The organism is Streptomyces sp. NPDC001002 (assembly GCF_053599215.1).
Genome location: NZ_JBSFLV010000026.1, coordinates 1 through 55,913, shown reverse-complemented (window position 1 = coordinate 55,913; position 55,913 = coordinate 1). Strand labels below are relative to the sequence as shown.

Annotated in this window: 58 protein-coding genes (1 of these 58 running past the window's edge); 34 read left to right on the top strand and 24 right to left on the bottom strand. The window is 70.8% G+C overall.

Annotated elements, in window-relative coordinates:
* The 4 genes from ACWDR3_RS14755 to ACWDR3_RS14740 form a co-directional block, all read right to left on the bottom strand.
* Positions 1–919, bottom strand: the 5' portion of a protein-coding gene (locus ACWDR3_RS14755; RefSeq protein ID WP_450352857.1) for an acyl-CoA dehydrogenase family protein. 185 nt of this gene lie to the left of the window's left edge; 919 of the gene's 1,104 nt are visible here — the first part of the coding sequence; its start codon is at positions 917–919; its stop codon lies beyond the left edge, outside the window.
* The gene (locus ACWDR3_RS14750; protein WP_450352856.1) at positions 916–1,377 is read right to left on the bottom strand and encodes a nuclear transport factor 2 family protein; all 462 of its coding nucleotides are present in this window, start codon (positions 1,375–1,377) and stop codon (positions 916–918) included. The genes ACWDR3_RS14755 and ACWDR3_RS14750 overlap by 4 nt, the downstream gene beginning before the upstream one ends.
* Positions 1,367–1,939 (bottom strand): carboxymuconolactone decarboxylase family protein, encoded by a 573-nt coding sequence (locus ACWDR3_RS14745; RefSeq protein WP_450352855.1) that lies wholly within the window; start codon positions 1,937–1,939, stop codon positions 1,367–1,369. Before ACWDR3_RS14745 ends, ACWDR3_RS14750 begins: the two co-directional genes overlap by 11 nt.
* Before the next feature lie 116 nt (positions 1,940–2,055).
* Positions 2,056–2,520: a pyridoxamine 5'-phosphate oxidase family protein gene (locus ACWDR3_RS14740; protein ID WP_450352854.1), complete on the bottom strand. Its 465-nt coding sequence runs from the start codon at positions 2,518–2,520 to the stop codon at positions 2,056–2,058.
* Positions 2,521–2,656: 136 nt separating this feature from the next.
* On the opposite strand from ACWDR3_RS14740, the gene ACWDR3_RS14735 reads away from it, so the two are divergent.
* The 14 genes from ACWDR3_RS14735 to ACWDR3_RS14670 all read left to right on the top strand — a co-directional run bounded on the left by ACWDR3_RS14735 (position 2,657) and on the right by ACWDR3_RS14670 (position 17,551).
* A complete protein-coding gene (locus ACWDR3_RS14735; protein ID WP_450352853.1) occupies positions 2,657–4,111 on the top strand; it encodes an aldehyde dehydrogenase family protein in 1,455 nt (484 codons plus the stop codon).
* A 100-nt stretch (positions 4,112–4,211) separates the two neighbouring features.
* The gene (locus ACWDR3_RS14730; protein WP_450352852.1) at positions 4,212–5,600 is read left to right on the top strand and encodes an ABC transporter substrate-binding protein; all 1,389 of its coding nucleotides are present in this window, start codon (positions 4,212–4,214) and stop codon (positions 5,598–5,600) included.
* Positions 5,601–5,609: 9 nt separating this feature from the next.
* Entirely contained in the window at positions 5,610–7,721 is a 2,112-nt protein-coding gene (locus tag ACWDR3_RS14725; RefSeq protein ID WP_450352851.1) for a branched-chain amino acid ABC transporter permease, read from the top strand.
* A gap of 4 nt (positions 7,722–7,725) precedes the next feature.
* Entirely contained in the window at positions 7,726–8,412 is a 687-nt protein-coding gene (locus ACWDR3_RS14720) for an ABC transporter ATP-binding protein (RefSeq protein WP_450352850.1), read from the top strand.
* Positions 8,409–9,116: an ABC transporter ATP-binding protein gene (locus tag ACWDR3_RS14715; RefSeq protein ID WP_450352849.1), complete on the top strand. Its 708-nt coding sequence runs from the start codon at positions 8,409–8,411 to the stop codon at positions 9,114–9,116. Before ACWDR3_RS14720 ends, ACWDR3_RS14715 begins: the two co-directional genes overlap by 4 nt.
* Positions 9,113–9,559 carry a hypothetical protein gene (locus tag ACWDR3_RS14710; protein WP_450352848.1) on the top strand — a complete coding sequence of 149 codons (447 nt, stop codon included), beginning with the start codon at positions 9,113–9,115 and terminating at the stop codon, positions 9,557–9,559. The genes ACWDR3_RS14715 and ACWDR3_RS14710 overlap by 4 nt, the downstream gene beginning before the upstream one ends.
* A complete protein-coding gene (locus ACWDR3_RS14705; RefSeq protein ID WP_450352847.1) occupies positions 9,525–9,842 on the top strand; it encodes a hypothetical protein in 318 nt (105 codons plus the stop codon). The genes ACWDR3_RS14710 and ACWDR3_RS14705 overlap by 35 nt, the downstream gene beginning before the upstream one ends.
* Before the next feature lie 46 nt (positions 9,843–9,888).
* Positions 9,889–11,184: an amidohydrolase family protein gene (locus ACWDR3_RS14700; RefSeq protein WP_450352846.1), complete on the top strand. Its 1,296-nt coding sequence runs from the start codon at positions 9,889–9,891 to the stop codon at positions 11,182–11,184.
* A complete protein-coding gene (locus ACWDR3_RS14695) occupies positions 11,184–11,951 on the top strand; it encodes an SDR family NAD(P)-dependent oxidoreductase (protein WP_450352845.1) in 768 nt (255 codons plus the stop codon). Before ACWDR3_RS14700 ends, ACWDR3_RS14695 begins: the two co-directional genes overlap by 1 nt.
* Positions 11,951–13,129 (top strand): CaiB/BaiF CoA transferase family protein, encoded by a 1,179-nt coding sequence (locus ACWDR3_RS14690; RefSeq protein WP_450352844.1) that lies wholly within the window; start codon positions 11,951–11,953, stop codon positions 13,127–13,129. The genes ACWDR3_RS14695 and ACWDR3_RS14690 overlap by 1 nt, the downstream gene beginning before the upstream one ends.
* Entirely contained in the window at positions 13,126–13,950 is an 825-nt protein-coding gene (locus tag ACWDR3_RS14685; protein WP_450352843.1) for an enoyl-CoA hydratase/isomerase family protein, read from the top strand. Before ACWDR3_RS14690 ends, ACWDR3_RS14685 begins: the two co-directional genes overlap by 4 nt.
* Positions 13,935–15,068: a thiolase family protein gene (locus ACWDR3_RS14680; protein WP_450352841.1), complete on the top strand. Its 1,134-nt coding sequence runs from the start codon at positions 13,935–13,937 to the stop codon at positions 15,066–15,068. Before ACWDR3_RS14685 ends, ACWDR3_RS14680 begins: the two co-directional genes overlap by 16 nt.
* 11 nt (positions 15,069–15,079) lie before the next feature.
* Positions 15,080–16,228 (top strand): acyl-CoA dehydrogenase family protein, encoded by a 1,149-nt coding sequence (locus ACWDR3_RS14675; RefSeq protein WP_450352840.1) that lies wholly within the window; start codon positions 15,080–15,082, stop codon positions 16,226–16,228.
* Positions 16,229–16,342: 114 nt separating this feature from the next.
* Positions 16,343–17,551, top strand: a complete 1,209-nt coding sequence (locus tag ACWDR3_RS14670) for a cysteine desulfurase-like protein (protein WP_450352839.1) — start codon at positions 16,343–16,345, stop codon at positions 17,549–17,551.
* Here ACWDR3_RS14670 and ACWDR3_RS14665 read toward each other — a convergent pair.
* Together ACWDR3_RS14665 and ACWDR3_RS14660 are read right to left on the bottom strand one after the other, a co-directional pair.
* On the bottom strand, positions 17,539–18,567 hold the full coding sequence (locus tag ACWDR3_RS14665) for a phosphotransferase family protein (protein ID WP_450352838.1): 1,029 nt from the start codon (positions 18,565–18,567) through the stop codon (positions 17,539–17,541). The genes ACWDR3_RS14670 and ACWDR3_RS14665 overlap by 13 nt on opposite strands.
* Complete coding sequence (locus ACWDR3_RS14660) at positions 18,564–19,895, bottom strand: acyl-CoA dehydrogenase family protein (protein ID WP_450352837.1); 1,332 nt, start codon at positions 19,893–19,895, stop codon at positions 18,564–18,566. Before ACWDR3_RS14660 ends, ACWDR3_RS14665 begins: the two co-directional genes overlap by 4 nt.
* A gap of 103 nt (positions 19,896–19,998) precedes the next feature.
* Between ACWDR3_RS14660 and ACWDR3_RS14655 the strand changes: the two genes are divergently transcribed.
* From ACWDR3_RS14655 to ACWDR3_RS14645, 3 genes are read left to right on the top strand one after another with little or no spacing between them, the layout of a single operon-like run.
* The gene (locus tag ACWDR3_RS14655; protein WP_450352836.1) at positions 19,999–20,619 is read left to right on the top strand and encodes a TetR/AcrR family transcriptional regulator; all 621 of its coding nucleotides are present in this window, start codon (positions 19,999–20,001) and stop codon (positions 20,617–20,619) included.
* Entirely contained in the window at positions 20,616–21,110 is a 495-nt protein-coding gene (locus tag ACWDR3_RS14650; protein ID WP_450352835.1) for a VOC family protein, read from the top strand. The genes ACWDR3_RS14655 and ACWDR3_RS14650 overlap by 4 nt, the downstream gene beginning before the upstream one ends.
* The gene (locus ACWDR3_RS14645) at positions 21,107–21,937 is read left to right on the top strand and encodes an SDR family oxidoreductase (protein ID WP_450352834.1); all 831 of its coding nucleotides are present in this window, start codon (positions 21,107–21,109) and stop codon (positions 21,935–21,937) included. Before ACWDR3_RS14650 ends, ACWDR3_RS14645 begins: the two co-directional genes overlap by 4 nt.
* Positions 21,938–22,034: 97 nt before the next feature.
* Here ACWDR3_RS14645 and ACWDR3_RS14640 read toward each other — a convergent pair whose 3' ends face one another.
* Genes ACWDR3_RS14640 through ACWDR3_RS14630 form a run of 3 tightly spaced genes read right to left on the bottom strand, consistent with a single transcriptional unit; the run spans position 22,035 to position 23,886 of the window.
* On the bottom strand, positions 22,035–22,343 hold the full coding sequence (locus tag ACWDR3_RS14640; protein WP_450352833.1) for a DUF1330 domain-containing protein: 309 nt from the start codon (positions 22,341–22,343) through the stop codon (positions 22,035–22,037).
* A gap of 14 nt (positions 22,344–22,357) precedes the next feature.
* Positions 22,358–22,546 (bottom strand): ferredoxin, encoded by a 189-nt coding sequence (locus ACWDR3_RS14635; RefSeq protein ID WP_401711117.1) that lies wholly within the window; start codon positions 22,544–22,546, stop codon positions 22,358–22,360.
* The gene (locus ACWDR3_RS14630; protein WP_450352832.1) at positions 22,543–23,886 is read right to left on the bottom strand and encodes a cytochrome P450; all 1,344 of its coding nucleotides are present in this window, start codon (positions 23,884–23,886) and stop codon (positions 22,543–22,545) included. The genes ACWDR3_RS14635 and ACWDR3_RS14630 overlap by 4 nt, the downstream gene beginning before the upstream one ends.
* A 68-nt stretch (positions 23,887–23,954) precedes the next feature.
* Here ACWDR3_RS14630 and ACWDR3_RS14625 point away from each other — a divergent pair, with 68 nt between their 5' ends.
* The 5 genes from ACWDR3_RS14625 to ACWDR3_RS14605 all read left to right on the top strand — a co-directional run bounded on the left by ACWDR3_RS14625 (position 23,955) and on the right by ACWDR3_RS14605 (position 28,320).
* Complete coding sequence (locus tag ACWDR3_RS14625; protein ID WP_450352831.1) at positions 23,955–24,350, top strand: carboxymuconolactone decarboxylase family protein; 396 nt, start codon at positions 23,955–23,957, stop codon at positions 24,348–24,350.
* A gap of 14 nt (positions 24,351–24,364) precedes the next feature.
* Positions 24,365–25,297, top strand: coding sequence for an NAD(P)-dependent oxidoreductase (locus ACWDR3_RS14620; RefSeq protein ID WP_450352830.1), 933 nt, complete (start codon positions 24,365–24,367; stop codon positions 25,295–25,297).
* Positions 25,298–25,389: 92 nt separating this feature from the next.
* Complete coding sequence (locus ACWDR3_RS14615; RefSeq protein ID WP_450352829.1) at positions 25,390–26,676, top strand: aromatic ring-hydroxylating oxygenase subunit alpha; 1,287 nt, start codon at positions 25,390–25,392, stop codon at positions 26,674–26,676.
* 17 nt (positions 26,677–26,693) lie between these two features.
* Positions 26,694–27,023, top strand: a complete 330-nt coding sequence (locus tag ACWDR3_RS14610; protein ID WP_450352828.1) for a hypothetical protein — start codon at positions 26,694–26,696, stop codon at positions 27,021–27,023.
* Between the two features lie 37 nt (positions 27,024–27,060).
* The gene (locus ACWDR3_RS14605) at positions 27,061–28,320 is read left to right on the top strand and encodes an amidohydrolase family protein (RefSeq protein WP_450352827.1); all 1,260 of its coding nucleotides are present in this window, start codon (positions 27,061–27,063) and stop codon (positions 28,318–28,320) included.
* Positions 28,321–28,417: 97 nt separating this feature from the next.
* On the opposite strand, the gene ACWDR3_RS14600 is transcribed toward ACWDR3_RS14605, so the two are convergent.
* Both ACWDR3_RS14600 and ACWDR3_RS14595 read right to left on the bottom strand, forming a co-directional pair.
* Positions 28,418–29,182, bottom strand: a complete 765-nt coding sequence (locus ACWDR3_RS14600; RefSeq protein ID WP_450352826.1) for an SDR family NAD(P)-dependent oxidoreductase — start codon at positions 29,180–29,182, stop codon at positions 28,418–28,420.
* 5 nt (positions 29,183–29,187) lie between these two features.
* Positions 29,188–30,672, bottom strand: coding sequence for a class I adenylate-forming enzyme family protein (locus ACWDR3_RS14595; RefSeq protein ID WP_450352825.1), 1,485 nt, complete (start codon positions 30,670–30,672; stop codon positions 29,188–29,190).
* 103 nt (positions 30,673–30,775) lie between these two features.
* Here ACWDR3_RS14595 and ACWDR3_RS14590 point away from each other — a divergent pair, with 103 nt between their 5' ends.
* The gene (locus tag ACWDR3_RS14590) at positions 30,776–31,942 is read left to right on the top strand and encodes an acyl-CoA dehydrogenase family protein (RefSeq protein WP_450352824.1); all 1,167 of its coding nucleotides are present in this window, start codon (positions 30,776–30,778) and stop codon (positions 31,940–31,942) included.
* A 64-nt stretch (positions 31,943–32,006) separates the two neighbouring features.
* Here ACWDR3_RS14590 and ACWDR3_RS14585 read toward each other — a convergent pair whose 3' ends face one another.
* From ACWDR3_RS14585 to ACWDR3_RS14555, 7 genes are all read right to left on the bottom strand, one after another.
* Entirely contained in the window at positions 32,007–32,753 is a 747-nt protein-coding gene (locus tag ACWDR3_RS14585; RefSeq protein WP_450352823.1) for a GntR family transcriptional regulator, read from the bottom strand.
* Entirely contained in the window at positions 32,746–33,912 is a 1,167-nt protein-coding gene (locus tag ACWDR3_RS14580) for an acyl-CoA dehydrogenase family protein (RefSeq protein WP_450352822.1), read from the bottom strand. The genes ACWDR3_RS14585 and ACWDR3_RS14580 overlap by 8 nt, the downstream gene beginning before the upstream one ends.
* Before the next feature lie 26 nt (positions 33,913–33,938).
* Entirely contained in the window at positions 33,939–35,123 is a 1,185-nt protein-coding gene (locus ACWDR3_RS14575; RefSeq protein ID WP_450352821.1) for a CaiB/BaiF CoA transferase family protein, read from the bottom strand.
* 189 nt (positions 35,124–35,312) lie between these two features.
* Positions 35,313–35,582, bottom strand: a complete 270-nt coding sequence (locus ACWDR3_RS14570) for a hypothetical protein (RefSeq protein WP_450352820.1) — start codon at positions 35,580–35,582, stop codon at positions 35,313–35,315.
* Between the two features lie 56 nt (positions 35,583–35,638).
* A complete protein-coding gene (locus ACWDR3_RS14565) occupies positions 35,639–37,090 on the bottom strand; it encodes a FadD3 family acyl-CoA ligase (RefSeq protein WP_450352819.1) in 1,452 nt (483 codons plus the stop codon).
* 14 nt (positions 37,091–37,104) lie between these two features.
* Positions 37,105–38,283 (bottom strand): amidohydrolase family protein, encoded by a 1,179-nt coding sequence (locus ACWDR3_RS14560; protein ID WP_450352818.1) that lies wholly within the window; start codon positions 38,281–38,283, stop codon positions 37,105–37,107.
* A gap of 38 nt (positions 38,284–38,321) precedes the next feature.
* Positions 38,322–39,857, bottom strand: a complete 1,536-nt coding sequence (locus ACWDR3_RS14555; protein ID WP_450352817.1) for an AMP-binding protein — start codon at positions 39,855–39,857, stop codon at positions 38,322–38,324.
* 104 nt (positions 39,858–39,961) lie between these two features.
* On the opposite strand from ACWDR3_RS14555, the gene ACWDR3_RS14550 reads away from it, so the two are divergent.
* The 3 genes from ACWDR3_RS14550 to ACWDR3_RS14540 are packed head-to-tail and all read left to right on the top strand — an operon-like array spanning position 39,962 to position 41,893.
* The gene (locus ACWDR3_RS14550; RefSeq protein WP_450352816.1) at positions 39,962–40,681 is read left to right on the top strand and encodes an enoyl-CoA hydratase/isomerase family protein; all 720 of its coding nucleotides are present in this window, start codon (positions 39,962–39,964) and stop codon (positions 40,679–40,681) included.
* Complete coding sequence (locus ACWDR3_RS14545; RefSeq protein WP_450352815.1) at positions 40,678–41,052, top strand: hypothetical protein; 375 nt, start codon at positions 40,678–40,680, stop codon at positions 41,050–41,052. Before ACWDR3_RS14550 ends, ACWDR3_RS14545 begins: the two co-directional genes overlap by 4 nt.
* On the top strand, positions 41,006–41,893 hold the full coding sequence (locus tag ACWDR3_RS14540) for an LLM class F420-dependent oxidoreductase (RefSeq protein WP_450352814.1): 888 nt from the start codon (positions 41,006–41,008) through the stop codon (positions 41,891–41,893). Before ACWDR3_RS14545 ends, ACWDR3_RS14540 begins: the two co-directional genes overlap by 47 nt.
* 59 nt (positions 41,894–41,952) lie before the next feature.
* Here ACWDR3_RS14540 and ACWDR3_RS14535 read toward each other — a convergent pair whose 3' ends face one another.
* The 3 genes from ACWDR3_RS14535 to ACWDR3_RS14525 form a co-directional block, all read right to left on the bottom strand.
* The gene (locus ACWDR3_RS14535; RefSeq protein WP_450352813.1) at positions 41,953–42,711 is read right to left on the bottom strand and encodes an SDR family NAD(P)-dependent oxidoreductase; all 759 of its coding nucleotides are present in this window, start codon (positions 42,709–42,711) and stop codon (positions 41,953–41,955) included.
* A complete protein-coding gene (locus tag ACWDR3_RS14530) occupies positions 42,708–43,544 on the bottom strand; it encodes a TauD/TfdA dioxygenase family protein (RefSeq protein WP_450352812.1) in 837 nt (278 codons plus the stop codon). The genes ACWDR3_RS14535 and ACWDR3_RS14530 overlap by 4 nt, the downstream gene beginning before the upstream one ends.
* Before the next feature lie 119 nt (positions 43,545–43,663).
* On the bottom strand, positions 43,664–44,908 hold the full coding sequence (locus ACWDR3_RS14525) for an MFS transporter (protein WP_450352811.1): 1,245 nt from the start codon (positions 44,906–44,908) through the stop codon (positions 43,664–43,666).
* Positions 44,909–45,074: 166 nt separating this feature from the next.
* On the opposite strand from ACWDR3_RS14525, the gene ACWDR3_RS14520 reads away from it, so the two are divergent.
* A complete protein-coding gene (locus ACWDR3_RS14520; protein ID WP_450352810.1) occupies positions 45,075–45,995 on the top strand; it encodes a LysR family transcriptional regulator in 921 nt (306 codons plus the stop codon).
* A 44-nt stretch (positions 45,996–46,039) separates the two neighbouring features.
* Here the strand turns inward: ACWDR3_RS14520 and ACWDR3_RS14515 are convergent, their stop codons facing one another.
* Positions 46,040–47,326: a M48 family metallopeptidase gene (locus ACWDR3_RS14515; protein WP_450352809.1), complete on the bottom strand. Its 1,287-nt coding sequence runs from the start codon at positions 47,324–47,326 to the stop codon at positions 46,040–46,042.
* Between the two features lie 116 nt (positions 47,327–47,442).
* Positions 47,443–48,657, bottom strand: a complete 1,215-nt coding sequence (locus ACWDR3_RS14510) for a CaiB/BaiF CoA transferase family protein (RefSeq protein ID WP_450352808.1) — start codon at positions 48,655–48,657, stop codon at positions 47,443–47,445.
* A 275-nt stretch (positions 48,658–48,932) separates the two neighbouring features.
* Here ACWDR3_RS14510 and ACWDR3_RS14505 point away from each other — a divergent pair, with 275 nt between their 5' ends.
* The 7 genes from ACWDR3_RS14505 to ACWDR3_RS14475 all read left to right on the top strand — a co-directional run bounded on the left by ACWDR3_RS14505 (position 48,933) and on the right by ACWDR3_RS14475 (position 55,530).
* Positions 48,933–49,793, top strand: coding sequence for a mycofactocin-coupled SDR family oxidoreductase (locus ACWDR3_RS14505; RefSeq protein ID WP_450352807.1), 861 nt, complete (start codon positions 48,933–48,935; stop codon positions 49,791–49,793).
* Positions 49,794–49,846: 53 nt separating this feature from the next.
* Entirely contained in the window at positions 49,847–50,038 is a 192-nt protein-coding gene (locus ACWDR3_RS14500; protein ID WP_450352806.1) for a ferredoxin, read from the top strand.
* A 16-nt stretch (positions 50,039–50,054) separates the two neighbouring features.
* Entirely contained in the window at positions 50,055–51,488 is a 1,434-nt protein-coding gene (locus ACWDR3_RS14495) for a cytochrome P450 (protein ID WP_450352805.1), read from the top strand.
* A gap of 85 nt (positions 51,489–51,573) precedes the next feature.
* Positions 51,574–53,220 carry a thiolase C-terminal domain-containing protein gene (locus ACWDR3_RS14490; protein WP_450352804.1) on the top strand — a complete coding sequence of 549 codons (1,647 nt, stop codon included), beginning with the start codon at positions 51,574–51,576 and terminating at the stop codon, positions 53,218–53,220.
* Positions 53,217–54,146 carry an alpha/beta hydrolase gene (locus tag ACWDR3_RS14485; protein WP_450352803.1) on the top strand — a complete coding sequence of 310 codons (930 nt, stop codon included), beginning with the start codon at positions 53,217–53,219 and terminating at the stop codon, positions 54,144–54,146. Before ACWDR3_RS14490 ends, ACWDR3_RS14485 begins: the two co-directional genes overlap by 4 nt.
* Positions 54,143–54,700 (top strand): DoxX family protein, encoded by a 558-nt coding sequence (locus tag ACWDR3_RS14480; RefSeq protein ID WP_450352802.1) that lies wholly within the window; start codon positions 54,143–54,145, stop codon positions 54,698–54,700. Before ACWDR3_RS14485 ends, ACWDR3_RS14480 begins: the two co-directional genes overlap by 4 nt.
* On the top strand, positions 54,700–55,530 hold the full coding sequence (locus ACWDR3_RS14475; RefSeq protein WP_450352801.1) for an NAD(P)-dependent oxidoreductase: 831 nt from the start codon (positions 54,700–54,702) through the stop codon (positions 55,528–55,530). Before ACWDR3_RS14480 ends, ACWDR3_RS14475 begins: the two co-directional genes overlap by 1 nt.
* On the opposite strand, the gene ACWDR3_RS14470 is transcribed toward ACWDR3_RS14475, so the two are convergent.
* The coding region (locus ACWDR3_RS14470) for an aldo/keto reductase (RefSeq protein ID WP_450352800.1) at positions 55,523–55,913 on the bottom strand (391 nt) is incomplete at its 5' end. The genes ACWDR3_RS14475 and ACWDR3_RS14470 overlap by 8 nt on opposite strands.

Genomic DNA, 55,913 nt, shown 5'->3' with positions numbered 1-55,913 from the left:
GCAACACCTTGTCCACGGAGGTCTCCGGACCGAGCCGGGCGCCCTGCGCCAACCGGCGCTGGGTCGCGTGCGAGCGGCAGCGGACGGTGTGGAGGGCGAGATACGCGGCACCGAGGGCCGCGTCGTCCGAGGTGGCCGTCTCGGCGAGCAGGCGGTCCAGGCGTGTGTAGAGGTGGGCGACGCGGTGCCAGAAGCAGGTGGAGCGTTCGTGCGGGAGCAGGTCCATGGCCAGACGCCAGCCGTCGCCGGGGCGGCCGAGCATCCGGTCGGCGGGGACCACCACGTCGTCGAGGAAGACCTCTGCGAACTCGTCGACGCCGTGCATCGTGCGCAGCGGGCGGACCGTGATGCCCGGGGTGTCCATGTCGACGAAGAAGGCGGTGATGCCGTCGTGGCCGGGTGCGGTGCGCGTGAGCAGTACGCAGCGGGCCGCGTACTGCGCGAGGCTCGTCCAGACCTTCTGGCCGGTGACCATCCAGGTGCCGTCGTCGCGGGGCACGGCACGCGTGGTGAGGGACGCGAGGTCACTCCCGGAGCCCGGTTCGGAGAATCCCTGGCACCACTGCTCCCGTCCGCCGAGCAGCAACGGCACCATTTCGGCGGCGAGTTCGGGACGGGCGTACGAGATCAGGGTCGGGGTGAGGACCTCGACCATGGAGTAGATGCCGGGCTCGGCGAGGCCGCGCGTGGCCACCTCCTCGCCCAGCACCGCCCGGAACACTGCCGGCCCGCCGAGCCCACCGACCTCGTCGGGCCAGCCGTACCGCATCCAGCCCGCGTCGAACAGCGCTCGTCGCACCCGCTCCAACTGGGCGACCTGCGCGTCGAGGGAGTGGTCGGGGCCGGGGGAGAGGTCGTGGTCGTCGAGCCAAGTCCGCAGTGCGGTGCGGAAGTTCGCGGTGGTCGTGAGGACGCTCATACGGCGGGACGTTGGAAGGCGTGCGGGCGCCCCGAGTCGTGGGCACCGCTGCGCCGGATGAACGTCATGGCCCGCGTCCGCAACCGCCAGCCCTCCGGCGTACGTACATAGGTGTCGTTGTAGTAGCCGATCCGCATGTCGTGCGTGGACTGGTCGACGAAGCACAGGGGTTGGGTGCCGGTCGCCGTGTCCCCGGTCAATTCGACGGCGGGCGTGCCCGTGAGGAACAGGCCCTTGGGTGCGGCGGCGACCAGGTCCGGAAAGTCGGCCAGGGGGTAGGTGTCGCCGAAGGCGCTGTAGGTGCCGTCGGGAGTGAAGACCGCGAGGAGCCCGTCCATGTCGCCGCGGGTGATGGTCACCGCGTAGCGGGCGAGGAGCTGCTCGATCTGCACGAGGTCGGCGGTGGTGTCCCGCCCATCGTCCCGCACAGCGTCGTCGGTGGCGTGGTCAGTGGTCACGGGCCCTCCTTCTTTCCGCACGTTCGCGTGTGTCGTCCTCGGGGCGGATGCCGAAGGCGTTGAAGGCCATGGACATCAGCGCGTACGCCCCCACGGTGAACACCAGGTCCATCAGCTGCTGTTCGTCGAGGTGCTCGGCGAGCCCGGCCCAGGTGTCGTCCGACAGGTCGGAGCCGTCTTCCAACTCGTCGACGGCGGCGAGGGTCAGGGCGTCCAGCGGTTCGGCCGCCTTGCCCTGCCCGGCCGCCTCGATCTCGGCCTCGGTCAGCCCGGCCTCCTGGGCGAGATGCTGGTGATGGGCCCACTCGTACGCGCAGTCACGGCGCTTGGCGACGCGCAGGACCACCAGCTCGCGCAGGCGCGGCGGCAGCGTCGAGCGCATCAGGACGTAGGTGCTGAACGGCAGGAAGCGCGAGGTCAGTTCGGGGTGGCGGGCCAGGACGGAGAGGGCGTTTCCCGCCCCCTCCGCGTTGCGCATGTGGCGGGGGAGCAGGGCGGCCAGCGCCTCGCGCGCCCGCTCGTCCCACTCGTCGTCGGGCAGCGGGGGCAGGCGAGGCGGCATGCGGACTCCCTCGACGTCGGCGTCCTGGTGAGGATCGCGAGAAGCACAACCGGTGAGAATCAGATTCTCGCATTGTGAGTGTCAGATTTTCATCGAGCGGGCCGTGGCGTCAACCATCAGGCGCGCAGCTTGCCGAAGTCCCAACTGACGATCTTCTCCGGGCGCAGCCGCAGCCAGCCGTGCCGGCCGTCGTACCGGAAGTCGCCCCCGCCCGAGTACTTGTCCGCGAAGAGCCGCTCGGGGGAGTCGAGTTCGGGTGTCGGCACACCCTTGCGGGGAACCTCGCCGACGACCTCCGCGCTGCCCAGCAGTTCGACACCGCGCAGCCGCAGGAAGTCGAAGCCGCCGTCGTCGACCAGGACGCTGAGCCGCGGGTCGTGGCCCAGGTCCGTCCACCGCTGGCTGCGCGTCAGCGAGTTGAGCCACAGCGAGGTGCCGTCCCAGACGAACCACAGGGCACCCGCGTGCGGATGTCCGCCGGGGCCCGCGGTGGCGACGCGGCAGACGGGCTGGGAGCGCAGGAAGGCGTCCCGCTCCTCCTCGGACATGGCGATCGCGGTTCCCCTGCGTTGACCGGGCATGATTCCTCCCCCTCTTGTGTGAATGCCTAATTCTCCTGCGCGACAGGTTGCTTCTCCTCAAGTGAGAAGCTACTTTCCACCGCAGGCAGGGCCATGGCAAGGCAGGACCAGTGACACCCAGAAGAGATGGGGAGCCGTGAGTCTTTTCCATGAGGACCGGCTGTTGATAGACGGCGAACTCGTGCACGCGGGGCGCACCTTCGAGACCGTCGATCCGTCCACCGGGAAGGTGCTGGGAACGGCATCCGACGCGGGGACCGGCCATGTCGAGACGGCCGTCGCGGCCGCTCGCCGCGCGTTCGACACGACCGACTGGATGCGTGACCGCGATCTGCGGCTGCGCTGCCTGCGCCAGCTCTACGACGCGCTGCACGAACACCGCAAGGAACTAAGGGAGTTGACCATCGCGGAGGTCGGCGCACCCCGCCAGCTGACCCGCGGGGCACAGCTCGACGAGCCGATCGAGATGGTCAAGTACTACGCCGACCTGCTCGAAGGTTACGCGTTCCGCGAGGACTTGGGCATCGCCGAGATCCGCGGCGGGCGCCACCGCCGCTGGGTGGAGAAAGAGGCGGCGGGAGTGGTCGCCGCGATCCTGCCGTACAACTTCCCCAACCAGCTCGCCCTCGCCAAGCTCGCCCCCGCACTGGCCGCCGGCTGCACCGTCGTGCTCAAAGGCGCACCGGACACCCCGTGGACGACCCTCGCGCTTGGCCGGATCATCGCCGAGCGGACCGACATCCCCGCCGGAGTCGTCAACATCCTCACCTCCGCCGGACCCGAGACCGGCCAACTGCTCACCACGCACCCCGGCATCGACATGATCACCTTCACCGGGTCGACCCCGGTCGGCAAGGCGATCATGGCCGCCGCCGCGAGCACGCTGAAGCGGGTCTTCCTGGAGCTCGGCGGCAAGTCGGCCATGATCGTGCTGGACGACGCCGACCTCGCGAACGCCGCGATCTTCGCCGCGTTCACCATCTGCTCCCACTCCGGACAGGGTTGCGCGCTCACCTCCCGGCTCCTCGTCCCGCGCGAGAAGCACGACGAGATGGTCGGCCTGGTCGCCGCCATGCTCGGCAAGGTCAAGTACGGCGACCCCGGCGACCCGGCCACCCACATGGGCCCCCTGATCAGCGAGAAGCAGCGCACCAAGGTGCACGCCATGGTCGAACGCGCCGTCGCCGACGGGGCCCGCCTGGTCACCGGCGGCCGCCCCGCCGACCGCGAGGGCTTCTTCTACGAGCCGACACTGCTCGCCGCCGTCGACCCCCGCGCCGAGATCGCCCAGGAGGAGGTCTTCGGACCGGTGCTCGCCGTCATCCCCTACGAGGACGAGGACGACGCCGTCCGGATCGCCAACGACTCGGTGTACGGGCTGTCCGGCGCGGTGCTCGGCGCGGACGACGAGCGGGCGACCGCCGTGGCTCGACGGATCCGCAGCGGCACCTTCAGCATCAACGGGGGCAACTACTTCGCCGCCGACGCCCCGTTCGGGGGCTTCAAGCAGTCCGGTATCGGCCGGGAGATGGGTGTGGCGGGGCTTGAGGAGTTCCTGGAGCTCAAGACCTTTGCCGTGGTGGAGCGGTAACGCCTCTCGTCCGCAAGGCAGTTCGGGGACCGGCGGTTCAGGGAGATCAGCGGTTCGGGGAGATCGGCAGTTCGGGGACACCATCGAGGAGGCACCACCTGTGAGAGTCAAGGCAATCCCCGTCGCGCTCGCGGTGAGCGGGTTGCTCGCCGTGGCCGGTTGTGGCGGTCACGACAGCGCCAGCGACGAGAGCGACGGCGACGCGTCCCCGACCAAGGCCGCGCAGCAGGCGACGGACGGCGACTTCGGCGACCTGAAGAACGTGTGCGGCTCGGGTGACGCGAAGAGCGTGACCGCCCAGGGCGTCACGGCCGACTCCATCGACGTCGGTGTCTTCTCCGACGTCGGCTTCACCAAGAACTCCGAATTCGTCGACACGGCAAAGGTGTTCACGTCCTGGTGCAACGCGGCGGGCGGCATCAACGGCCGCAAGCTCGTCGCCACCACCCGCGACTCCAAGCTGATGGAGGTCCGCCAACGGATGCTGGAGGCCTGCAAGTCGGACTTCGCGCTCGTCGGCGGCGGATCCGCGCTGGACGCCCTCGGCGTGCAGGACCGGCTGAAGTGTCTGCTGCCCGACTTCCCCGCCCAGGTCAGCCAGATCCAGAACCAGGGCTCGGACCTCCAGCTCAACGAGACCGGCGGCGCCTCCTACGACCGCTACCCCGGCTACTACCAGTGGCTGCTCAAGACCGCCTACCCCAAGTCCGCGGGAGCCGTGGGCACCATCGCGGGCGACGCCGCGGTCAGCAAGGTCATCGACGCCCGGGCCCAGGAGAGCCTCAAGGCCGCCGGCGCGAAGATCACGTACCACGACCTCTACCCGGCAGCGGGAGTCTCCGACTGGACGCCCTACGCGCAGTCCATCAAGAGCAAGGGCGTCAAGGGCCTCGTCTTCCTGGGGGACTTCGCGAGCCTGTCCAAGCTGGAACAGATCCTCACCGGCATGGACTACAAGCTCGACTGGATCGACGCCAACAACAACGCCTACAACTCCGCCTTCCTCCAACTCGCCGGCAAGTCCCTCGACTACCAGAACAACCTCGCTGATCTGAGCGGGGTCCACCCGCTGGAGAAGGCCGCGGACAACCCGGCGACCGAGCAACTCGTCGCCCTCTACAAGCAGTACGCCCCCAAGGCGCAGATCACGTTGCCCGGTACCCGCGGCTTCGCGGCCTGGCTGCTGTTCGCCAAGGCGGCGGCCTCCTGCGGCGACAAGCTGACCCGCACCTGCCTCTACGAGGCGGCCCGCAAGGAGAGTTCGTGGACCGGCGGCGGACTCCTCGCCCCGGTCGACCTGTCGAAGTCGGACGCGCCACTGACCTGCTTCAACATCGAGAAGGCCACGTCGAAGGGCTGGGAGCCCGCCGACTTCGCGCCCAACGACGGCGCCTACCGCTGCGACGAGCCCGCCTACGAGTTCAAGGGCGACTACGGCAAGCCCCTCACCCTCGCCGACGTCGGCAAGAGCATGAGCGACGTGAAGTGACGTGACCTGATGGAGCAGTTCCTCACCTTCGGGATCGTCGGCCTGAGCACCGCGGCCATCTACGCGGTGATCGGCAGCGGGCTGGTCCTCACCTACGTCACCACCGGCGTGTTCAACTTCGCGCACGGGGCGGCCGGCATGCTGGCGGCGTTCTGCTACTGGCAGTTCACCGTCGGCTGGGGCTGGCCCGTGCCGGTGGCCCTGATCCTCGTCCTGCTGGTGCTCGCCCCCGGCTTCGGCCTCGCCGTCGAACGCGTCCTGATGCGGCCCGTGCAGCGGCTCGGCGAGGCCGAACGCCTGGTGATGACGGTGGCGTTGCTCAGTGGCGCCATCGCCGCCGCCCGCTGGATCTGGGACCCCAACGTGCCGCGCCCGCTCTCGGTGTTCTTCGCCGACCGGGAGCCCTTCCACATCGGTCCGGCGACCGTCACCTGGCACCAGGCGCTCACCATGACCGTCGCCGTACTGGTCGCCGCCGGCCTGTGGTTCCTGCTCAACCGCACCCGCACCGGCGCCGAGATGCGCGCCACCGTCGACGACCGCGCCCTCGTCCAGCTCACCGGCGCCGACCCGGTCCGCGCCAGCCGCGTCGCGTGGATCCTCGGCACCCAACTCGCCGCCGTCGGCGGCATCTTGATCGCCCCGACGGTCGCCCTCGACGCCTCCCAGCTCTCCCTCCTGATCGTCAGCGCCTACACCGCGGCCGTCTTCGGCAGGCTGCGCAGCCTGCCGTTCACGTTCGTCGGTGCCGTCGTTGTCGGCTGCCTGGAGAGCTATCTGACCGGCTACCTCCCGCAGAACGAGTACCTGCCGGGCCTGCGCCTCGCAGCCCCCGCCCTGCTCCTCTTCCTCGCCCTGCTCTGCTTCCCGCACCCCCGACTGCGCGGCCGGGACCGGCGGCTGGTGCAGGTCCCCGCGCCGAGCCTGCGCGGCACCCTCGTCTTCGCCGCCTCGACCGTCCTGTTCGCGGTCGTCCTCGCCTCCGTGCTCGACGAGTCCGACCTCGTGACGTACGGGCCGATCTTCTCGCTCGGCATCGTCGCCCTGTCGTACGTACCGCTGGCCGGGTACGCGGGACAGATCTCCCTGTGCCAGCTCAGCATGGCCGGCATCGGCGCGGTCGTCTGGGGCCACCTCGGCGGCCACGGCCAACTGTGGGCGCTGGCCGCCGCGATCGTCGTGTCCGCCGCCGTCGGAGCGCTGATCGCGGTGCCCGCACTGCGGTTCTCGGGCGTCTATCTGGCCCTGGGCACGGCCGCGGTCGCCGTGGTCCTGGACCGGTGGATCTTCACCCTGCCCGCCTTCGACCTCGCCGGAGTGCACATCTCCCTCTTCGACCAGGGCTCGGTGGAGATGGCGGGACCCCAACTCCTCGGCCTACGACTGGACTCGGCGGCCGACCTCATGGTCCTCGCCGCCGTCTGCCTCGGCCTCGCCTCGCTCGCCGTCGCCCGGCTGCGCCGCGGCGGCTTCGGCCGGCGGCTGATCGCCCTGCGCGACAGCGAGGCCGCGTACGCCACGCTCGGCGGCAACCTGCTGGTGACCAAGGTCCTCGTGTTCGCGCTGTCCGCCGGCATCGCGGGACTCGGCGGCGCGCTCTACGGGATGCAGCAACGGTCCATCACCGCCGAGCAGTTCAACCTCGTCGCCGGACTGCCGATCTTCCTGGTCGCCGTCATCGGCGGCCTCGGCGCGGTCGGCAACGGCCTGTTCGCCGGGACCGCCTACATCGGCCCGAACATCCTCATCGGCCTGGCCTCCTGGACGCAGAACATCGTCACCGTCCTGCCCGCCCTGGCCGGCATGGGCCTCGGCCACAACCCCGAGGGCCTGGTCTCCCGCTTCCGCCGCGAGTGGAACCCACTGGGCCGCGACCGGATCGCCCTACCGGCGCTCCTCGCCGCGCTGGCCCTTGGCTGGGTGCTGCGACTGACCGACGTGATCAACGGCTGGACGTTCCTGATCGGTTCGCTGGTCGTGGCCTCGGCGCTGCGTGCCTGGGCCGCCGCACGTCAGGCGCCCAAGGCCGAGGCGGACGTGCCCGTCGAGTGGTGGGGCGTACGACGTCCCTGGCGCGCGCAGGACGGGGAGGCGCTGACTCGTGGCACTGCTGGAGGTTAGCGGGGTGACTGTCGCCTTCGGCGGCAACCGCGCTCTGGACGGCGTCGGTATGAGCGCCGAACGCGGTCGGGTCACCGGGCTCATCGGGCCCAACGGGGCGGGAAAGAGCACCCTGTTCGACGTGGTGTCCGGGTTGCGGAGGCCCTCGGCGGGCCGGGTCGTCCTGGGCGGACGTGACGTGACCCGGCTCGGACCCGCCCGCCGCAGCCGGCACGGACTGGCCCGCACCTTCCAACGCCTCGAACTCTTCGGCCGGTTGAGCGTCCGCGACAACCTCCTCGTCGCCGCCGAACTCGGCCCCGAACGCCGCCGGGCCGACCGGGTGACCGACGAACTGCTCGACCGGCTGGGCCTGTTGACCGTAGCCGACACCTGCGCCGACAACCTGCCCACCGGCGTCGCCCGCCTCGTCGAGGTCGGCCGCGCCCTCGCCGTACGCCCCGGGCTGCTGCTCCTCGACGAACCCGCCGCCGGGCAGGACGGCGAGGAGACCGAGCGGTTCGCGGCGCTGCTGCGCGCGCTCGCCGCGGACGGCACCGCGGTCGTGCTGGTCGAGCACGACATGGGGCTGGTCATGGGCGTGTGCGACGAGGTCTACGTGCTCGACCTCGGCAAGGTCATCGCGGTCGGCCCGCCCGACTTGATCCGCCACGACGAGACCGTGCTGGCCGCCTATCTGGGGGACGTGTGAACGCTCTGCTCGAACTGCGCGGGATGCGCGCCGCCCACGAGGGCATCACCGTCCTGCACGGTGTCGACCTGACCGTCGGCGCCGGGCAGGTCGTGGCGCTGCTCGGCCCCAACGGCGCCGGCAAGACCACCACCCTGCGCGTCGCCGCCGGCCTGCACCCGGCCCGGTCCGGCCAACTCCTGCTCGGCGGACGAGAGGTGACCGGCGCCGACCCGCGCGACCTCGCCCGCGCCGGAGTCTGCCTGATACCCGAGGGACGCGGGGTGTTCCCCAACCTCTCGGTCCGCGACAACCTGCTGATGATGACGTTCACCGGCCGCACGCGCGAACAGATCGAGGAGATCGCCTTCGCGCGCTTCCCCGTCCTCGGACAGCGCGCGCACCAGGCGGCCGGCACTCTCTCCGGCGGCGAACAGCAGATGCTCGCCCTCGCCCGCGGCCTCGCCACCGACCCCGCCGTGCTGCTCCTCGACGAACTCTCCATGGGCCTTGCCCCGTTGGTGGTCTCCCGGCTCTACGAGCAGGTCGCCGAGATCGCCCGGCAGGGCGTGGCCGTCCTGGTCGTCGAGCAGTTCGCGTCCGCCGTCCTCGGCATCGCCGACCACGCGGCCGTCCTCGTCCGGGGCCGCATCGAACGCCAGGGCCGCCCCGACGGCGGGCTGCGCGACGAACTGTCCGCCCTCTACCTGGGGAGTTCCGCATGACACCCATCGAGCCACGCGCCCAGAACGGCGAGTCACGCGTCCAGGGCGGCGAATCGCGTGCCCAGGGCGGCGAATCGCGCGCGGACCGCTTCGTTCGCGAACTCGCCGACCTCAAGATCCCGGACCCGGCCGCCGCCCGCGCCGGCCTCTGGCTGCGGCTCGGCGGCACCCTGATGACCCTCGGACTGGTGCTGGCGATCTCCGCGTACTTCCTGTCGCACAACACCCAGAACCCCCTCGACCAGCGCGACGCGCTCGCCCTCGGCCTCGGCGGGATCGCGGCCACCGTCGTGGGCGCCGCGCTGTTCCTGCGCTACTCCCTCACCAGCTTCCTGCGGTTCTGGATGGCCCGCCAGTCCTACGACCTCGCCGTGCTCGCCGACCGCCTGCGTGAAAGGGACCTGAACCATGACCTCACCAGCACCGACGCTGCGCCCAGGTGACCAGCTCGCGAGCACGGTGTGCGCCACCCGGGTGGTCGTCGTCCGCGCCCCGGCCGACCGTCTACCGGCCCTGACCTGCGGCGGCGCCCCCATGGTCCCCGCCGCCACCGCACCGCCCGCGCCCGTGACCGGCACCGCCCCGGTCACCCTCCTCGGCAAGCGCTACGTCGACGCCGACGGGTCCCTGGAACTGCTGTGCACCAGTCCCGGCACCGGCGAACTCGCCTGCGACGGCGTCCCCATGACCCTCAAGGCCGCCAAACCCCTCCCCGCCTCCGACTGAACGGCCTGCCCGCATCCGAACGGCCCCCGCCTGAAAGGGACTTCGCATGAACAAGGACGACATGATCCTGATCAGCGTCGACGACCACATCATCGAGCCGCCCGACATGTTCGTGAACCACCTGCCGGAGAAGTACCGCGAGGACGCCCCACAACTCGTCCACCGCGACGACGGCACCGACGTATGGACCTTCCGCGGCACCACCATCACCAACTCCGCGCTCAACGCGGTCGCCGGCCGCCCCAAGGAGGAGTACGGCGTCGAACCGCAGGGTCTCGACGAGATCCGCCCCGGCTGCTACGACGTCAACGAGCGCATCAAGGACATGAACGCCGGCGGGATCCTCGCCCAGATGAACTTCCCGTCCTTCCCCGGCTTCTCGGCCCGCCTCTTCGCCACCGAGGACGCCGACTTCTCGCTCGCGCTGGTCCGCGCCTACAACGACTGGCACATCGACGAGTGGTGCGCCGCCTACCCCGGCCGCTTCATCCCCATGGCGCTGCCCGCCATCTGGGACGCCGAGTTGTGCGCCGCCGAAGTACGCCGGGTCGCCGAGAAGGGCTGCCACTCGCTGACCTTCACCGAGAACCCGGCCGTCCTCGGCTACCCGAGCTTCCACCACGAGTACTGGAACCCGCTCTGGCAGGCCCTGTCCGACACCAACACCGTGATGTCGGTGCACATCGGCTCCTCCGGCCGCCTCGCCATCCCGGCCCCCGACTCGCCCCCCGACGTCATGATCACGCTCCAGCCGATGAACATCGTCTCCGCCGCCGCCGACCTGGTCTGGTCCCGCCCGGTCAAGGACTTCCCCGACCTGAAGATCGCCCTGTCGGAGGGCGGCACCGGCTGGATCCCGTACTTCCTGGAACGCCTGGACCGCACCTACGAGATGCACTCCACGTGGACCCTCCAGGACTTCGGCGGCAAGCTGCCCAGCGAGGTGTTCCGCGACCACTTCCTGACCTGCTTCATCACCGACAAGCTCGGGGTGCGGCTGCGGCACGACATCGGCATCGACAACATCTGCTGGGAGGGCGACTACCCGCACAGCGACTCCCTCTGGCCGGACGCGCCGGAGCAGCTCCACGACGTGCTCGGCGCGTGCGACGTCCCGGACTCCGACACCGCGAAGATCACCTACGAGAACGCCATGCGCTGGTACTCCTTCGACCCGTTCGCGCACATCCCGCGCGACCAGGCCACCGTGGGCGCCCTGCGCAAGGCGTCCGAGGGCCACGACGTCAGCGTCCGCTCGCGCAGCCACCAACTGGTCGAACCCGCCGAGAAGTTGGAGTCCTTCCGCGCCAAGGCACGCGCCGCCGCGGCCGCGGGACTGTGATGGCGTACGACAACGGACTGTTCGACCTGACCGGGCGCGCGGCCCTGGTCACCGGGGCGGCGGGCGGCATCGGCGCCGCCGTCGCCCACGCGCTCGCCCGAGCCGGCGCGGCCGTCCTCGTCACCGACGTGGACGGGTCGGCCGCGGCGGCCGTCGCCGGGAAGATCACGGCCGCCGGCGGCACGGCCGACGCCGCCGAACTCGACGTACGGGACCGGGGCGCGGCGGAGGCCGCCGTGTCCAGGGCCGCCGCGTTCGCCGACGGGACCCTGCACGTCCTGGTGAACAACGCCGGCGTCACCGCGCCGGGCATGTTCGCGGACCTCGACGAGGACGACTTCCGGCGACTGCTCGACATCCATGTGCTGGGCACGTTCACCTGCACCCAGGCCGCGCTCCCGTTCCTGCCCACCGACGGCACCGGCCGCGTCATCAACGTCACCTCGGCGGCGGGCCTCACCGGCACCCTCGGCCAGGTCAACTACTCCGCTGCCAAGGCCGCGATCATCGGCATGACCAAGTCGCTGGCCCGCGAACTCGCCCGCAAGCAGATCAAGGTCAACGCCCTTGCCCCGCTGGCCGCGACGCCCATGACGGAGACCATCCGTACCAACGAGAAGTTCGCGGCGACCATGCTCGCCCGCATCCCGCTCGGCCGCTGGGCGGAGCCCGATGAGGTGGCCGGCGCCTTCGTCTTCCTCGCCTCGGACGCGGCCTCCTTCGTCACCGGACAGGTGCTGCCGGTCGACGGCGGCCTGGTGATCTGATGGCGCGGACGGACCACCCGGGGCCCCTGTCGGGCGTCACGGTCGTGGCACTTGAGCAGGCGGTCTCCGCGCCTCTGTGCACCCGGGCGCTGGCCGACCTCGGCGCCCGGGTGATCAAGGTGGAGAACCCGGCGGGCGGCGACTTCGCCCGCCACTACGACGATGTGGTCAAAGGCCTCGCCGCGCACTTCGTGTGGTGCAACCGCGGTAAGGAGTCAGTCACCCTCGATCTCAAGTCCGAGGCGGGGATGGCGGTTCTGCACCGTTTGCTGGACCGCGCCGACGTCCTCGTCTCCAACCTCACCCCGGGCACCACGGCCAAACTCGGCATTGCCCCCGATGACTTGACGACCCGTCACCCCGCCCTGATCTCTGTGGAGATAGACGGCTACGGCCCGGGCGGCCCCCTCTCCCACAAACGCGCCTACGACCTCCTCGTCCAGGCCGAGTCCGGCGCCTGCGCCATCACCGGCCGCCCCGGCGAACCCGCCAAACCCGGCCCGCCCATGGCCGACGCCACCACCGGCCTGTACGCGGCCCTGTCGATCGTGTCCCTCCTCTACGCCCGGCGCCCCGGAGCCGTCGCGGTGAGCCTCTTCGACACGATGACCGACATGATGGGCTACGCCCTCACCTACACCCTCCACTCCGGCATCGACCAACAGCCGCGCGGCATGGGTTCACCGGCGGTCGCTCCCTACGGCGCCTACCGGACGGCGGACGGCCACACCGTGGTCCTCGGGACCACCAACGACCGCGAATGGCAGCGCCTGGCACGGGACTTGATGTACCGGCCCGACCTCGCGGAGGACGAGCGGCTGCGTACCAATCCCGGCCGCGTCGAACACCGCGACCTGCTCGACGAGGAGATCGGCGCGTGGTGCGCACGCCATGACCTGGCCGATGTCCAACAGCGCGCCGATGACGCCGGTATCGGCAACTCCCGCTACAACACACCGAGTGAGGTCGTCGCCCACCCGCACCTGAAGGCCCGCGACCGCTGGCGTGAGATCGGCTCACCGGGCGGTCCGATCCCGGCGCTCCTGCCGCCGCCGGTCATCTCCGGCTACGAGCCGACGATGGGCGCGGTTCCCGCACTCGGCGAGCACACGGAGCAGGTCCTCGCCGAACTCGGCCTCAGCGCCCAGGAGATCGCGGAACTGCGGGGTGGCGCGTGACCGACGAGCCCGTACTGCTGTCGGACGACAGTGATGGCGTACGGACCCTGACCCTGAACCGCCCGCACCGGAAGAACGCGATCGACCGCGAACTGTGGGCCGCCCTGCGGGAGTTCCTCGCGGCTGCCGCCCGCGACCACGAGGTACGGGCCCTCGTCCTCACCGGCGCCGGGGGAGCGTTCTGCTCGGGCGCCGACCTCACGGCCGCGGCGGACGACACCCGGCATCCTCTCGACAAGCTGAGAGACCTGACCGAAGTCGCCCTGCTGCTGCACGAGTTGCCCATCCCGACCATCGCCAAGGTGACCGGCGCGGCCGTCGGCGCGGGCTGGAACCTGGCCCTCGGCTGCGATCTGGTCGTCGCCACGCCCGAGTCCCGGTTCTGCCAGATCTTCACGCGCCGGGGACTCTCCCCGGACTGCGGCGGCACATGGCTGCTGCCCAAGCTGGTCGGCCTCCAGCAGGCGAAACGCCTCGCGCTGCTCGCCGAGAGCATCGACGCCGAGGAAGCCCGCGCCCTGAACCTCGTGACTTGGGTGGTGCCCGCCGAGCGCATCGACGGGTACGTGAACGACCTCGCCGACCGGCTCGCGGCCGGACCCCCCGTCGCCCTCGCCCAGACCAAGGCGCTCCTGAACGAAGGTGCCGACCGCACCCTGCGTGAGGCCCTCGCCGGTGAGGCCCGTGCCCAGGTGGCCAACTTCGCGACCGCGGACGTACCGGAGGCCTACGCGGCCTTCGCGGGAAAGCGCGAGCCGCGCTTCACCGGCCACTGGAACCGACAGCCCCCTTCGGAGGACCCCGTATGCCCGAAGCAGTGATCGTCGAGGCCGTCCGCACGCCCGTCGGCAAACGCAACGGCGGCCTGTCCGAGCAGCACGCGGCCGACCTCTCCGCCGTCGTCCTCACCGCCCTCGCTGAGCGCACCGGGATCGACCCGGCCGTCGTGGACGACGTCATCTGGGGGTGTGTCTCGCAGGTCGGCGACCAGTCCAGCAACATCGGCCGCTACGCCGTCCTCGCGGCGGGGTGGCCCGAGACGATTCCGGGTACGACCGTGAACCGGGCCTGCGGTTCGAGCCAGCAGGCCCTCGACTTCGCCGCGCAGGCCGTGATGTCCGGCCAGCAGGACGTCGTCGTGGCGGGCGGGGTCGAGGTGATGAGCCGGGTGCCGCTCGGCTCGGCGCGGGCGACGGGAATGCCGTACGGACCGAAGGTCCTCGACCGGTACCACGGCTTCTCCTTCAACCAAGGGGTCTCGGCGGAGAAGATCGCGCAGAAATGGGGGTTCTCGCGCACGCGGCTCGACGAGTTCGCGACGCTCTCCCACGAGCGGGCCGCCGCGGCCCAGGACGCCGGTGCCTTCGACGCGCAGATCGTGCCCGTCGGGTCGGTGACGGCCGACGAGGGCATTCGGCGCGGCACCACCGTCGAGCGGCTCGCCGGGCTCAAGCCGGCCTTCCTCGACGACGGTGTGATCCACGCGGGCAACTCCTCGCAGATCTCCGACGGCGCGGCGGCCCTGCTGGTGATGACCGCTGAGAAGGCGCGCGAGCTGGGGCTGACGCCGATCGTGCGCTATCGCGCGGGTGCGGTCGTCGGCGCCGATCCGGTGCTCATGCTGACCGGCCCCATCCCGGCGACCGAACGCGTGCTCGCCAAGGCGGGCGTACGGCTGTCCGAGGTCGGCGTCTTCGAGGTGAACGAGGCCTTCGCGCCCGTACCGCTCTCCTGGCTCGCCGAGACCGGGGCGGACCCCGCGCTGCTCAACCCCCTCGGCGGCGCCATCGCGCTCGGGCATCCGCTCGGCGCGTCCGGCGCGGTCCTGACCACCCGCATGGTCCACCACATGCGCGAACACGGGATCCGCCACGGACTCCAGACCATGTGCGAGGGCGGCGGCACGGCCAACGCCACGCTCCTCGAACTCACTTCCTGACGGAGCCGTCCATGCGCCGAGCGATCTTCACCTCCGACCACGACGAATTCCGCAAGCTGGTACGGGAGTTCGTGGCCAAGGAGGTCGTCCCGAACTACTCCGCCTGGGAGCGGGCCGGACGTCTGCCCCGCGAGATCTTCGAACAGCTGGGCTCGCTTGGCCTGTTGGGGATGGCTATCCCCAAGGAGCACGGCGGTTCCGGCCTCGACGACTATCGCTACAACGTCGTCCTTCAGGAAGAGGCCGCCCGCGCGCTGGTCACCCTCGGCACGGTACGCACCCAACTCGACGTGGTCCTCCCGTACTTCCTCGCCTACGCCGACGAGGCGCAGCGCCGGCGGTGGTTCCCGGGACTCGCCGACGGGCGGCTGCTGACCGCGATCGCCATGACCGAACCGGGCACAGGCTCCGACCTCGCGGGCATCCGTACCACCGCGGTCCGCGACGGTGACGCCTACGTCGTCAACGGCGCCAAGACCTTCATCACCGGCGGCCTCCTCGCCGACCTGGTCATCGCGGTCGCCCGCACGTCCACCGACCCCGCCGACCGGCGCGCCGGGCTGACCCTGCTGGTCGTCGAGGACGGCATGCCCGGCTTCAGCCGGGGGCGGGTGCTCGACAAGATGGGCATCAAGGTGCAGGACACCGTCGAGCTGGCCTTCGACGACGTACGCGTTCCGGTGGCGAACCGGCTGGGGGAGGAGGGCGCGGCCTTCCGCTACCTCGGCCACAACCTCCCCCAGGAGCGCATGACCGTCGCGGTCGGCTCGGTCGCGCAGGCACGCGCGGCCCTCGATACGACCATCGAGTACGTCAAGGAGCGCCAGGTCTTCGGCAAGCCGGTGGCGGCCTTCCAGAACACGAAGTTTGAACTCGCCGCCGTGGCCGCCGAGATCGTGGCCGCGCAGGCCATGCTGGACCGGGCGGTGCTCGACCTCGTAGACGGCGTGCTGTCCGGCGCGGATGCCGCCAAGGTCAAGCTCTTCTGCACCGAGATGCAGGCCCGGGCGGTCGACCGCTGCCTCCAGTTGTTCGGCGGCTACGGGTACATGGCGGAGTACCCGATCTCGCGGCTGTACGCCGACGCCCGGATCACCCGGATCTACGCCGGGACCAGCGAGGTCATGAAGGTGATCATCGCGAAGTCACTGGGTCTGTAGCCGGCGGTCGGGGTGCTGCGGGATCCGATCAACCGGAATCGGGTTCGGTCGACTACGGTCGGATATCGACAGGTGGGTGATCCGCCGCCCGCACCAACGCAGAAAGCCGAGGTCATGGCCGTAGACATCGCCGCCCTGCGGGGCCACTTCCCGTCCCTCGACCACGGCCTCGCCTTCTTCGACGGCCCAGGCGGCACGCAGACGCCTCGCCCGGTCGCCGCCGCCATCGCGGAGACGCTCACCGGGCCCCTCTCCAACCGGGGTGGCGTGAGCGCGTCCGAGCAGAACGCCGAGCGGGCGGTCACGGAGTTCCGGGCCGCCTACGCCGACTTCCTGGGCGTACCGGCGAACGGCATCGTCCACGGGCGCAGCGCCACCCAGCTCACGTACGACTTCTCCCGGCATCTGGCCAAGGACTGGCGGGTCGGCGACGAGATCGTGGTGAGCCGCCTCGACCATGACGCCAACGTCCGGCCCTGGATCCAGGCGGCCGACCACACCGGGGTGACGGTCCGCTGGATCGACATCGACCCCGAGACCACCGAACTCGACCTCGGTTCCTTCGAGCGGGCGCTCTCCGACCGGACCCGGCTGGTCGCGGTGACCGCGGCCTCCAACGTGCTGGGCGCCAAGCCGCCGCTGCGTACGATCGCCGACCTGGCGCACGGCGTCGGCGCGCTGGTGTACGTGGACGGCGTGCACTACGCGGCGCACAGCCAGGTGGACGTGCCCGCGCTGGGGGCGGACCTGTTCGTGTGCTCGCCGTACAAGTTCCTCGGCCCGCACTGCGGGGTGCTCGCGGCGGCGCCCGAACTGCTGGAGACCATCGAGCCCGACAAGCTCCTGCCCTCCACGAACGCCGTGCCCGAGCGTTTCGAATTCGGCACGCTGCCCTACGAGATGCTGGCCGGCGCCACCGCGGCGGTGGACTTCCTCGCCGGCATCGACCCCGGCACGGCGGTGTCGCGGAAGGAGCGGTTGACGGCGTCGCTGCGCTCCCTCCACGAGCACGAGTCCGTGCTGCGTACCCGGATCGAGGACGGGCTGCGGTCACTCGGCGCTGCCGTCACCGTGCACTCGAAGGCCGCCGACCGCACCCCGACCCTCCTGATGAGCCTCGAAGGCCGTGACGCGTACGAGGCACAGGTGCATCTGGCGGCCCTCAAGGTGGTGGCACCGGCAGGGTCGTTCTACGCCTACGAACCCTTCGCCGCGCTGAAGTTGGACAACCCCTCTCTGCGGGTGGGACTCGCGCCCTACAACGACACGGAGGACGTGGACCGGCTCATCGCCGGTCTGGCGTCCTTCCTTCAGGCGCCATAGCGGGTGGTCGCGGCCAACTCGGCCGCGCTCTCCATCAATTGCAGGACCATCGGGCCGAAGGCCAGCAACTTCATGTTGTCACCGGCCCGTTGGAAACCCTGCTCCAGAACCACGCCGAGCTTCCACTGGGCGAGGACGTCGTAGTAGTCCATGTCGTCGACCTGACGGCCCGACACCTCCGAGTAGCGCTCGATCAGTTGCTCGCGGGAGGGCATGCCGGTCAGGTCGACGTACAAGGCCGTGGCAGCCTCCGGCGCGCCGGTGTCCTCCGGCCAGCCCCGGAGCAGCCAGGCGAGGTCCAGCTTGGGGTCGCCGACCGTGCCCATCTCCCAGTCGACGATGGCGGCGAGACGGGCCGGGGCGCCGTGCCGGTACATGACGTTGGCGAACTGGTAGTCGCCGTGCATCAGGCCCGGGACGTAGTCGAGCGGCCCGTGCGCGCGCAGCCAGGCGGCGGCCTCGTCGAAGCCGGGCAGTTCGCGGCCCTTGACCCGCTCCAGGTAGCGGGTCCAGCGGTCGACCTGCCGCTCGTGGAAGCCGTCGGGGCGCCCGAGGTCCCCCAGCCCCTTCGCCTTCCAGTCCACCCGGCCCAACAGGGCCACGCCCTCGACGAGTTGGTACGCCAGCCCGGCGCGGGCGTCGAGATCCGTGTCGAACGGCTCCGGCCAACCGCGCCCGCCCGTCGAGGACATGGGCGACCAGCCGTCGACGAACTCCATCAGGTAGAACGTCCGGCCCAGTACGGACGTGTCCGTGCAGACGGCGATCGCCTCGGTGTGCGGGACGTCCGTGCCGTTCAGCGCCTCGGTGATCCGCCACTCCCGCAGGATGCCCTCGTCCCGTGCCGCGGGGGCGGTGGCCGGCGGGATGCGCAGGGCGCAGTGGAGTTCGCCGCGCCGGACCTCGTAGATCTCGTTCTGCGCGCCGCCGGAGACGAACCGGTGCTCGATGGCCTCGCCCTTGCCGGGCAGTCCGGACTCGTCCAGCCAGGTGGTGAGCCGATCGACGTCGATCATCGAGCCTCCGGTCCAAGAGAGCCCGTCGGCTCGGGAGTTGCTGCCGACTCCAGGAACTCCGCGTACTTCGCGCGCGCCGCCGCCACTCGCGTGGGCAGATAGGCGCTCGGCCAGAGGTCGTCGCTCGGCTTGTGGTCGCGCAGCACCTGCCGGGCGACCGTGACCTTGTGCACCTCGGTCGGGCCGTCCGCGATGCCGAGCACGCTGGCGCCCAGCAGCATCCGGAACAGGGGCATGTCGCCGCTGACGCCGAGCGCGCCGTGCACCTGGATCGCCCGGTGCGCGATGTCGTGCAGCACGGTGGGCAGTTGCGTCTTGACCATGGCGATGTCCTTGCGGACCTTGCGGTAGTCGTTGTACTTGTCGATCTTCCACGCGGTGTGCAGCACGGCGAGCCGGAACTGGGTGAGCTGCGCGTACGAGTCGGCTATGTGCCCCTGCACGAACTGCTTGTCCGCCAGGACCGTGCCCTGGGTGTGCCGGCTCAGTGCCCGCTCGCACATCATGTCGAAGGCCTTGCCCGCCAGCCCGATCGTCCGCATGGCGTGGTGGATCCGCCCGCCGCCGAGCCGGGTCTGTGCGATCACGAAGGCCTGTCCCTCGCCGCCGAGCACCGCGTCCACCGGCACCCGTACGTCCTCGTAGTGCACGAGCGCGTGCGAGCCGCGCTCCTGCGGCTCACCGGCCAGCGCGACGTTCCGCTCGATGAGGATGCCCGGGGTCTCGGCCGGCACCAGGAACATCGACATGCTCTTGTACGGGTCGCCGTCCGGGTCGGTCACCGCCATCACGATGAAGAAGGCGGCCGTCTTCGCGTTCGAGGAGAAGTACTTCCAGCCGTTGATCACCCACTCGTCGCCCTCGCGGACCGCCCGGGTCGTGAACTCCTTGGGATCGGCGCCGGCTTGGGGCTCGGTCATCGAGTAGCAGGAGAAGATCTCGCCGTCGAGGAGCGGACGCAGATAGCGGTCCTTCTGCGACGCGGTGCCGTAGTGGGCGAGGATCTCGGCGTTGCCCGTGTCCGGGGCCTGGCAGCCGAAGACGATCGGGGCCCAGGAGGAGCGGCCCAGGATCTCGTTGAGCAGGCACAGTTTGACCTGCCCGTGGCCCTCACCGCCCAGGTCCGGGCCGAGGTGCGTCGCCCACAATCCATGGGCCCGGACCTCCTTCTTGAGCGGGTCCAGAACGCGGCGGAGGTTCTCGTCGGGCGGGGTGAACTGCAGCCCGTCCCACAGGAGATCGAGGGGTTCGACCTCCTCCCGGACGAACTCGGCCGCCCAGTCGAGCTGTGCCTGGTAGTCCGGGTCTGTTTCGAAGTCCCACGACATTGTGTCTCCTTCCGGCAGATGCCAGAATAGCGTTCTCATGAAAGAGAACACAATTCCCCCGTCACGGAACGGCGTTGCGGAAGACCCCGGGGACACCGGCGATGTGGCCGACCGCATCGCCCGACGGGCGCTGGCCCGGCGCGGAGCGCACTACGCGAGCGAGGTACGGGCGTTGCTGGACGCCGCGTTGGAGGTCATGCGGCGCTGCGGCACCGCTTCCCGGCCCCGCGTCGCCGACATCGTGACGGCGGCCGGACTGTCGAACGAAGCGTTCTACCGGCACTTCCGCTCGAAGGACGCCCTGGTCGCCGCACTCATGGAGGACGGCGCCGAGCAGCTCTGCGGCTACATCACCCACCAGATGGCCAAGGAGCCCTCGCCCGAGGGGAAGGTGCGCCGCTGGGTCGAGGGCGTCCTGTCCCAGGCGAGGGACGAGGAGACGGCGGCGACCACGCTGGCCGTCATGTGGAACGCGCAGAGCGTGGGAGAGGGATTCCTGGCGGGCCCGTCGTCGGTCGACGGTCTGTTGGCGAACCTGCTGCGCGGCCCGTACACCGAACTCGGCAGCGCAGAACCGGACTTGGACGCGTCCCTCGCCGCCCACGCGACGGTGGGCAGGCTCGCCGACCACCTGTGGCGCCGGGTGGCGCCGACGGACGCCGAGGTCGACCACGTCGTCCGGTTCTGCCTGCGCACGGTCACACCCCAGGGAGGTCACGCGTGAAGAGCAGCGATCAGTTCCACGTCGGGATCGTCGTCGACGACATCGATACGGCGGCGGCCGCGCTGTCGGCCGTGTTCGGCTACCAGTGGGCCGAGCCGTTGGGCGCGCCCGTGCGGGTGAGCCTGCCCGGCGGCGGCGGCGGCGGCGGTGACGAAGGCGAAGGCGACGACGTCGTCCTCGACCTCCTGTCCACGTACTCGATGTCCACGCCCCGGCTGGAGTTGGTGCGCAGCGTCCCCGGCACCCTGTGGGAGCCGGTGACCGGATCAGGGGTCCACCACCTCGGGTACTGGTCCGACGACGTGGCCGCCGACTCCGCCGCACTCGCGCGGCGCGGCCACACCGTGGAGGCGGTCGGCAGACGCCCCGACGGCACGCCGTACTGGGCGTTCCACCACAGCCGTAGTGGACCGCGCATCGAACTCGTGACGCGGGCGCTCCAGCCGGTCCTTGAGCAGTACTGGGCGACAGGGAAGAGGCCGGGCGCATGACCACCGTGGGGATCGTGACCGGCGCCGGACGCGGCATGGGCCTGGAGTGCGCGCGACGCCAACTCGGCTCCGTGGAACGGCTGTTGCTGGTCGACCTCGACGCCGGGACGCTGGCCTCGGCTGCCGACGAGCTGGCGAACTCGGCGAACGGCACCGTCGTGGAACCATTTGTCCTGGACGTCACCGACCGCGAGGGCCTGGCCCAACTCGCCGCGCGGGCAAGGGAACTCGGCACTCTGCGAGCCGTCGCCCACGCCGCCGGCATCTCGCCCACCATGGCGGACTGGCGCCGCATCCTCGCGGTCGACCTCGTCGGCACGGCCCTGCTCGCCGAGGCGCTGCGCCCGCTCGTCACCGAGGGCACGGCGATGGTGTGCTTCGCTTCCATGGCGGCGCAGTTCGGGGCCGGTGAACCGCGTCCGGACATCGAGGCCCTACTGGCCGATCCGCTGAACGAGCACTTCCTGGACCGGCTCCACGAAGCCGTCGGACCGGAGATCGAGGACACCGGTGTGGCGTACTCCTGGGCCAAACGCGGTGTCCAGCGCTTCGTGCAGCGCGAGGCGGTGCGGGTCGGCGGGGCCGGGGCGCGGGTCTGCTCGGTGTCGCCCGGGGTCGTGGGCACGCCTCAAGGACGGCAGGAGGCGGCTCAACACCCGTCGATGAAAAGGCTGGTGGAGCAGTCGGCGCTCGGCCGCGAGGGGCGCCCCGAGGAACTGGCCGCGGTCGTCGCCTTCTTGCTCTCGGACCAGGCCTCGTTCCTGACCGGGGTGGACATTCTGGTCGACGGAGGGGTGATCGCGGGGCTGGCGGCGGGGCGGTCTTGAGCGCGGGCCCCGGTCGGGTGACCGGCCGGTCGATGGGCGGGCCGGTTGGTCAACGAGCCGGCCGGTCGATGAGCCGGCCGGCCAGGAGGTCGGTCGCTCAGCCGGCCGTCGGCGGCACGAACCCGGCCACGATGACGGCGTTCGTCGTGGCCGCCGCGTGCCGCAGCGCGCGCGCCTCGGTGTACCCGGCCGACTCGTACCAGGCACGGGCGGCCTCGACCGAGTCGAACTCCAGGACCACGGTCTGGTCGCCGTACCACTCGCCCTCCAGGGTCTGCGGCTCCGGGTCGGCGGACAGGACCCGCCCGCCGCTCTCGGCGAGGGTGGCACCGGCGGCGCGGCTGTAGACGGCCATGCCGGCCGGGTCCTTGATCGCCTCGGTGAAGATGACGTAACCCTTCGGCATGGTTCTCCTCGTTCTCAGCTGACGGTGATGGCGCGCTCCGGGCACATGCCCGCGGCGGAGCGTACCCCGTCCTCGTACTCGGCGGGCACGTCAGGGCTCTCCACCACGGCGTATCCGTCGTCGCTCAGGTCGAACACCTCGGGGCAGATCGTGCAGCACACCCCGTGTCCGCGGCAGCGGTCGTCGTCGACGGTGACCTTCATCGGGCCGCGCTCCACTCCAGTTCGAGGTGGGTCAGGCCTCGCAGGATGAAAGTGGGGACGTACGAGTAGCGGCGGGCGTCCGCCGGGCCGTGCGCGCTCTCCGCGATCCTGATGTCGGACGTGCGGTCGAGGAGCCGCTCCAGGGTGACCCTGGCCTCGGCGCGGGCGAGCGGGGCGCCCGGGCAGGTGTGGACGCCGCGGCCGAAGGCGAGATGACGCCGGACGTTGGTCCGGCCGACCTCGAACTCGGCCGGGTCCTCGAACTGGCGCGGATCACGGTTCGCCGCGCTGTTCAGCACCATCAGTGTGGTGCCGGCCGGGATGTCGACGCCGCCCACCGTGGTCGGCACCTTCGACAGCCGGAAGTCGCCCTTCACCGGGCTCTCCGCGCGCAACGTCTCCTCGATGAAGTTCGGGATCCGGTCGCGCTCGGCGCGCAACAGCCGCTGGAGTTCCGGGCGTTCGGCGAGCACCTTGAGGGCTGAGCCGAGGAGGCGGACGGTGGTCTCCTGGCCGGCCGCGAAGAGGTTGGTGGCGACGCGGACCACGTCGATGACCTCGGGGACGGACCCGTCGGGGAAGGTCGCGGTGGCCAGGCCCGTGAGCACGTCCTCGCGGGGTTCGCGGCGGCGGTTCTCGATGTACGTCGTGAAGCGCGCGTACAGGTACTCCAGCGGGGAGTGGTGCAGCGTGTCGTCGCCGGTGCTGCCGACGCCGCCTCCGGCCGGCGGGCGGCGCTGGAGCGTGTCCATGAAGTCCTCGCGGTCCTCCTCGGGCACGCCGAGCAGGTCGGCGATGACGAGGAGGGTGAACGGACCGGCGAACCCGCCGATGAACTCCCCGTGGCCCGGGGCCAGGAACTCCTCCAGCATCCCGTCGGCGAGGTGCCACATCGACGCCTCGTTCTCCTTGAGGCGCTTCGGCGTGATCAGCCGCATCAGCAGCGCGCGATGGTCCGTGTGCGTCGGCGGATCCAGCGTCGGCAACTGGTCGCTCATCGGCAGCTCGTCCCGGTGCCGCTCGATCAGCTCGCTCACGTCGTCGCCCTCCAGCGGCACCGGGAACCCGGGGAAGGGGCCGGTGACCGAGATGCAGGAGGAGAACGTGTCGGTGTCGTTGTAGACCTGCACCGCCTCGTCGTACCCGGTGACCATCAGCACGTCGTGATGCGGCTCGCGCTGCACCGGGCACCGCCCGCGCAGAGCCTCGAAGTAGGGGTAGGGGTCGGCGACCTGCGCCTCGTCCCGGAAGAAGTCGATCGCCTCGAAGTCGTCCACGGTCTGCTCCGGCCCCTTCTCCGCCACCACCCCGACGACGAGGGACGGTAGCACAATTCTCACTCAGCTGGAATGCTACTTGAGTGTTTCAGAGAGTGCCATTCTCGCAACTGGCGATACCAGGGAGAGCCATGGACGACACAGAAGAGACGTACGCCCTGCGCGCCGCGCGCGACATGCGCCGGAAGATCCTCGGCGATGCCTACGTCGACGCGGCGACCTCCGACCCGGCCCCCGCCGCCGTCGAGTTCCAGGACTACCTCACCGCGACGGCCTGGGGCGTCTGGACCCGGAACGGCGTTCTCGGCCCCCGTGACCGCAGCCTCCTGGTGCTGGCCATGACCGCCGCGCTCGGCCGCATGGAGGAGTTCCGGGTCCACGTGGACAGCACACCGCGCACCGGAGTCACCGACGCCGAGCTCGACGAACTCCTCTTCCAGGTCGCCGCCTACTGCGGAGTCCCGGCGGGCAGCGCGGCCCGCCGGGTCGTAAGGGCGGCGCGGGCGGAGCGGGTGGAGGGAGAGTGACCCCAGTGACCCCAGTGACCCCAGTGACCCCGGAGACCCCGGAGACCCCGGAGACCCCGGTGAGCGCGGAGCGCGTCGGCTTCGTCGGCCTCGGCAACATGGGCTCCGTCCTGGCCGCCAACCTCGTACACACCAGCCATACGGTCGTCACGCACGACACCGCTGGACCGGCGCGGTCGCCTGAAGGCGCCGTACACGTCCCCGCGGTGGCCGAAGTCGCCCGCCGCGCCCCGGTGTTGGTGCTGAGCCTGCCCGACGGAACGGCCTCCGAGCAGGTGGCCGGGGAGATCGTGAAGGCGGCCGGGCGGCGGGTCCGGTGCGTGGTCGACACCTCGACGGTCGGCGTGGCCGCGTCCCGTGCCGTCGCCGAACTCCTGGCCGGTGAGGGCATCGGCTACGTCGACGCGCCCGTGTCCGGCGGTGTGGCCGGGGCGCGGGCGCGCACCCTCACCGTCATGTACGCCGGTGACGACACCGCATGTGCACGGGCCGAGGGCGTGCTGGCCGGCCTGAGCGACCGTCGCCGCCGGGTCGGTGACCGCCCCGGCATGGCCCAGGCCCTCAAGCTCGCCAACAACTTCCTGTCGGCGACGACGCTCGCCGCCACCAGCGAGGCCGTCGCCTTCGGCCTCGCCGCCGGCCTGGACCTGGCCACCATGCTGGACGTCCTGAACGGCTCCAGCGGACAGAGCGCGGCCACCAGCGACAAGTTCCCGCGCCATGTCCTGACCGGCCGCTACGCTGCGGGATTCGCCAACTCCCTGATGGACAAGGACGTACGGCTCTATCTGCGCGCAGTCGAGGAGCAGGGCGGACCCGCGTCGATCGGGGAGGTGGCGGCGGCCGTGTGGCGGCGGTTCGCCGAGGCGGAACCCGGCGCCGACTTCACCCGGATTTTCCCCTTCGTCGAGGGCTCCCGAACTCAACCTGACAGACCGCTGACTTGACGGTCGCTCGCAGGCGAGAATAGCATTCTCATTCGGAGAGACTGAGATTATCGTGAGTCCCCTCCGTACAAGCGACTGGAGGACCAGACCCCATGGCGCACTTCAAGAAGCCCGACGAGGGCAGCTGGACCGCACACCTCAAGATCGGCACCGAACCGGTGTCGTACGAGGACTCCATCTCGCCCGCCCACTACGAGGTGGAGCGCGAGGCCATCTTCAAGCGGACCTGGCTGAACGTCGGACGGATCGAGCAACTGCCCAAGCGCGGCAGCTACTTCACCAAGGAGCTGGACGCGGCCGGTGCCTCGGTCGTCGTGGTGCGCGGCATGGACGACGAGGTGCGGGCCTTCCACAACGTGTGCCGCCATCGCGGCAACAAGCTCGTGTGGAACGACTTCCCGCGCGAGGAGACCAGCGGGGTCTGCCGCCAGTTCACCTGCAAGTACCACGCCTGGCGCTACGACTTGGCGGGCAAGCTCACCTTCGTCCAGCAGGAGCAGGAGTTCTTCGACCTCGACAAGTCGCGGTACGGGCTCAAGGACGTGCAGACCGATGTGTGGGAGGGGTTCGTCTTCGTCAACCTCGACCCGGAGAACACCACGCCGCTGCGGGAGTACCTGGGCGAGTTCGCCAAGGGCATCGAGGGCTACCCGTTCCACAAGATGACCCAGGCGCACCGCTACCGCGCCGAGATCGGCGCCAACTGGAAGCTGTTCATCGACGCGTTCGCCGAGTTCTACCACGCGCCGATCCTGCACGCCGGGCAGTACATGGCCGACGAGGCCCGCAAGATCCAGAAGTACGGGTACGAGGCGCTGCACTACGACATCGACGGCCCGCACAGCATGGTGTCCTCCTGGGGCGGCATCGCCCCGCCGCACGACCGCAAGATGGTCAAGCCCATCGAAGGCGCCCTGCGCAGCGGTCTGTTCGGCCCCTGGGAACCGCCCGACATCGGCCTCACCACCGAGCAGCTGCCGCCGGCCATCAACCCGACCCGGGACCCGCGCTGGGGCATGGACTCGTTCGTCTTCTTCCCCAACTTCATGCTGCTGATCTGGCGGCCGAACTGGGTGCTGACCTACCACTACTGGCCGACCGCGTACAACACGCACATCTTCGAGGCCGCCTGCTACTTCGTGCCGCCCGAGAACGCCTTCCAGCGGCTCCAACAGGAGCTGGCCGTCGTGTCGTTCAAGGAGTACGGGCTCCAGGACGGCAACACCCTGGAGGCGACGCAGAGCATGCTCGAATCGCGGGCTGTGGGGGAGTTCCCGCTCAATGACCAGGAGGTCCTCCTGCGTCATCTGCACGGCACCGCCCGCCAGTTCGTCCGCGACTTCCAGCAGCGCACGTCCGGCGCTCCGGCCGCGTCCTGACCCGAGGAGACCGAACCATGGCCACCGTCTTTCCCCCCGAGTTCGCCGCGCTGGAGCCGTACGCCGACTGGGCCCTGCCGACCGAGAAGGCGCGTTACGCCAAGCGGATCGCCAGCACCATGGACGAGCTCGACGCCTTCTACAACACGGCGTTCCCCCTTCTGAAGTCCGGCACGGACTACCTGGAGCGGGTCACCATGGACGACATCTCCGAACCGGACAAGCACCTGCTGTGGCTGTTCTGCGCGCTGGTCACCATCGCCTTCCCGGTGGAGGCCTGGCGCCAGCCGAAGGTCCCCGACACGGGCGCGGCGAGCATCGACTCCGTCTTCGAACCCGCGATTTGAGCGCCATGAACGCCAACTGCTCGGTAGGAGGCGTCTGATGCCCCGCCCGCGTACCCCGAAGCCCCCCGTCCGCCTGCGCGCCGCCCGCATGCTCGACATCGACAAGGGCGAACTCGTGGAGCCCGGCGACCTGTTGATCGACGGCGAGCGCATCGTGGAACTCGCGCCCGCCGCCGTCCCGGCGGACACCACGGTCATCGACCTCGGCGATGTCACCCTGCTGCCCGGACTGATGGACATGGAGGTCAACCTCCTGCTCGGCGGCCCCGACCACCGCAGCCCGCTCAACCCGGTGCAGGACGACCCCGCCGTACGGACCCTGCGCGCGGTCGCCAACGCGCGCCGCACGCTGCGGGCCGGCTTCACGACCGTACGGAACCTCGGTCTCTTCGTGCAGACCGGGGGACTGCTGCTCGACGTGGCGCTGAAGAAGGCGATCGACCACGGTTGGATCGAGGGCCCTCGGGTCGTCCCCGCCGGGCACGCCATCACCCCGACCGGCGGGCACCTCGACCCGACCATGTTCCAGGCGTTCGCGCCGCACATCATGCCCCTCACCGTCGAGGAGGGGATCGCCAACGGGGTCGACGAGGTGCGCAAGGCGGTCCGGTACCAGATCAAGCACGGCGCGCGGGTCATCAAGGTGTGCGCGTCCAACGGGGTCATGTCCCACACCGGCCCGGCCGGTGCCCAGCAGTACTCCGACGAGGAACTGCGGGCCATCGCCGACGAGGCACATCGCGCGGGGCTCAAGGTGGCCGCGCACTGCATGGGCGACCGCGCGGTCCGTGCCGCCCTCGACGCGGGCATCGACTGCGTCGAACATGGATTCCTCGTCAGCGACGAGACCCTCGACCTGATGATCGAGCGGGGTACTTTCCTCGTCGCGACCACGTACATCGCCGACGGCATGGACGTCTCCAAGGCGGACCCCGAACTCCAGGCCAAGGCCGCCGACGTCTTCCCCCGCGCCAAGGCGACCACTCGTCGTGCCATCGAGCGCGGTGTCCGCGTTGCCTGCGGTACCGACGCGCCCGCCATCCCGCACGGCCGCAACGCCCGCGAACTCATCGCCCTCGTCGACCGGGGCATGACCCCGCTCGCCGCCCTGCGGGCCGCGACCACGGTGGCCGCCGAACTCGTCGACGCCGACGACCGGGGCCGCCTCGAACCCGGCCTCCTCGCCGACATCATCGCTGTCCCCGGCGACCCGCTGACTGACATCGGCGTGACCGAGGACGTGCGGTTCGTGATGAAGGGCGGGGAGGTGTACCGGCACGACGACGCCGGCCGCTGATGTGCCGAGGGGGCACGGAGAAGGGCCGCAGCTCTTGTGGGAGCCGCGGCCCTTCTCCGTATGAGGCTTTGGTGCACGGGCAGTTGGAGGGCGAGTGTCATACCTTCCGCGTGATGCCACCGTCGACCCGCACGATCGCCCCGGTCGTGAAGCTCGACGCCGCGCTCGCGAAGTGGAGGGCGAGGGGAGCCACGTCGTCCGGGACGCCGAGCCGACCCAGGGGGACGAACGAGGTGTCGAAGTCCTCGGCAGCCCAGGCTTTGTGAGCGTCCGTCAGAACCGGCCCGGGAAGGATCGCGTTGACGCGGACCTTCGGCGCGTACGCCTCCGCGAGGCCCACCGTGAGGGCGTTGAGGCCCGCTTTGGCGCAGGCGTAAGGGAGTTCGTGGACGCTCGCCAGCAGGGAGCCCGCCGTACCGATGTTGATGACCGAGCCGCCGCCGTGATCCGCCATGTGCTTCGCGGCGAGCACCGCCAGTCGGAACGGCCCCTTGAGATTGACGGCGAGCGTCTTGTCGTAGAGCTCCTCGCTCACCGTGTCGAGACTCTCGTACGGCGGTGACATACCCGCGTTGTTGACCAGGACGTCGAGCCGCCCGAACTCCTCCAGCGTCGCGGACACCAGCCGTTCGCAGTCCTCCCACCGCCCGACATGGCAGGCGACACCCAGGGCCCGGCGTCCGGTCGACGCGCGCACCTCCTCGGCCACCGCCCGGCACGCCTCCACCTTGCGCGAGGCGATGACCACATCGGCACCGGCCTCCGCCAGCGTCTGCACGATGGCCCGACCGATCCCGCGCGAACCGCCGGTGACGACCGCCACCTTGCCGCTCAGGTCGTGCAGCTCCGTGAAGGACGTCACCCGCGTCAGCCTCCCTGCATCGTCGTCAGCAACTCGCGCCGCAGCAGCTTTCCCGTTGGCGTGTACGGCAGTTCGGCACGGAAGACGATCACGTCCGGCGTCTTCGAGCCGCGCAGTCGGCCGCGCACCCAGGCCCGCAGCGCCTCGGCGTCGGCGACCGCACCCTCGTGCACGACCACGAACGCGGCGATCCGCTCGCCCCACTCCTCGTCCGGCACGCCCACGACGGCTGCCTCGCGGACCGCGTCGTGCCGCAGGAGCACGTCCTCCACCTCGGCGGGCGCGATGTTCTCGCCGCCCCGGATGATGGTGTCGTCGGCGCGCCCCTCGATGAACAGATAGCCCTCGTCGTCGAAGTGCGCGAGATCGCGCGTGTGGAACCAGCCGTCGCCGTCGAGCAGCGCGGCAGCGCCCTTGTACTCGCCCGACACCTGCGGGCCGCGCACCCACAACTGCCCTGCAGCCCCGGGCGGCAGCACAGCCCCCGTCTCGTCCCGGATCAGCGCCTCCACACCCGGCACCATCCGCCCGGCCGAGCGCAACCTCGCCCGCACCGCGGGATCGTCGGAGCAGAGCGCCGCCCGATGGTCGTCCGGACCGAGCAGGGCGATGGTCGAACTGGTCTCGGTGAGGCCGTACGCGTTGGTGAACCCGGTGCCGGGGAAGGCCCGCAGCGCGGCCTCCAGGACCGTGTGCGGCATCCGGGCACCGCCGTACGCCAGCGAGCGCAGCGTCGGCACGTCGGCCGGGCGTCCGCCCAGGTGCTCGACGAGACGGGCCAGCATAGTCGGCACCACCATGGCCGAGGTGACGCCCTCGGCGCGCACCAGCGCCAGCCAGGCGGCCGGTTCAAAGGTGCCGAGGTGCACGATGCGCCGTCCGGCGTAGAGGTTGCTGAGCACCGAGCCGACGCCCGCCACGTGATACGGCGGCACGCTCGTCAGCACCGCGTCATCGGGGGCGGCCGAGCCGAACTCGACCGTCTGGAGGATGTAGCTGGACAGGTGCCGGTGGCGCAGAACAGCCGCCTTGGGCGCGGCCGTTGTCCCGCTGGTGAACAGCAGCACCGCCGGATCGTCCGGCGACCCCTCCAGCCCCTCGGCGGGATCCGCACCCCGCCCTTCGGCCAACAGCGCCTCGGGTGTCCGTACCGGAACCCCTTCGAACTCGGCGGCGAACGCCTCGTCCGCGACCACCAGGGGCCGCTCGGTGTGCACCAGCAGATCGGTCAACGCCTGTTTCGACAAACGGTAGTTGACGGGAACGAGCGGGACGCCCGCGAGGGCCGCGCCGAACAGCAGGACAGGAAACGCGGGGCCGTTGACGCCGGCGAACACCAACTCTCGTGCGCCGGCGCGATGGACGACGGCCGCGACCTCGGCGGCGGTACGACGGAGCTGCGCGCAGGTCGTCCCGGAGTCACGCGACCCCATCGCCACCCGGTCCGGATCGCCCGCCACGGCCATGTCGAGCAGCATCGCGATGTTCAAGGTGTGCGCCCTTCCTTCCGCCCCTCGGCTGCGAACAGTATTCTACCCATGGGGAAATCACATTCTCCACAGCCGTTCCCAGAATCGTTTGCCAGGGGGCTTCGTGGATTTCGAGCTGACCGAGCAGCAGGAGGACATCCGCCGGGGCGTCCGCGAGCTGGCGGCCTCCTTCGGGCCCGAGTACTGGGCCGGACAGGACGAACGGGCGGAGTTCCCCTGGGAGTTCTACAACGCCTTCGCCAAGGCCGGCTGGCTCGGCATCGCCGTTCCCGAGGAGTACGGCGGCGGGGGACTGGGTGTCCTGGAGGCCTCGCTGCTTCTGGAGGAGGTCGCCGCCTCGGGCGCCGGCATGAACGGCTGCTCCACCATGCACCTGACGATCTTCGGGCTCAACGTCCTCGCCCGGCACGGCAGCGAGCAGTTGCGCCGCGAGGTCCTCCCGCACGCCGCCACCGGCGAGCTGCACGTCTGCTTCGGCGTGACCGAGCCCGACGCGGGCACCGACACCACGAGCATCTCCACGTTCGCCCGCCGCGACGGCGACCACTACATCGTCGACGGCCGGAAGATCTGGATCACCAAGGCCGGGGACTCGCAGAAGATGGTTCTGCTGGCCCGTACCACCCCGCGCGAGGAGGTGGACAAGCCGACCAAGGGGATCTCGGTCTTCCTGGTCGACGTCGACCGCACCGCCATGGACATCCGGCCCATCCCCAAGATGGGCCGCAACGCCGTCGCGTCCAACGAGATCTTCATCGACGGCCTGCGGGTCCCGGCGAGCGCCCGGATCGGAGAGGAGGGCGAGGGCTTCCGCTATCTGCTGGACGGCCTCAACCCCGAGCGCATCCTGCTCGCCCACGAAGCGCTCGGCCTCGGCCGGGCCGCCCTCGACGCGGCCACCCGCTACGCCCGCGACCGCGTCGTCTTCGGCCGCCCGATCGGCCAGAACCAGGGCATCGCCTTCCCCCTGGCCGAGGCCCTCACCCGCCTCGACGCGGCCCGCCTGATGGCCCGCAACGCCGCCTGGCGCTACGACCGCGGCCTGGACTGCGGACGCGAGGCCAACATGGCCAAGTTCCTCTGCGCGGACGCTGGTTTCCAGGCCGCGGACCGGGCCGTGCAGACGCTGGGCGGGATGGGCTACGCCCGCGAGTACCACGTCGAGCGGTACTTCCGGGAGTCACGGCTGCTGCGACTCGCCCCGATCAGCCAGGAGATGGTGCTCAACTACGTCTCCCAGCACGTGCTGGGACTGCCCAGGTCGTACTGACTCTGCTCCTGAGGCGGACGACTCTGCTGGATCGCGCCAGAGACACCGCGCCGGCGACACCACGTCAGCGGTCGTTGCGCCGCAACCGCACGCGGTACGAGTAGTGCTCGGGCAGGAAGTGGCTGATGGCCAGCTCGACGACCTGCCCGGTGCCGGACTGGTAGACGCGGTCGATGCGCAGGAGCGCTCGGCCCGGTGCGCAGCCCAGGTGCTCGGCGATCTCCGCGGTGGCCTCGGCGACGGTGATGCTCTGCTCGGCCTCCGCGATCGGCTCGGGCAGCCGCTGGTCGAGCAGCCCGATGACGGTGAAGGCGTTCGGCGTGCCAGGCGAGGCCAGTTCCGGCACCGGTTCCAGCAACCGGCCGACGGCGGGCGGCAGCCAGACGGAGGTGTGACAGAACGCCACGTCGTCGTGGAGCCGCAGGAAGGACAGCTTGTGCACCCGGTCGGTGTTGAGGCCGAGCCGGCCCGCCGCGTCGACGTCGACCCGGGCGTGCAGGGGAGTGACGACGTCCATGCGGGTGTCGATGGACAGCCCCATCAGGTCGTCCACCGAGCCGAACTGGCGCAGGTACTGCTCCTCGCGGGGCATCGCGAACGTCCCGCGCCCCGGCACCCGGTGGACCAGCCCCTCGGCCACCAGGTCCTGGAAGGCCCGCCGCACGGTCTGCCGGCTCACCTCGTGCCGCTCGGCGAGTTCGGCCTCGGTGGGCAGCCGGACCCCGTCGGGGAAGTCGTGGCGCAGGATCGCCGTCCGCAGCTCGCGCGCGAGTCTGAGATACGTGCTCTCCCGCTGCGTCCGCTCAGCCATCGAGCCCGCCTCTCGCCACCAACTGGGCCGCGATCACGTTCCGTTGGATCTCGTTGGTGCCCTCGCCGACGATCATCAGCGGCGCGTCTCGGAAGTACCGCTCGACGTCGAACTCGGTGGAGTAGCCGTAACCCCCGTGAATCCGGACCGCGTTGAGCGCGATCTCCATGGCCGTCTCCGACGCGAACAACTTGGCCATGCCCGCCTCCATGTCCACCCGGCGCCCGGCGTCGGCCTCCCGGGCGGCGTGCAGCGTCAGCTGGCGGGCGGCCGTGAGCTTGGTCGCCATGTCGGCGAGGTAGTTGCCGATCGACTGGTGGCGCCAGATCGGCTTGCCGAACGACTCCCTTTCCTGGGCGTAGCGCAGCGAGTCCTCCAGGGCCGCGCGGCCCACGCCCAGCGCACGGGCGGCGACTTGGAGCCGTCCGGTCTCAAGGCCCTTCATCATCTGGCCGAAGCCCGCACCCTCGACGCCGCCCAACAGGGCGTCCGCAGGGGCGCGGTAGTCCTCGAAGGACAGCTCGCAGCTCTCCACGCCCTTGTAGCCGAGCTTGGGCAGGTCGCGGGAGACGATCAGGCCGGGGCCGTGCTCGGCCAGCAGGACGGAGATGCCCTTGTGGCGTGGTTCGGCGGCCGGGTCGGTCTTGCACAGCAGCGCGATCAGGCCGGCGCGGCGGGAGTTGGTGATCCAGGTCTTGGCCCCGTTGACGACGTACTCGTCGCCCTCACGGCGCGCGACGGTCGTCATCGCCTGGAGGTCGGAGCCGCCGCTGGGCTCGGTCAGCGCCATGGTCGCGCGGACCTCGCCGGTCGCGAGCCGCGGGAGGTGGCGTCGCTTCTGCTCCTCGGTGCCGTACAGGAGCACGAGTTTGGAGACGACGGTGTGTCCGCCCATCGCGCCGGCCAGGCTCATCCAGCCGCGCGCGAGTTCCTCGGTGACGAGGACGAAGCAGGGGGTGGAGACAGGGGTGCCGCCGTACTCCTCCGGAATCGCCAGGCCGTAGACGCCGAGTTCCTTCATCCGCTCGATCAGCAGCTCCGGATAGGTGCCCGCGTGCTCCAACTCCCGGACGACGGGCTTGACTTCCTTGTCGACGAACTCGCGCACGGTCCGCACGATCAGCCGCTCGTCGTCGGACAGGATGTCCAGAACGCTCATCGGGTCGCCCTCCAGTTCGGCGGTGGTCAGACGACGCCGTCGGCGCGCAGCGCCTCGATGTCGTCGCGGCTGCGGCCGAGGTCGGTGAGGATCGCCTCGGTGTGCTCGCCGACGTCCGGGACGGGATCCATGCGCACGGGCACCCCGGCGAGATCGGCGGGCGGCACCAGCGCCTGCACGGTGGCGCCGGGCACCGAGACCTCCCGCCAGCGGTCGCGGCCCGACAGCACCGGATGGTCCAGGAACGCGGCGATGTCGTTGACCCCCGAACCGGCGATGCCCATCGCATCGAGGTCCTTGAGGAGCTCCTCGGCGTCGGAGCGGGCGAACCGGTCGGCGACGATCGCGTTGAGTTCCGCGCGATGGGCGACCCGGTCGGGACCGGTGGCGAAACGCGGGTCGTCCGTCAACTCCGGCCGCAGCAAGAACCGTTCGCACAGGATCGCCCACTCGCGCTCGTTCTGGATGGAGAACAACACCTGTCTGCCGTCGGCGGTCGGGAAAGCGCCGTACGGGGCGATCGTGGCGTGCTGGGTGCCGAGACGGGCGGGCTGGGTGCCGCCGTAGCGGGTGTAGTAGGCGGGTTGGCTCACCCACTCCGCGAGCGCCTCGAAGAGGGACACCTCGACGGGGTGCACCCGGCCAGTGGTGGCCCGGGTGTAGAGGGCGGTGAGGACGCCGGTGTAGGCGTACATCCCGGCGGCGATGTCGGCGACGGAGATCCCGACCCGGGCGGTCTCGTCGTGGGTGCCGGTCAGCGAGACCAGGCCGGTCTGGGACTGCACCAGCAGGTCGTACGACTTGCGGTCGGCCCACGGCCCGTCCGTGCCGTAGCCGGAGATCGTGCACGGGATCAGCCGCGGGTACCGCTCGGTGAGGACGTCGACGCCGAGCCCCAGACGGTCGGCGGCGCCCGGCGCGAGGTTCTGCACGAACACGTCGGCGCCGGCGAGGAGTTGGTGCAGGATCTCCCGGCCGCGCGGGTCCTTGACGTTCAGGGTCAGGGATTCCTTGGAGCGGTTGAGCCAGACGAAGTAGCTGGAGTGGCCGTGCACGGTGGTGTCGTAGCGCCGCGCGAAGTCCCCCTCGCCCGGCCGCTCGATCTTGATCACGCGGGCGCCCAGGTCGGCCAGCTGCCGGGTGGTGTAGGGCGCGGCCACGGCCTGTTCCAGGCTGACCACCGTGATGCCGGACAGGGGGAGCTGCTGCACGGTCGTGCCTCCTGGTCCTGGTACGTCCCGGGCCGCGGGCGACGGCCTTGTCTCCTCTGCGCAGATTTGTACGGCCAAATACGCGAAGGTGTCAACGTTGGGACGCCTTTGTACACATCGATGCGGCACCGGAGCCCGTCGAGTGGACGAGGGCGCCCGGTGCCGCGCACGGCGTGCGAGACCGCAGGGTCAGGACTCCCGGCTGGGATCGCACAGCACCATCACCGCACGCGCGACCAGTTCGCCCGCGCCGCCCAGCTCCTGGCGGTAGCGGTCCGTCATGCCGCGTACGGTCTCCGCGAAGTCCGGGTCCGAGGCGCGGGAGCGGGCCGGGGGCGGGAGTTCCTGGGCCATCGCGCGGCGGCGGGCCAGGAGGGCGATGATCACGTCGTCCAGGCGCTCGATGCCGGCAAGGGGCAACCGAGCCGTCGGGCCGGCCTCGTGGTTTGTCGTCGTCACGGTGGATCTCCGTTCCTCCGCGGGAGCGGCGCTCCGCTCCCGTCCGTCCTCGTCCCTCATCGCAATCGGTCCTTCAACACCTTGCCCGTCGCGGTCAGCGGCAACTCCTCGCGGAACTCCACGGTCCGGGGCACCTTGAACCCGGCCATGTGCTCCCGGCTCCAGTCGATGAGCTCCTGCGCCGACACCTGGCCGTGCCGGACCACGAAGGCCTTGCCCACCTGGCCCATCCGTTCGTCCGGTACGCCGATCACCGCGACCTGCGCCACCGCGGGATGCTTGAGCAGGAAGCCCTCGATCTCGGCCGGGTAGGCGTTGAAGCCGCCGACGACGAACATGTCCTTCTTGCGGCCGACGATCCTCAAGTGCCCCCGCTCGTCCAGGGATCCGAGGTCACCGGTGTGCAGCCAGCCGTGCGGGTCGATCGCCTCGGCCGTCGCGGCCGGGTCGTCGAGGTAGCCGCGCATCACGGTGTACCCGCGCACCAGCACCTCGCCGTCGCCGGCGATCCGGATCTCGACGCCGTCGCAGGGCGTGCCGACGGTCGTGGCGATGTCCTCGAAGGTGTCGCCCGGGCGGGAGGCGGTGACCGTGCCGGCCTCGGACAGACCGTAGCCCGTCATGATCGACCGGAACGGCAGCTCCTCGCGGACCCTGCGGATGAGTTCGACCGGGATGTCGGCGGCGCCGGTGACCGCCGTACGCAACGAGGACAGGTCCCGGCCACCCTTCAACTGCGCCTCCAGGAGGGAGTGGTAGAGCGTCGGCGGGCCTGGCAGCATCGTCACCCGCTCGCGCTCCACCAGATCGAGCACGAGGTCCACGTCGAAGACCGGGACGGGCAGGATGGTGGCGCCCCGGATGAGGGATGCCACGCAGCCGGCCTTGTAGCCGAAGATGTGGAAGAACGGGTTGACGATCAAGTAACGGTCGCCCTGCCGCAGTTGGGCCAGATCGCACCACTCGGCGTACAGCCGCAGCGTCTGCGCGTGCGTCATCAGTACGCCCTTGGGGCGCCCGGTCGTGCCCGAGGTGAAGACGATGTCCGCCACGTCATCGCCGGCCACCGGACACTCGAACGGCGAACCGCTCGCGAGGAAGTCCGACTTGAGGTCGATCACCGGAACCCCCGGCGGCCCGGTGAACTCCAGCCCCAGGAAGCCCTGTTGGACCAGGACGGCCTTGGCGCCGCCGCGTACGACGATGTCGTGCGCCTCCTCGGCCTTGAACCGGGTGTTGACCGGAACCAGCACGCCCCCGGCGGTCAGCAGCCCGAACGCGGCCACGATCCACTCGGCCGAGTTGGCCGCCCAGATCGCGACCCGGTCGCCCTTCCCGACCCCCAGCGAGGCGAACGCGCCCGCCGCCACCCTTACCCGCTCGACGAGTTGGGCGAAGGTGAGCCGGAGCGGTCCGTCGACGACCGCTTCGGCGTCACCGAAGCGGTCGGCCGCGCTGAGCACCATCTCGGGGATGGTCTCCCATGCCCCGTGCCGATCGATCGTCATGCGTCGATCGGCTCTCACGCGTCGATCAGCCGGGCGAGGTTGCCGCCCATGATCTTGGCCTGGTCGGCCGGGTCCATGCGCTTAAGGGCGTCGATGTAGGAGACCGGGTCCGCGAGGCCCTCCGGGTGCGGGTAGTCGGAGCCGAACAGCACGCGCTCCACCCCGACGATCCCGGAGAGCGCGGCCATGTCCTCCTCCCAGAACGGGCTGATGTGGATGCGCCGCTTGACCTCCTCGACCGGGTCGCCGAGGAAGCCCTTGGGCTGCTTCTTGTAGATGTCGGTGAGCTGGTCGAGCAGCGGCACCAGCCAGGAGGAGCCGTTCTCGATGACCGCGACCTTCAGCTCCGGGAACCGGAACAGCGCGCCGTGGCAGACCCAGGAGGCCACCGCGTCGGTGACCGGCCGCCACTCGCCCAGCATCCGGAAGACCTGCGCCTGGAACGGGGTCATCTCCTGCTGCCGGCCCTCCCAGTCGCTCGCGTACCGGGAGTAGCCGCTGTCGGAGGAGTGCATGGCGACCAGCACCCCGGCCTCCTCCACCCGCTTCCAGAACGGGTCGAACTCCGGCAGCGCGAACGAGCGCGACCCGCCGAACCCGGGCACCGGCGCGGGGCGTACGAGGATGACCCGTGCCCCGCGCTCCAGGCACCACTCCAGCTCCTCGATCGCCTTCTCCACGATCGGCAGGCTGATCACCGGGGTGGTGTAGATCCGGTCCTTGTAGTTGAACTGCCAGGTCTCGTACAGCCATTGGTTGAGCGCGTGCACGACCACATGGATCAACTCCGGGTCGTCCCGCATGCGTTCCTCGATCAGGCTGGCCAGCGTCGGGAACATCAGCGTCCGTCCGATGCTCAGCTCGTCCATCAACTCCAGCCGCGGCCCCGGTTCGCGGAACGCGGGGATCGACCGCATCGGCTCGCCGAACAGCTCGCGGTGCGACTTGCCCTCCGGATTGCCGTTGCGGAAGTAGTCCTCCCACGCGCCCGGCCGGGCGACCACCTCGAAGGTGGGGTTCGGGATGTAGTCGCTGATCCGACCCCGGATCGCGATCTTCGTACGGCCCTTCACCTGCACGTACTGGATCGCACTCGCGTACTGCTTCGGGAGGTGCCTGGTGAGCGCCTCCTCGGTCTCGTACAGGTGGTTGTCCGCGTCGAAGAGCGGATACGGCAGAGCACGCGACGACATGAGACCCTCCTTTGCGAATTGAGAGAATCGTATTCTCTTCACGTGCGTACGGCAATGTCCTGACGGAGCCGGAACTTCTGCACCTTGCCGCTCGCCGTCCGTGGGAACTCCTCGACCTCGTGCAGCTCCTCGGGCCACTTCTGCCGGGCCAGACCGGCCTGTTGGAAGTGCGCGCGCACCTCGTCGAGTGTGGGTACGGGGTGCCCGGGCAGCATCCGCAGAAACGCGGCGGCGTGTTCGCCGAGCCGGGCGTCGGGCGCGGCGACGACCGCGGCCTCCGCGACGCCGGGCAGCCTGAGCAGCACGTCCTCCACCTCGACCGCGCTGATGTTCTCGCCGCCCCGGATGATCAGGTCGGACTTGCGGCCGGTGATGGTCAGATAGCCGTCCTCGTCCAGCACGCCGATGTCGCCCGTGTGGTACCAGCCCTCGTCGTCGAACACCGAAGCCGTCAGGGCCGCGTCGGTGTAGCCGAGGCAGAGATCGGGACCCCGGCTGAGGATCTCGCCGTCCGCCGCGAGCCGTATCTCCACCCCGGACAGCGCGTCCCCGTCCGTGAACAGCCGCTTGGCCTCGGGAGCCGAATGCCCGGACGACGTGATCGAAGGGTGCTCGGTGCTGCCGTAGGCACGGAAGACGTGAATCCCGAGGCCGGCCAGGCGCGTTGTGACGGCGACCGGGACCGACGACCCGCCGAGTCCCGCGTACCGCATGAAGCGCAGATGGTCGGTGGTGAAGTCGGCGTGGTCGAGGAGGCTGGTGACGTAGTACGGGGCGCCGCCGCCGATGTGGAGCCCGTGGCCGGTCATCAGCCGGAGCGCCTGGCCCGGATCCCATACGTCGGTGAGGTGGACCGGAGTGCCGTCCAGGACCGGGATCAGGAAGGCGTTGACCATGCCGATGAAGTGGCCGACCGGCGCGGCGGTGAGCTGGTCGCCGCGGTCGGGTGGGTAGCTCGCGGCCAGTTGACGGGTCTCGTGGCCGAGCGTCTGGTGGCTGTGCACGACGCCCTTGGGGTCGCGGGTCGTGCCGGAGGTGAAGGCGATCAGAGCGGGGCCCGTCGGGTCGGCGGGGAGTGTGCCGGTGAGCGGGGTGTCGCTGAGCAGCTCGTCGAAGTAGCGGCCGACCACGCCCACGACGGGCACGTCCGCGCACAGGTCAGGCTGGAACTCCAGGTGACCGAACCGCTCTGCCGTGACGAAGACACTCGGTCGTACGGCGCTGAGGATGTAACCGACCTCCTTGCGCCCGTAGAAGTGGACGATCGGCACGACGGCCGCCCCGAGCAGGGCCGAGGCCCAGAAGACCGCGGCGGCCTCCATCCAGTTGGGCAGCTGGAAGGCGACGGTGTCGCCGGGGCCCACGCCCCGCTCGCGCAGTCCGCCGGCCAGCCTGCGGGCGATCCGTTCGACGTCCTGGAAGGTGCCGGACCAGGGGCGGACGGCGGAGTGCACCTGGAACCGGACGTCCGGCGCGTCGGCCAGGCCGCGGGCCAGCAGCTCCCCGATCGTGTCCCGGGTCCACCAGCCCTCGGTTTCGTAGCGTTCGACCAGCTCGGCGGGGATCTTTCGCATGTGGGTGCTACCTCCGTACGCGGGCGGCTCTTCGAGGTGGCGATCGGCGGCGCATACGCTATTCTCGGATTTGGAGAATGCCAATATCCCTCGGGGGGAATCGCGTGATCGACCTCGAACTGGACGACGGCCTGGCCGTCCTCACGATCGACCGCCCCCACGCCCGCAACGCCATCTCGCTCGCCACGATGGACGAGTTGGAGAAGGCGCTGGACGCGGCGGCGGGCGCACTGGCCCTGGTGATCAGGGGAGCGGGGGACAAGGCGTTCGTCTCCGGCGGCGACCTCAAGGAACTGGCCGCCATCCGCACCGAGGAGGACGCGGCGGCGATGGCGTGGCGGATGCGGGGCATCTGCGACCGCGTCGCCGACTTCCCCGCACCGGTGGTCGCCGCGCTCAACGGGCATGCCCTGGGCGGCGGTGCCGAGGTCGCCGTCGCCGCCGACATCCGGGTGGCCGCGGACGACATCAGGATCGGCTTCAACCAGGTGACGCTCGCGATCATGCCGGCGTGGGGCGGCGCGGAGCGGCTCGCGGCCCTGGTCGGGAGGGGGCGCGCCCTGATGCTCGCGGGGTCCGGGATGGTCCTCGATGCTGACGAGGCTCGGCAACTCGGCTTGATCGACCGGGTGTTGCCGCGACCCGCCTTCGAAGAGGGCTGGCGCGCGCTGGCCCGGTCCTTGGCGAGCGGGCCGGCCGGCGAGGTGAAACGTGTGGTCGGCGGGGGCGGTTCGGCGGATGACGCCGTGCGTGCCTTCGCGCGGCTGTGGGCGGCGGACGCGCACTGGGCTGCGGCGGAGCGTCTCACGGCCCGTCGGAGGTGAACGCCCAGGAGGAGGCGCGGTCCATCGCCCTCGGAGCCCTGACGGGCCTTGGGTGGGGTCCGACGGTCCGCGCCGTCCGTATCAACGGCCTCGACACTCCCTGGTGTCACGACGACATCATCGACGTCGTGACGGTTGCGCGCTATGCCCTGGACAGGGGGATTGTGCCCGGTTTCGACGGCAAGGAGGCCATCGATCCAGGCCAAGTCCCCCTCGCCGATGAGGTGTTCGCTCCCAGGGCGGTGGAACTTCGGGCGACCCGCGAGAGCATGAACCCTCCACAAGGCGCCGCCCGCACTCGCCGAGCGGCCACGGAGGTGACCGATGCGCTTCATCTTCCACTACCCGGAGACGACCGGAACCGACGGTGACGTGCTCGACGCCGGCCCCCTGCACCAGGTCGCCGCCGCGGCCGAGCGGGCCGGTTTCGACGGGCTGTCGCTCAGCGAACACCCGGTGCCGGGCGCCCGCTGGCTCGCGAGCGGCGGCCACCAGACCCTCGACCCCTTCGTCGCGCTCGCCTACGCGGCCGCCACGACCGAACGCCTGCGTCTGCTCACGTACTTGGCGGTCGCCCCGTACCGCAACCCGTTCCTCCTCGCCAAAGCAGCCGCCACCCTCGACAAGCTCTCCGGCGGACGCCTGATCCTCGGGCTCGGCGCGGGCTACCAGAAGAGCGAGTTCCACGCCCTGGGCGTCGACATGGACGAACGCAATGCCTTGTTCGACGAGGTCCTGGACGTCCTTCCGCTGCATTGGAGCGGCGAGCAATTCAGTTACCAGGGACGACACTTCAGCGCCCGAGACGTGATCGCCCGGCCGCGGCCCGTGCAGCGGCCGATCCCGGTCTGGATCGGCGGCAACTCGAAGCTGAGCCGACGCCGGGTCGCGGAGCGGGCCCAGGGCTGGATGCCGATGTCCGGAGGGGCGCAGCTGAGCGCCACGGCCCGGACACCGGTGCTCGGGTCGGTGGCCGAACTGGCGGTGCAGATAGCCGAGTTGCGTGAAGCGGCGGCCGGGCGCTCCGACGGGATCGACGTCGTCCACTCCTACGGCGAAGTCGAACCGGCCGTCGAGTCCGACCGCCACCGGGAGGCGTTCGCCGAATTGGAGAAGGTCGGTGTCACGTGGACGGTGGTGTCGTGCCCGGCGCGGTCGGCTTCAGCCACGCTGGAATTCCTGGACAGCTTCGGCTCGACCTGTCTGCGGTGACGCGGTGAGACACGGAGGGTCTGCTTCCGCACCCCGAGGCCCCGGACCTCCGCTGAACGTCAGGTGTTGCGCCCCCCGTTGACGCCGAGCACCTGCCCGGTGATGTAGCCGGCCTCCTCCGACACCAGGAACGCGCACGCGGCGGCGATGTCCTCCGGCCGCCCTGGCCGCCGTACCGGAGTGCGCTCCGCGTGGTAGTCCACCGAGCCGCCGAGCAGGCCGCGTTCCTCCGAGGCGCGCAGCATCGGGGTGTCGACGAAGCCGGGCGGAATGGTGTTCACGGTGATGCCCGCCGGACCGAGCTCCAGCGCGAGGGACTTGGTGAAGCCGACCAGCCCTGCCTTGGACGCCACGTAGTGCGTCATGAACTGCTGCCCCGAATGGGCGCTGGACGACGAGATGTTCACGATCCGCCCCCACCCGGCTTCCTTCATGTCCGGCACGACCGCCTGGCAGCAGTAGAACGGGCCGTTGAGGTTCACGGCCATGATCCGGTCCCAGGTCTCGTCGGCGATCTTCAGGAACGGGTCGAAGCCGCTCACCCCGGCGTTGTTGACCAGCACGACCACCGGACCGCCCAGCGTGTCGCGCACCCGCTGCACCGCCGCGTTCACCTGCGCGCGGTCGGACACGTCGACGCCCCCGAAGGCGACCGACTCGTGCCCCTTCTGCCGTGACTCATCGGCGACCCGCTCGGCCGAGTCCGCGTTCAAGTCCAGTACGGCGGTGGCGAATCCGTCCTCCGCGAGCCGCTGCGCGATCGCGCGCCCGATGCCCGATCCGCCGCCCGTGACGATCGCGGTGCGTCGCTCGCTCATGCCACCTCCTCCTCGCCCGCCAGGGAGGTGCGGTGCATCAGCCGGGCGGAGGCCTCGCCGTAGGGCAGGGCACGGTGCAGCATGCCGGTGTTGTCCCAGATGACGAGGTCGCCCTGGCGCCAGCGGTGGCGGAGGGTGAACTCCGGCCGGGTGGCCCAGTCGAGGAGCCGGTCGAGCAGTTCCCGGCCCTCCTTCGCCTCGCGGCCGACCACCTCGCCGGCCGTGGCCCCGATCAGCAGGGACTTGCGGCCGGTGCGCCGGGTCCAGACGAGGGGGTGTTCGCGGGCCGGGTTGCGGTCCCAGGCGGCCCGCTCCTTCGGCGAGGGGTCCGGGGTGACCAGCAACTGCGAGGCGGTGAAGCTGTGCACGACCCGTACGCCGTCCAGTTCCTTCCGCTCCGTCTCGGACAGTGCCTCGTACGCGGCGAAGGTGTTGGCGAACGCCGTGTCGCCCCCGCCGTCGTCCGCTATCTGACGTGCCGTCAACAGCGTTGCCCTGTTGGGTACTTCCTCCGTCGTCCCGTCGATGTGCCAGTGGAAGGTCGACTCGCGGTAGGCGGCCAGCGGGCTCTTCGACGGGTCGCGGGTGATCCGCTGGATCTCCGGATGGGTGGCGTGACCGCCCATCGGCAGCGGGACGACATCGCCCAACAGGCGGCTGAAAGCGACCAGTTCGTCGTCGTCGACGTCGGCCTCGCGGTAGATCACCACCCCGCGCCGCTCCAGCGCGGACCGACACTCCGCCGCGACCCCCGGGTCGACCAGTCGGCTCCCGGACAGGCCCGAGATCTCCACGCCGGTGGTGGGGGTGAGTTCGGTGACGGTGACTGCCATCGCTGAGGCCCTTCTCTCAAATTCGCCAGGGAGATTCTCTGAGATGGAGAACGACGTTTCCGAAGCGTCAGATTACCCCGCGAGCGCCCAGCCGCGCTATGCGCGCGTAGCGACTCCTGTCACGGCGAAGCGGGCGCCGCCTCGGCCTCCCGCGCCGCCGGTTCCCGGCCGCCGCGCGGCAGCAACAGCGGTGTCGCCAGCAGCAGTACGCCGGCCAGCGCGATCGCGGGGCGGATGCCGATGACGCCGGCGAGGAGGCCCCACAGCGCGGTCAGCGCCGCGATCGTGGCCTTGCTGGTGACCGACCAGGCGGAGAGCGTACGGGCGATCCGATCGTTCGCCGTCCGTTCCAGGCGGAAGGTGGAGTACACCGGGTTGAACACCGCCGAGCAGACGATCAACCCGAACTCGACACCCATGACGAGAGCCAGTCCGGGCACACCGGGCCCGATGAAGGCCAGCCCGACCGGCCAACAGGCGCGCAGCGTCCCGGAGGTGAGCAGGACGCGCCGTCGGCCGAAGCGGGCGACGAGCGGGCGGGCGATCCGCGAGCCGAGAAGGCCGCCCAGACAGGGCACGGCGAAGGCGAGACCGTACTGCCAGGGCGGGAACCCGAGATCGCCGACCATCAGGACCGCGAGCAGCGGCGAGACGGCCATGATCAGGCCGTTGTTGAGGACCGTGTTGAAGAACAGCGGGCGCAGATCGGGGTGGCGCAGGATGTACCGCCACCCGTCGAGCAGACCACCCGCCGACGCCCGCCCGTCGGCCGGTGCGGGTGGCTGCTCCTTGCCGCCGATCGCACGGAGCCCCACCGCCGACAGGAGAAAGCTGACCGCGTTCGTCAGCACCGTCAGCACCGGGCCGAACAACCCGATCGCGGCCCCGCCGAGCGGCGGACCGAGCACGGTCGTGGTCCACATCGTCGCCTCGAAACGGCTGTTGGCGACGAGCAGATCCTCCGGTGGCACCAGGGCCTTCAGATAGGCCCCACTGGCCGCGGTGAAGCTGATGTCGGCCGCCGCGGTGAGAACCGCCACAACCAGAAGTTGTACGAAGGTGAGCGCGCCGAACGCGTAGGCGGCCGGCACCGTGAGCAGCGCCCCGCACCGGACCAGGTCCATCGCGATCATCACGGGCCGTTTGCGCCGGAACTCCATCCAGGGCCCGAGCGGCACCGCCACGGCCGCCCCGACCGCCAGCCCGGCCGCCGCCAGGATCGACACCTCCGTGGGCCCGGCATGCAGGACCAGCACCGCGATCAAGGCGAACGCGTCGAAGGCGAGCCAGGTGCCGAGCGAGCTGACGGCGTACGCCGCCCACAACCACCGGAACCGCCGCCCCAGCGACCGTCTGTCCCCCATGACCACGAACAACCCCTCCCACCCGTTGCCGACCCGCACATCAAAGCGGGCGAGCGGCAACGGATCAAACAACCATCCTGCCCGGCACTCGACAACGGGCAGTTGTCGCGCGCGGCCGCCCCGGAAGGGGCGGAGGAGCCCTGGAGGTGGCGGTAGAACTGACCCCGTGGATCTCGATGCCGTACGCACCTTCGTGGCCGTCGCCGACGCCGGACAGTTCCGGGAGGCCGCGCTCTCCCTGTCGATCACCCAGCAGGCGGTCTCCAAGCGGGTCGCCGCGCTGGAGCGGGAACTGGCCGTGCGGCTGTTCACCCGCACAGCGCGTGGAGCGGTCCTCACGGTGGACGGGCAGGTCTTCCTGCCGCACGCCCGCGACCTGCTGCGCGCCGAGGAGCGGGCCGCGGCCTCGGTGCAACCCGGCCGGCGCGCGCTCCGGGTCGACGTGATCGGACGCCGGCTCGCACCCGCCGACCTCCTACGGGACTTCCACCGGGCCCACCCCGAGACCGCCCTGGACGTCGTGACCCTCTTCGACGCCGAGGCGGCGATCGCCGCGGTCCGCTCGGGCACCGTAGACGCGTCGTTCCGTGCGCTCACCCGCCCGGCACGGCAACTGCCCGACGGCATCTCGGCCGCCCGCGTCCACCACGAGCCGCTCCAACTGCTCACCGGCCCGCGGCACGCACTCGCCGCCGCCCGCGAGGTCACCCCGGCGCGGCTGGCCGGGCACCGGATCTGGATGCCCGGCAATGTCGCCGGCACCGAATGGGCCGTCTTCTACGACGACCTGGCCACCGCCTTCGGACTCACCATCGAGGTGACGGGCCCCGACTTCGGCACCGAGCCGCTCCTCGACACGATCGCCGACTCCCCGCACCTGGCGACCCTCGTCGGCGAAGGAACCCGCATGGTCTGGCCCGCCGACCACGACCTGCGGCGCATCCCGCTGCACGGCCCGACACCGGCGTACCCGCACTCGCTCCTGTGGCGCACCGACAACCCGCACCCCACCCTCACCCTGCTCCGCACCCACCTCGGCGTCGCGCGCACGGACGGCGACCTGTGGACGCCGAAGTGGGCGCGTTGACACGGGCATTGCTCCCTGGACGCGGCCGGGGCGGCCCGTGAGGCTCAGTCCTCCGGGCCGTCGCGCAGCAGGCGCCGGGCCACCTCCGTGCGGGCCGTGGCGAGTTCCGTGGCGATCCGCTCGGTCCGGCGGGCCTGCGGCAGCACCGCCGCCGTCACAGGCTCCCCGACGAGCAGGGAGGCGCGCCGCAGATGGGTCGGCGGATGGGTGGCGTCGATCTGGTGCCCGCGCCGGGCTCCGGCACGCCGCTGCCGTTCGTACTCGTGCTCGGGGACGGACTCCGCGTACGCGGTGAGCAGCCCCCACAGTTCGTCGGCCCGGGCCGTGGCCGCCCGGACGGACCTCGACCCGGCGAGGGCGGCACGGTTGGCCTCGCTGCGCAGCAGGACGCCGAGCGAATCAGTGATGAGCAACCGGTCCATGAGGCCCACGGCGGCCTGAGTGGAAGCGGTGCGGGCGGCCAGCCGGTCGGCGAGGTACTCGGCCCGGATCCCGGCCCGCGACGTCAACCGGACGAGCAACACCAGCGCCCCTCGGACCAGCAGGCGTGGCACCACGTAGAGGGCGTTGACGGCCATCTCGATCGCGGACGGGTGCGGAATCGGCTGGAAGGTGTGGTGCCAGAGGGACAGGGTCCGCATCGCGCTGCCCACCACCAGCCCGTTGCGCGTGTCGCCGTTGGCGTAGTGGGCCAGCTCGTGGCCGAGCAGCGCGATCCGCTCCCCGGGCGTGAGGACCTCCCACAGCGGCATACCCAGCACCAGCAGCCGCCGACGCCGGACACCGTACGTCGTGACGGCCGCGTTGATGCTCCCGTCCACGGCGATCGCGTGCACGCTCCGGGTGCCGACCGCCCGCGCCACCTCGTCCACCAGGGCGAACAGTTCGGGCGCGTCGGCCGCGAACAGCACGGGCCGGTCGTCGGGCAGGCGGCGAACCCTCGGCGCGAGCGCCCAGGCCAGCACCAGAAGCACCAGACCCGCCACGACGCCGATGCCACCCCAGCCCGCCACCAGGCACCAGACGCCGCCGACGGCGAGCGCGAGGGTGACGCCGTGCACGGTCAGGGCGAGCGCGGTGGCCGCCACCGCCGAGGCATCGCGCCGCGGGCGCGTTTCACGCCCGCTCAGCATCTCGGCGAGCAACTGCTCGCCATGTCGTCGGGCCAGGGCCCGCTCGGCCCGGTCCAGCCGTCCGGTGTCCGGTCGTGACTCCTCGGGGTCCACGTTCCAGTCGCAGTCGGCGCACCAGACGGTGAACCGGCCGTCGCCTCGGATCTCCGTTCCGCACTCCGGGCACGACTGTGTCGTTTCTCTGGCGATATCGGGCATCACGGTCTCCCCCTCCGCGACCCTCCCCGAGCCGCTACCTGCCGGTACGCGGCCGATCTGATCACACGGAGGGACTGCGGATCCAACGAGACCGTCCAGGCGTACGGCGACGGCCTCTACGTCACCGCCCCCGCCGCTTTCAACTCCAGGATCCGTTCCCAGTCCAGCCCCAGTTCCAGCAGGATCTCCTCGGTCTGTGCCGCGAACTCGGGGGCCGGGCCGAGGTGCGGGGCCGTGACGTCGAACTGGACCGGATTGGCTACGAGTTCGAGTTCGCCGGCGGGCAGGATGTACTCGTTCGCCCTGACCTGCGCGTCCACGCCCACCTGCACCGAGTCCTGGACGGGCGCCCACGGCCCGGCCAGGGTCGCGAGCCGCTCCGTCCACTCCGCGAGCGTGCGGGTCGCGAACACCTCGCGGAGGATCTTGACCGCTTCCTCGGTGTTGGCGGCGATCTGCTCGGCGGTGGCGAAGCGCGGGTCCTCGGCCAGTTCGGGCCGGTCGAGGTGACGGCACACGTCGGCCCAGAACTTTCCCGGCTGGAGCATGACGAGCGACAGATAGCGGCCGTCGGCCGTGCGGTAGAGGCTGGTCAGCGGATTGGCGGGGGAGTTGTGGGTCCCGGGCGGCGCGGCGACCCAACTCCGGTCCAGGTGGAGGGAGAGCGCGATGCCGTGGCCCATGGCCCAGACGCCGCTGCCGAGCAACGACACGTCCACGACGGACGGTTCGCCGGTGCGCTCGCGCTTCAGCAGGGCCGCCGCGATGCCCCCGGCGAGGTTGGTGCCGGAGATGGTGTCCCCGTAGGCGGGCACGGGCGGGGTGATCATGCCCTCGGTGCCGGCCGGCGTCAGACTGGCCGCGGTGCCGGCCCGCGCCCAGAACGCCGTCATGTCGTAGCCGCCCCGGTCCGACTCCCGGCCCCGCGGACCGAGCGCGCTGCCGCGGGCGTACACGATGTCCGGGTTCACCTCGCGGATGTCGGCCACGTCGATGCCGAACTTCCGCCGGGCCGAGGGAAGGAAGCTGGTCAGGAAGACGTCCGAACGCCGGGTCAGCTCGTACAGCACCTCCTTGCCCTCGGGCCGGGCCATGTCGAGGCCGATGCTGCGCTTGCCCCGATTGGCGTGCTCCACATTGGGGTTGGGGTCGCCCTCGACCTTGAACGTGCCGGTCTGCCGCAGCCCGCGCTGCGGATCGCCGGTGACCGCGTGCTCGACCTTGACCACGTCCGCGCCCCAGTCGGCGAGCACGGCACCGGCGGACGGCACGAACCCGTACATCGCCACTTCCAGCACCCGGATCCCGGCGAGCGGCCCGTCGCCACTCATGCGACCACCTCTCCGAAGGTCTTGCGCTCCATGAACTCCTCCACATCGTGTGGAAATGAGGTTCTCTCAAGCTGAGATCGCGTGAGTATTCAGGCGAGAACCCTATCGTGGCACCAGGGGTCCGTCACGACCCGAGCGGGGCATTTCCCAAAGCCTCGCGCGATGACACAAAGTCCGGACACGGGCCTTCCGGCCGACGCGTCGTTGAAAGTATGGTTCTCGCATTCGGAAGGGTGATTCTTGCCAACTGCGACAGGACAGGAAAGGACCCCGCCATGGGACGAGTCGAGGGCAAGGTCGCGTTCATCACGGGCGCCGCGCGCGGACAGGGGCGCAGCCACGCCGTACGGCTGGCCGAGGAGGGCGCCGACATCATCGCGGTGGACATCTGCCGCGACTTCGAGACGGTCTGCTACCCCATGGCCACCCCCGAGGACCTGAAGGAGACGGCCCGGCTGGTGGAGGAGCGCGGCCGGCGGATCGTCGCCCGCGAGGCCGACGTACGCGACTCGGCGCAACTGCGCGAGGCGTTGGCGGCCGGGCTCGCCGAACTCGGCGGCCTGGACATCGTGGTGGCCCAGGCGGGCATCGCCCCGCTGCACGGCGAGCCCAAGCTGCAGGCCTGGTGCGACGCCATCGACGTCGACCTGATCGGCACCATCAACGCCATCCAGATCTCCCTGCCGCACCTGCGCGAGGGCGCCTCGGTCATCGCCACCGGCTCGACCGCCGCCCTCATGGAACACGGCATCGTCGACACCCCCGGCGCCAACCCGGGCGGCTCCGGCTACGCGTTCGCCAAGCGGGCCCTGTCGGAGTACGTGCACGAACTCGCCCGCAACCTCGCCCCGTTGAACCAGCGCGCCAATGTCGTCCACCCCACCAACGTCGACACCCGCATGCTCCAGAGCGAGCCGATGTACAAGTCCTTCCGGCCCGACCTCGAACGCCCCACCCGGCAGGACGCCGAGCCCGCCTTCTCCGTGCAGCAGGCCATGCCGGTCTCGTTCGTCGAACCGGTCGACATCAGCAACGCGGTGCTCTTCCTCGCCTCCGACGAGGCCCGCTACATCACCGGCACCCAACTGCGCGTCGACGCCGGCGGTTACCTCAAGTGGTACGACTGGCGCAAGTGAGCCGAAGTCGACCGGTGAGGTCAAGTCATCCAGAAACAGAGGGAGTTGAAGACGTGAAGGTCCGGGTCGACCCGGAGCGCTGCCAGGGCCACACGCTCTGCGCCATGATCGCTCCGAAGGCGTTCGAGCTCGACGAGATCGACGGCCATTCCTCGGCCGTCAGCGAAGAAGTCCCGGCCGACCAGGAAGCGGAGGTGCGGGAAGCCGCGCACTCCTGCCCGGAACGAGCCATCCAGCTGTTCTGAAGGGAGGGCGGAACCCATGAGCGAGGCCGCCGACGACGAGCACGAGACGGACGACGAGCGCGAGAACGCCGACGGGCGCGAGCAGGACCACGATCCCGAGAGGGACGACGAGCGCAAGAAGGACCGGGTGCACTTCGACCGGCACACCCCCGAATACCGCCACCGGTTCGAGGAGATCACCCACGAACTGCACGGCAAGTGCCCCATCGCCTGGACCGACACCCACGGCGGCCACTGGGTCGCCAGCGGCAACCGCGAGGTCTTCGAACTGGCGCGCTCCGCCGAGTACTTGTCCAACGACCACGACGTGCAGGGCATCCGGCGCGGCTACAAGGGCATCACCATCCCCTCGCCGCCCCGCGCCCGCGAAGTGCAGGGCGGATTCCTGGAGATGGACCCGCCCGAACAGCGCTACTACCGCCAGACGCTCAACCCCTACCTCTCCCCGGCGGCCGTCGCCCGCTGGATCCCCGTCGTCGACGAGGTGGTCCGCGCCTGTCTCGACGCGAAGATCGAGGAGGGCCGCATCGACTTCGTCGACGACCTCGCCAACGTGGTGCCGGCCGTCCTCACGCTCGCGATGATGGGCATCCCGCTCAAGGACTGGACCGTCTACAACGAGCCCGCCCACGCCTCGGTCTACACCCCGCCCAACTCACCTGACATGCCTCGGGTCGCGGACCTGAGCCGCGCCATGGGCCAGTCCCTGTACATGTCCCTCGTGGAGATCCGCGAGAACCCCAGGCCCGGCCTGATCGACGCGCTGGCCCGGGCCGAGATCAACGGAAAGACCCCGCCCGACCTGGAGTTGGTCGGCGTCCTCGCCCTGCTGATCGGCGGCGGCTTCGACACGACCACGGCGCTCACCGCGCACGCCCTGGAATGGCTGTCGGACAACCCCGCTGAGCGCGACCGGCTCAGCAGCGAGCGGGACACCCTCCTGGACTCGGCCACCGAGGAGTTCCTGCGCATCTTCACGCCGGCACCGGGCGACGGCCGTACGTTCTCCGCCGACTGCGAGATCGCCGGACAGGAGTTCAAGGAGGGCGAACGCCTGTGGCTGTCCTGGGCGATGGCCAACCGGGACCCGGCCGTCTTCCCCGACCCCGACCGGGTCGACCTGGAGCGCAGGGGCAACCGGCACAGCAGCTTCGGCCTCGGCATCCACCGCTGCATCGGCTCGAACGTCGCGCGCACCGTGTTCAAGCGGATGGTGACGGCCGTGCTCGACCGGATGCCGGACTTCCGCTGCGACCCGGCCGGCACCGTCCACTACGAGACCATCGGCATCATCCAGGGCATGCGCCACCTCCCGGCGACCTTCACCCCCGGCAAGCGGCTCGGCCCACCGCTCGACGAGACCCTGGAGATCCTCCAACGCGCCTGCGACGAGCAGCGGTTGGCCGAGCCGGTCACGGTCCGGGCGGGACAGGCACGGATCGCCCGCTGAGACACGGGCCGACGGACGAATCCGCTGAGACCCGGGCCGAGAGAAACAGGCCGAGCGACGCAGGCCGAGAGACCAAGGAGCGCAGGTGGCCGGAGCACCGGGACGTCCCGTCCCCCTGATCACCGACCAGAACGAGTTCTTCTGGACGTCGGGGGCGGACGGACGGCTGCGGATACAGGAGTGCGCCTCGTGCGCCTCCCTGATCCATCCGCCCCAGCCCGTGTGCCGCTACTGCCGGGGCCACGACCTGGGCGTCCGGGCCGTCTCCGGCCGCGCCACCCTCATCGGCTTCACCGTCAACCACCGCTTCGCCCTGCCCGGCCTGCCGGCGCCGTACGTCGTCGCCCAGGTCGCCCTCGAAGACGACCCCCGGGTCCGGCTCACCACCAACGCCGTCGAGTGCGACTCCGGCCAACTCGCCCTCGGCATGCGGATGGAGGTCGTCTTCGAGCCCGTCGGCGACGACGTATGGCTGCCGCTGTTCCGCCCCGCGGCCGAGCAGGGCGACCCGGCACCGCTCCCCGAGGACGGGCCACCGCCCAGGTCCCGGCCCATGGCCACACTCGACAAGTTCGAGGACAAGGTCGCGATCACCGGCATCGGCAGCTCACGGCTCGGCCGCCGTCTGATGGTCCAGCCGCTCTCCCTCACCGTCGAGGCCTGCGAGGCGGCGGTTGCCGACGCCGGACTCACCCTCGACGACATCGACGGCCTGTCCACCTACCCCGGAGCCGGGGCGTACGGCGGCTTCGCGGAAGGGGGCGTCACCGCGCTGGAATCCGCCCTCGGCATCAGGCCCAGTTGGTACAACGGCGGCGGCGAGACCTTCGGCCCCGGCGGCTCGCTCATCGCCGCGATGCTGGCCGTGGCCGGCGGACTCGCCCGGCACGTGCTCTGCTTCCGCACCGTATGGGAGTCCACGTACGGCGAGTTGGTGAAACAGGGCAGGATCCCGGCGCCGAGCAGTTCCGACCCCGGCTGGCTCAAGCCCTTCGGCGCGGTCTCCGCCGCCCACACCCTCGCCCAGAACGCCCAACGCCACTTCCACCGCTACGGCACCAGCCGCGAGACCCTCGGCTGGATCGCCCTCAACCAGCGCGCCAACGCCGCCCTCAACCCCACGGCGATCTACCGCGACCCGATGACGATGGACGACTACCTCCAAGCGCGGCCCATCACCACGCCCTTCGGGCTCTACGACTGTGACGTCCCCTGCGACGGATCGGTCGCCGTGATCGTCTCGGCCGTCGACACCGTCCGCGATCTCGCCCAACCCCCCGTCCTCGTCGAGGCCGTGGGCACGCAGATCACCGAGCGTCTCGAATGGGACCAGAGCACCCTCACCCACGAACCCCAGGTCATCGGCCAGTCCGCCCACCTGTGGACCCGCACCTCACTGCGCCCCGCCGACGTCGACGTGGCCCAGCTCTACGACGGCTTCACCTTCAACTGCCTGTCCTGGATAGAGGCGTTGGGCTTCTGCGGCATCGGCGAGGCGAAGGACTTCCTGGACGGAGGAAAGAACATCGCACGGGACGGCGTACTGCCCCTCAACACCCACGGCGGCCAGCTCTCGCACGGACGCACCCATGGCATGGGCCTCGTCCACGAGGCGATCGTCCAACTGCGAGGCACGGCCGGGGCCCGCCAAGTCCCCGACGCCCGGGTCGCGGTCGTCAGTTCGGGCGGTCTCACGCCCAGCGGGGTCATCCTCCTCAGGACGGACACGTGACACGGCCGGCGGAGGACGGAGACGCGTCCGTCGTGCCCGGTGTCGTCGACATCGACGGCATCTCTCTCTCGTACAGGGCGAGTTGGGTCACCGATCCGCGTGCCGTCGTCCTCGCGCTGCACGGCGGCGGGACTCGGTCGACGTACTTCGACTGCCCGGGACACCCGCGGCTCTCGCTGCTGCGCACCGGCGCCGCGCTCGGCTTCTCCGTCCTCGCCCTCGACCGCCCGGGCTACGGCGCCTCACTGCCCGACGCGCGCCAACTCACCGACCCCGCACGCCGGGTGGCCCTCACCTTCGGCGTCCTGGACCGGCTGTTGGCCACGCGCCCGCGCGGTGCCGGTGTCTTCGTCCTGGCCCACTCCGCGGGCAGCGAGCTCGCCGTACGGATGGCCGCCGACGCGCGGGGCCACGAACTCCTGGGCCTGGAGCTGGCCGGCACCGGCCGGCACCACCACCCCCGCTCCACCGGCTTCCTGGAGCTGAACGACGAGGAACTGCGCCCTGCCGGGCGGGCCCGGTCGCTGCTCTGGAAGGTGCTCTGGGGACCCAACCACCTCTACCCACCGGATGTGTTGGGCGGCGCGAGCATCGCCGCCGCCTCTCCCGAGTACGAGTCGGCGGCGCGCGGCTGGCGCCACGAGTTCCCCGAACTGGCCGCCCGCGTAAGGGTTCCCGTGCAGTTCAGCCTGGGCGACCACGAGGAGGTGTGGAGCTCAGGACCCGAGGCACTGGCCGACATCGCCTCCCTCTTCACCGCCGCACCCCGGGTGCGTGCCAACGAACAGCCGGACAGCGGCCACAACTTGAGCCTCGGCCACTCGGCCCGCGCGTACCACCTGAAGGCGCTGTCCTTTGCCGAGGAGTGCGCCGTGGCCCACGAGACCGACATCGCCGCGAACTCGCGGCAGGGGAGAGCCGGATGAGCCACGCCGACACCACCGCGCTGCTGCTGATCCGCCTGGTCCTGGGCGCCGTCATGATCGCGCACGGCCTCAACCACTGGCGCGGCGGCGGCCGTATCGAGGGCACCGCCCGCTGGTTCACCGGCCTCGGCCTGCGCCACGGCACACTCCAGGCATGGGCGAGCGTGCTCACCGAAGTCGGCGCGGGCGCCCTGCTGTTGGCGGGCCTGCTCACCCCGCTGGCCTGCGCGGCCGTCATCTCCGTGATGCTGATCGCCGGCCTCCTCGCCCACCGGCCCAACGGCTTCTTCGTCTTCAAAGAGGGCTACGAGTACGTCCTCACCCTCGCCGTCCTCTCCGTCGCCCTCGCCGTGCTAGGTCCGGGGGACGTCTCGGTGGACGAGGCGGCCGGCATCGCCGTGACCGGCTGGGCTGGCGGCGGCATCGCGCTGGGCGTGGCCGTGGCGGCGACCACCGGCCTGCTCGCCACGTGCTGGCGCCCGAACCCGCCGGAACGGGAGCCGGAACCGGAGCCGACCCCCACCCCCGCACCCCATGAACAGGAGACACGCTGATGCGCGTCGGATTCATCGGCCTGGGCAGCCAGGGCGGCCCCATGGCCCGCCGCATCGTCGACGCGGGCTACGAGACCACCCTGTGGGCCCGCCGCCCCGCGACTCTGGTCCCCTTCGCCGGCACTCCCGCCAAGCGCGCTTCGTCACCGGCGGAGTTGGCCGCAGCCAGCGACCTGGTCTGCGTCTGTGTCGTGGACGACGCCGACGTGGAGGAGATCCTCACCGGCGAGCACGGGGTGCTCGCCGGACTGCGCAAGGGCGGGGTGGTCGCCGTGCACAGCACCGTCCACCCGGACACCTGCCGACGCCTCGCCGACCGGGCCCGGACCCACGGCGTCACGCTGATCGACGCTCCCGTCAGCGGGGGCGGGCCAGCGGCGGCCGAGGGACGCCTGGTGGTGATGGCCGGGGGAGAGCCGGGCACGGTCGCCTACTGCCGTCCCGTGTTCGAGACCTACGCCGATCCCGTCGTCCACATGGGCCCGCTCGGTACCGGCCAGCTCGCCAAGCTCCTGAACAACGTGCTGTTCACGGCCAACCTGGCCACGGCCGCCGACACCCTCGCCCTCGGCCGGGACCTGGCCGTGGACGCCGGCGCGCTCGCCCAGGTCGTCGCGCACGGCAGCGGCGCGAGCTTCGCCCTCACCAGGATCGCGTCGGCCGGTGGAACCCTGGACCGCATCGCCGCCCACGCCGGACCCCTGCTGCGCAAGGACGTCCGGCTGGTGACCGACGTCGCCGAGGCGGCGGGGGCCCGGCCGGACGTCGTCACCGCCGCCGCGAACGCGGCCCTGGATCTGATGAACCAGGGCCGCTCGCCGGTCAGTTGAGGGTGTCGGGGTCCGGGCCCGTGCGCAGCCCGCGGTCCAGTTCCGCGATCGCGGCCATCTCCTCGTCGGCGAGCACGAAGTCGAAGACGTCGATGTTCTCGCGGATACGAGCGGGCGTGACCGACTTCGGGATGACCACGTTGCCCAGCTGAAGGTGCCAGCGGAGCACCACCTGGGCCGGCGACTTGCCGTGCCGCTCGGCGATCCTGGTCAGCGCGGACTCGCCCAGCACCGCGCCCTGGGCCAGCGGGCTCCAGGCCTCGGTGACGATCCCGAACTCGGCATGCAGCGCGCGCAATTCGCTCTGCTGGAGGCCGGGGTGCAGCTCGATCTGGTTGACGGCGGGCACCAGCGAGGCGCCCTGCGGCGGCACCGTGCCGCCC

Bases quoted from the DNA above. Each gene is read 5' to 3' on its own strand.
- ACWDR3_RS14625 (WP_450352831.1), top strand. From the start codon at position 23,955: ATGGACGACACAGAAGAGACGTACGCCCTGCGCGCCGCGCGCGACATG.
- ACWDR3_RS14585 (WP_450352823.1), bottom strand. From the start codon at position 32,753: ATGGCTGAGCGGACGCAGCGGGAGAGCACGTATCTCAGACTCGCGCGC.
- ACWDR3_RS14540 (WP_450352814.1), top strand. From the start codon at position 41,006: ATGCGCTTCATCTTCCACTACCCGGAGACGACCGGAACCGACGGTGAC.
- ACWDR3_RS14615 (WP_450352829.1), top strand. From the start codon at position 25,390: ATGGCGCACTTCAAGAAGCCCGACGAGGGCAGCTGGACCGCACACCTC.
- ACWDR3_RS14705 (WP_450352847.1), top strand. From the start codon at position 9,525: ATGACCTCACCAGCACCGACGCTGCGCCCAGGTGACCAGCTCGCGAGC.
- ACWDR3_RS14745 (WP_450352855.1), bottom strand. From the start codon at position 1,939: ATGCCGCCTCGCCTGCCCCCGCTGCCCGACGACGAGTGGGACGAGCGG.
- ACWDR3_RS14640 (WP_450352833.1), bottom strand. From the start codon at position 22,343: ATGCCGAAGGGTTACGTCATCTTCACCGAGGCGATCAAGGACCCGGCC.
- ACWDR3_RS14660 (WP_450352837.1), bottom strand. From the start codon at position 19,895: ATGTCGTGGGACTTCGAAACAGACCCGGACTACCAGGCACAGCTCGAC.
- ACWDR3_RS14495 (WP_450352805.1), top strand. From the start codon at position 50,055: ATGAGCGAGGCCGCCGACGACGAGCACGAGACGGACGACGAGCGCGAG.
- ACWDR3_RS14510 (WP_450352808.1), bottom strand. From the start codon at position 48,657: ATGAGTGGCGACGGGCCGCTCGCCGGGATCCGGGTGCTGGAAGTGGCG.
- ACWDR3_RS14580 (WP_450352822.1), bottom strand. From the start codon at position 33,912: ATGAGCGTTCTGGACATCCTGTCCGACGACGAGCGGCTGATCGTGCGG.
- ACWDR3_RS14675 (WP_450352840.1), top strand. From the start codon at position 15,080: ATGCGCCGAGCGATCTTCACCTCCGACCACGACGAATTCCGCAAGCTG.
- ACWDR3_RS14740 (WP_450352854.1), bottom strand. From the start codon at position 2,520: ATGCCCGGTCAACGCAGGGGAACCGCGATCGCCATGTCCGAGGAGGAG.
- ACWDR3_RS14565 (WP_450352819.1), bottom strand. From the start codon at position 37,090: ATGACGATCGATCGGCACGGGGCATGGGAGACCATCCCCGAGATGGTG.
- ACWDR3_RS14690 (WP_450352844.1), top strand. From the start codon at position 11,951: ATGGCGCGGACGGACCACCCGGGGCCCCTGTCGGGCGTCACGGTCGTG.
- ACWDR3_RS14515 (WP_450352809.1), bottom strand. From the start codon at position 47,326: ATGCCCGATATCGCCAGAGAAACGACACAGTCGTGCCCGGAGTGCGGA.
- ACWDR3_RS14645 (WP_450352834.1), top strand. From the start codon at position 21,107: ATGACCACCGTGGGGATCGTGACCGGCGCCGGACGCGGCATGGGCCTG.
- ACWDR3_RS14530 (WP_450352812.1), bottom strand. From the start codon at position 43,544: ATGGCAGTCACCGTCACCGAACTCACCCCCACCACCGGCGTGGAGATC.
- ACWDR3_RS14725 (WP_450352851.1), top strand. From the start codon at position 5,610: ATGGAGCAGTTCCTCACCTTCGGGATCGTCGGCCTGAGCACCGCGGCC.
- ACWDR3_RS14555 (WP_450352817.1), bottom strand. From the start codon at position 39,857: ATGCGAAAGATCCCCGCCGAGCTGGTCGAACGCTACGAAACCGAGGGC.
- ACWDR3_RS14700 (WP_450352846.1), top strand. From the start codon at position 9,889: ATGAACAAGGACGACATGATCCTGATCAGCGTCGACGACCACATCATC.
- ACWDR3_RS14525 (WP_450352811.1), bottom strand. From the start codon at position 44,908: ATGGGGGACAGACGGTCGCTGGGGCGGCGGTTCCGGTGGTTGTGGGCG.
- ACWDR3_RS14665 (WP_450352838.1), bottom strand. From the start codon at position 18,567: ATGATCGACGTCGATCGGCTCACCACCTGGCTGGACGAGTCCGGACTG.
- ACWDR3_RS14695 (WP_450352845.1), top strand. From the start codon at position 11,184: ATGGCGTACGACAACGGACTGTTCGACCTGACCGGGCGCGCGGCCCTG.
- ACWDR3_RS14610 (WP_450352828.1), top strand. From the start codon at position 26,694: ATGGCCACCGTCTTTCCCCCCGAGTTCGCCGCGCTGGAGCCGTACGCC.
- ACWDR3_RS14670 (WP_450352839.1), top strand. From the start codon at position 16,343: ATGGCCGTAGACATCGCCGCCCTGCGGGGCCACTTCCCGTCCCTCGAC.
- ACWDR3_RS14475 (WP_450352801.1), top strand. From the start codon at position 54,700: ATGCGCGTCGGATTCATCGGCCTGGGCAGCCAGGGCGGCCCCATGGCC.
- ACWDR3_RS14605 (WP_450352827.1), top strand. From the start codon at position 27,061: ATGCCCCGCCCGCGTACCCCGAAGCCCCCCGTCCGCCTGCGCGCCGCC.
- ACWDR3_RS14560 (WP_450352818.1), bottom strand. From the start codon at position 38,283: ATGTCGTCGCGTGCTCTGCCGTATCCGCTCTTCGACGCGGACAACCAC.
- ACWDR3_RS14635 (WP_401711117.1), bottom strand. From the start codon at position 22,546: ATGAAGGTCACCGTCGACGACGACCGCTGCCGCGGACACGGGGTGTGC.
- ACWDR3_RS14505 (WP_450352807.1), top strand. From the start codon at position 48,933: ATGGGACGAGTCGAGGGCAAGGTCGCGTTCATCACGGGCGCCGCGCGC.
- ACWDR3_RS14535 (WP_450352813.1), bottom strand. From the start codon at position 42,711: ATGAGCGAGCGACGCACCGCGATCGTCACGGGCGGCGGATCGGGCATC.
- ACWDR3_RS14710 (WP_450352848.1), top strand. From the start codon at position 9,113: ATGACACCCATCGAGCCACGCGCCCAGAACGGCGAGTCACGCGTCCAG.
- ACWDR3_RS14480 (WP_450352802.1), top strand. From the start codon at position 54,143: ATGAGCCACGCCGACACCACCGCGCTGCTGCTGATCCGCCTGGTCCTG.
- ACWDR3_RS14680 (WP_450352841.1), top strand. From the start codon at position 13,935: ATGCCCGAAGCAGTGATCGTCGAGGCCGTCCGCACGCCCGTCGGCAAA.